The sequence below is a fragment of the Kordia algicida OT-1 genome (assembly GCF_000154725.1).
Taxonomy (GTDB): domain Bacteria; phylum Bacteroidota; class Bacteroidia; order Flavobacteriales; family Flavobacteriaceae; genus Kordia; species Kordia algicida.
This window is the reverse complement of record NZ_DS544873.1, coordinates 3,305,127-3,362,797: the sequence shown is the minus strand read 5'-3', so window position 1 is coordinate 3,362,797 and position 57,671 is coordinate 3,305,127. Positions and strand designations below refer to the sequence as shown.

Below are 57,671 nucleotides of genomic sequence, written 5' to 3'. Positions count from 1 at the left end.
TTTCCTGTGGCTTGCGGATACGAACCGTGAATTGGCTCAAACAACGCATACTTTTCTCCAATAGAAGCCGACGCCAATAATCCAATAGAGCCACCAATTACGCTGGCTTCATCCGAAATGATATCGCCAAACATATTCTCAGTCAAAATTACATCAAATTGACTCGGATTTAAAACCATTTGCATCGCTGCATTATCAACAAAAAGGAAATCCAATTCGACGTCAGGATATTGTGAAGCCATTGCTGTAACTACTTTTCGCCACAAACGAGAGGTTTCCAATACATTGGCTTTGTCAACCAAAGTTAATTTTTTTCGTCTGCTTTGTGCCGCTTTAAATGCCAAGTGTGCTACGCGTTCAATTTCTGTTTTGCTGTAGGAACATAAGTCAGAAGCAGCAGTGCCATCTTCGCTGAGTGTTTTTTCTCCAAAGTAAATGCCGCCTGTCAATTCGCGATAAATCACAATGTCCGTATCTTGAATGATGTGTTTTTTTAGTGGCGATTTGTCCAATAAAGTATCATACGCTTTTACAGGACGAATGTTGGCAAACAATCCCAACGCTTTTCGCAATGCCAATAATCCTTGTTCGGGACGCACTTTTGCAGCTGGATTGTTATCGTATTTCGGATTGCCAATGGCACCAAATAAAACAGCATCTGCTTCCAAACAGAGATTCAATGTTTTTTGTGGCAACGGATTTCCTGTTTCATCAATAGCAATGGCGCCAACCAATTCGTGTTGAAACGTAAATGTATGCTGATATTTGTCTGCAATGGCAGTTAAAATTTTTATCGATTGATTTGTTACTTCAGGACCAATTCCATCACCTGAAAGTACGCCAATGTGTAAGTTCATAGCTAAATTCTAGTATATATGTTGTTGTTCAAATGCTTTTATTTTAGATAGATTGCTGACTAAAAAGTCAATATCATCATATCCTTTTTGCAAGCACATTTTTTTATATGGGTTAATATCAAATGAAGCTTTTTCTTTTCCAAAAGCTACAGTTTGTGCTTCTAAATTAACTTCAATTTCTGTATTAGGATTCTCTTGAATAGCTACTAAAAGCTTCGCCAAAAATGCCGGTGTCACTTGAATAGGCAATACATGATTGTTGAGCGCGTTTCCTTTAAAAATATCAGCAAAAAAACTCGAAATAATTACGTTGAAACCGAAGTCTTTCAGTGCCCAAGCCGCGTGTTCTCTACTAGAACCGCAACCAAAATTGTGTCCTGCCACTAAGATAGAACCTGAATATTGTTGCTGATTCAGTACAAAATCGGCATTCAGGCTTCCATCTTTGTGATATCGCCAATCTCGAAATAAATTTTCGCCAAATCCGTCTCTACTCGTCGCTTTTAAAAAACGGGCAGGAATGATTTGATCGGTGTCTATATTTTCTACAGCAAGTGGAAATGCGGTAGAGGTAAAAGTGTTAAATGTACTCATGTGTTTTTTTAGGCTTCTTCCAATACTGGAGTGTTAATAGCTACTATTTTTCCTGCAATGGCAGTGGCTGCGGCAACTAACGGACTTGCCAATAGTGTACGCGAACCTTGTCCTTGTCGTCCTTCAAAGTTTCGGTTTGACGTAGAAACGCAATATTCGCCATCAGGAATTTTATCATCATTCATTGCCAAACACGCCGAACAACCTGGTTGACGTAGTTTGAAACCTGCTGCTTCAAAGATTTTATCTAAACCTTCTTCTTTTATTTGTTGTACGACCAATTGCGAACCTGGCACTAACCAAGCATTGATATTTGGTGCTTTTTGTTTTCCTTCAACATAATTGGCGGCAACTCTAAAATCTTCAATGCGCGAATTGGTACAGCTTCCTATAAAGACATAATTTACTTGTTGTCCGATGAGGGAAGTACCTTTTTCAAAATTCATGTATTGCAATGATTTTTCTAGGTTGGCATCGTTTTCGGATGGAATATTTTCCGTGAGCGGAATTCCCATGCCAGGATTCGTTCCAAATGTAATCATTGGTGTGATGTCAGAAGCATCAAAAGTATATTCTGTGTCAAATTCCGCGGAAGCGTCTGTTTTCAACGTTTTCCAGTAAGCAACTTTTTTATCAAAATCAGCTCCTTTTGGCGCAAATTTTCTTCCTGCTACGTATGCAAAAGTGGTTTCGTCTGGTGCAATCATTCCGCCGCGTGCGCCCATTTCAATACTCATATTACAAACGGTCATGCGTCCTTCCATGGACATGTTTTCAAAAACATCTCCTGCAAATTCGATAAAGTGTTCCGTACCGCTGTCTGTTCCTAATTTTGAAATGATGTAAAGAATGACATCTTTAGGCAATACATTGTTTTGCAAGTTTCCGTTTACCGTAATACGCATCTTTTTTGGTTTCTTTAGTAACAGTGATTGACTCGCAAATACTTGTGCTACTTGACTCGTTCCGATTCCAAAAGCAATAGCACCAAAGGCTCCATGCGTTGAGGTATGACTGTCTCCACAAACCATGGTCATTCCAGGTTGCGTGATGCCTAATTCGGGTGCCATTACGTGTACAATTCCGTTGTATTGATGACCTAAAGCATATAATTGGATGTTATGCTCGTCACAGTTTTGTTGAAGTTGTTGTAGTTGATTTCGAGATAATTCGTCTTTCACTGGCAAATGCTGGTCTACCGTTGGTGTATTATGATCGGCAGTCGCAATGATTTGCTTTGGTCTAAAAATAGGAATGTTTCTTTTTTTTAATTCGTTGAACGCTTGCGGACTCGTTACTTCGTGAATTAAATGTTTGTCTATGTATAAAATTTGTGGTCCGTTGGGAATGCTGTCTACTACATGTGCGTCCCAAACTTTGTCAAATAATGTTTTTTTCATCTTCATTAGAATTTTTCCAAAAAGCGGGATTTATGCGTACATTCTTCTAGAAACTTCACTCATTTTTATAATCTGATGAATGTCTGTATCGGTTACTTCTTTGTGTTTGTCTGCAAAATGTAGAAAGTCACTGTAAATGGTATCTAATTCACGTTTCGTCAAATCGTACCCAACATTTTTAGCTCGGTAGGCTAATGCTGCGCGTCCGCTTCTGGCTGTTAATACGATAGAAGAAGTTTCGGCACCAACATCTTTCGGATCCATGATTTCGTAGGTTTCTCTGTGTTTGATAACGCCATCTTGATGAATTCCTGAGCTGTGTGCAAAAGCATTGGTTCCAACAATCGCTTTGTTAGGTTGCACAGGCATTCCCATAGTATCAGAAACCAATTGACTGATTTCGGTTAACATGGTTGAATTGATGTTTGTGTTTAAGTCTAAATACGGATGTTGCTTTAAGATCATTGCGACTTCTTCCAGTGATGTGTTTCCTGCACGTTCGCCAATTCCGTTGATTGTACATTCTACTTGTCGCGCACCATTCATCACACCAGCAATTGAGTTTGCGGTTGCCAATCCTAAATCATTATGACAATGACAGGAAAGAATGGCATTGTGAATTCCTGTGACGTTTTCTTTGAGGTATTTTATTTTTTGTCCGTATTCTTCTGGCAAACAATATCCTGTAGTATCTGGAATGTTTAGTACGGTTGCACCTGCTTTGATAACGGCTTCGCAAACTCTGGCGAGAAATTCATTGTCGCTTCGTCCGGCATCTTCTGCATAGAATTCTACATCTTCTAAAAATGATTTTGCATATTTTACGGCAGCAACAGCGCGTTCAATGATTTGTTCAGGTGTTGCTTTAAATTTATATTTCATGTGCGATTCAGACGTTCCGATTCCTGTATGAATTCGTGGGCGTTTTGCGAAGGTTAGTGCTTCTGCAGCTACTTTTATATCATTTTCTACGGCTCTAGTTAGTCCGCAAACAGTAGCATTTTTTACGAGCTTTGCAATGGCTTCTACCGATTGAAAATCTCCTGGACTCGATACAGGAAAACCAGCTTCAATAACATCCACGCCAAGTTTGTCTAATCGGGAAGCAATCATTAACTTTTCTTCCGTGTTGAGTTTACAACCTGGAACTTGCTCACCATCGCGCAAAGTAGTATCAAAAATATAGACTCGATTTGAACTCATAAATTAAAAATTTGAGTGTTTATTTCTTTTTATTCTTACGAATGTATACTTTGTATTTCCTAAAACGAATGATTTTGCAATGCGTTTTACAGTGGCTAAACTTATTTGTTTTTAGATTAAAATACTGTAAATAAAATAGTTATAGAATAGTTTTTTACAATGCCAAACCCACAAAAGGAATCTTTATTTATACTGATTAAATCGTTATCAAAATCTGAGAAACGACAATTTAAGTTGTACGTTGGACGATTTGAAGGCAATGTAAATTCTAAATTTTTGGCGTTGTTTACGTTTTTAGATAAAAGTCAAACGTATGATGAACAAGCTATCTTAAAAAAGAAGATTGTTACCAAACAGCAATTATCCAATTTAAAAGCCAATTTATACAAGCAAATTTTAAAGAGTTTACGTTTAAATCCTGCGCAGCATAATATTCGAATTGTCATTAGAGAACAGCTCGATTATGCAACCATTTTGTATAATAAAGGTTTGTATACACAGAGTTTGAAATTACTTGATAAAGCAAAAATTCTCGCTTTAGAACACGAAGAAAAGAATGTTGCTTATGAAATTGTGGAACTCGAAAAAATTATTGAGACACAGTACATTACCCGAAGTATGGCAAGTCGCGCCGATGAACTTTCCGCAGAAGCGAAAACCTTAAGTATTCAGAATACATTGACGAGTAAATTGTCGAATTTATCATTGGAATTGTACGGTTTGTTACTTAAAGTTGGTTATGTAAAGAATGAAGAAGACCATAAAGAAATCACCGCATATTTTAATTCGCGAATGCCAGAAATTGCTGTTGAAACACTCGGCTTTAGAGAGAAATTATGGTTGTACAAAGCGCATTTGTGGTATAGTTTTTTGACACAAGATTTTTTATCGAGTTACAAATATTCGTATAAATGGGTTTCGTTGTTTACAGAATCGCCAAAGATGAAGGAAATTCATCCTGTATTTTATTTGAAAGGCAATCATTATTTGTTGGAATCGTTGTTTTACATCAAACATGAAGTTAAATTCAAGGAAGTATTGTTGCAATTGGAACATGATATTGCACACGATATTGTGCCGCAGAATGATAATACTAAGGTATTGAGCTTTTTGTATGTGTATATGAATAAGCTGAATTATCATTTTTTGACAGGAACATTTAGCGAAGGATTGTATTTGGTGGATGAAGTGAATGAGCGCATTGCTTCGTTTGAAAATCGAATTGACGAACATCACGTAATGATTTTTTACTACAAGATTGCTTCCTTGTATTTTGGCGCAGGAGACAACAAAAACTGTATTGAATATTTACAGAAAATTATCCGCAATAAATCGTTGAAAGTACGGGAAGATTTGTTGTGCTTTTCGCGAATTTTGAATTTGGTAGCACATTACGAATTAGGCATGGATTACCATTTGGAATCACAGCTAAAAAGTACGTATAAGTATTTGTTGAAAATGGATGATTTGCACGAAGTTCAGAAGGAAATGATTGCTTTTTTGAAAGGTTTAGGCAACATTTATCCAAATCAAATTAAGAAAGCGTTTGAAACCTTACATGCTAAGTTGAAACCTTTTGAAGACGATCCGTATGAGCGCAGAGCCTTTTTGTATTTGGATATTTTGTCGTGGTTGGAAAGTAATATTGAGAATAAACCTGTTGCGGAGATTATTCAAGCGAAAGCGAAATTGTTGCTTCGTTAGACTCGCGATCGCTTTTGGATTCGCTTTGCTCATCAATTCAAGGATTTAAAAATTTAATGATTCAAGGTTATTTCTAAGACAAATTTGAGTGTTGTTAAAAACTAATTGATACATTTTCAAATTGTTACATTAACAACTCTCTATTTTATGATACGTCTTTGCGAGGAGTTTGCGACGTGGCAATCTGTTTCTATAGTTATGCTGTATGTACTTTGAAGTACATAAATAATATAGTTTATTGATATGGCAATTCATTACCATTGGTACATTTTCAAATTTCTAAATTGTTACATTAAATCGAAGCAATCCGTTTCTAAGTTTATACATTTCATGTTTTGATATAGATAGATTTTCACCTCCGCAGGAATAAAAAATATTTTTATACTAAAAAAGCGATTGAAATTTCTTCCAATCGCTTGTATACAAAGTAAATATGATCTTCGTTATTCTGAAGGAGCATTTGTCGCCGGTTGCACCGTGATAGCTTGTACATCTCTATCAAACAAGTACAATCCGCCTTTATCATCACCAATTAGGTTGATTTTATCTAAAATTGTACGAGCCAAGGCTTCTTCTTCAATTTGTTCGGCTACATACCATTGTAAAAAGTTATGCGTTGCATAGTCTTGTTCTTGCAAACTGATATGTACCAAATCGTTGATACTTTTTGATACTTTGATTTCATGCTCAAAGAGTTTTTGAAACATTTCTTTTAACGAGCCATATTCAACTGGCGGTTTTGATAATTCTGAAATTACTGCATGTCCGCCACGTTCGTTAATGTATTTTACAAACTTTAGCATGTGTTGGCGTTCTTCATCAGAATGTTCATACATAAATGAAGTTACTCCTTCAAAACCTTGCGTTTCAGCAAAACTTGCCATGGCTAAATATACTTGTGAAGATTCTGCTTCTATTTTGATTTGCGCGTTGAGTGCGCTTTCCATATTTTTTGATAACATAGCGTTTCTGTTTTTTTTAGTTATGTAAAAATACGTATTAACCGCGAGCTTTGCTTGTTTGCGGTATAATTTTAATTTATTCTAACTAAAGGAATATTGATGAGTTGATATCGAGCAACTTACTTTTTTAATTCATAAACAATATTAGTCGTATTGTCTGCATCTTTTTTACCTTCAACTAACCTAAATCCATTTCTTTTAAGGAGTGTTTTTGAACTTTCGTTTTGATAATGTGTATACGCTTCAATTAGGTCTAAATTCAAATTTTGGAATCCAAACGTGATTACATTTTGTAAAGCTTCACTCATAATGCCTTTTCCTTGATATTTTGGACTTAAATCGTATCCTACTTCGGCAGCTTTACGATCTTTAGAAAAGTTCCATAAGCAGATAGCACCAATCATTGTTGTGTTGCCTTTTTCTGTTATTTTCCAGTAATATGAATCTTGATTTTCTATATTTTTATGAATTCTTTCAATGAATTGCAGCGCTTTTTCTTTGGTTTCTGCCGTTGGTCTTTGGATGAATTTATTCACGTTTTCATCGGTTCGTAAGAAAGAAACCATTTCCCAATCTGTCTTTTGCAACTTTGCTAGTAAAAGTCGTTTTGTTGCAATTTCTATAAAATTAGTTTTAGACATTTTTTAGATTGAAGCTACGTTTCTATGAAAGTACTTAGTTAATCGTCTCTCCATTATTCACACCAGCTTCATCAGGATTTACAAAAACCAATTTTCCTTCTGGTGTTTCTGTCATTAAAATCATTCCCTGACTTTCTACTTTGGCAATCGTTCTTGGTGCTAAGTTGGCTAAAACCGTTACTTTTTTACCAATGATTTCTTCTGGCGAAAAACTTTCTGCAATTCCAGAAACGATCGTGCGCTTGTCTAAACCTGTATCGACAATCAATTTTAAAAGCTTTTTTGTTTTGCGAACTTTTTCTGCTTCTACAATGGTGCCGACACGTAAATCTAACTTTGTAAAATCGTCAAAAGTTGCCGTTTCTTTTTGAGGAACTACTTCTTTATTGGCTGCTTCGTTGGCTTTTTTGGTCGCTTCCAACTTATCCAATTGTGCTTGAATTTCTTTATCGTCAATTTTATCAAACAGCAATTCTTTTTCGTTAATTTTATGTCCAGTCGGAAGGAGTATTTCTTTTGTAGCGATATCATTCCAACCTAAATTCGCGTCAAGCGCCAACATATTTTTTAATTTTTTCGCAGTAAATGGTAAAAATGGTTCCGATAAAACTGCAATCGCAGCCGCAATTTGCAATGCCACATACATAATTCCTTTTACGGTTTCTGGATCTTCTTTGATCTTTTTCCAAGGTTCGTTAGCCTGTAAAAACTGATTTCCAAGTCGTGCCAAGTTCATTAATTCCTGACTTGCTTCGCGGAAACGATATCGTTCAATAGAACTCGCAATGACATTTGGAAAATGTTGTATTTGTGTCAATTCTTCATATTCGCCTGTATATTCAGGAACAATTCCATCATAATATTTATGCGTTAACACGATTACACGATTGATGAAGTTTCCTAAAATCGCAACCAATTCACTATTGTTTCGCGTTTGGAAATCTTTCCACGTGAAATCATTATCTTTAGTTTCAGGAGCATTTGCTGTCAACGCATAACGCAAAACATCTTCTTTTCCAGGGAAATCTTCTAAATATTCATGCAACCAAACTGCCCAGTTTTTAGACGTTGATAGTTTTCTACCTTCTAAATTCAAGAATTCATTTGCAGGAACATTGTCTGGCAAAATATAATCGCCATGCGCTTTTAACATCGATGGGAAAATGATGCAGTGAAATACAATATTATCTTTTCCGATAAAGTGTACCAACTTAGTGGTAGAATCTTTCCAGTATGGTTCCCAATCTTTTCCTTCTCTTTCAGCCCATTCTTTCGTTGCTGAAATATATCCAATTGGCGCATCAAACCAAACATAGAGTACTTTTCCTTCGGCACCTTCAACGGGAACAGGAATTCCCCAATCTAAATCGCGCGTTACAGCACGTGGACGCAAACCGTCATCGACCCACGATTTTACTTGTCCGTATACATTGGGTTTCCAGTCTTTTTTATGTCCTTCTACAATCCATTCGTTTAAGAAATCGCTGTATTTATCTAAGGGTAAAAACCAGTGTTTTGTTTGTTTTAACGTCGGAACATTTCCTGTGATTGCTGATTTTGGGTTGATGAGTTCTGTGCCGCTTAATGAACTTCCGCAGTTTTCACATTGATCGCCATACGCTTCTTCATAATTACATTTTGGACAAGTTCCTACTACAAAACGATCTGCCAAAAATTGATCGGCTTCGGCATCGTATAATTGTTCGGTTACTTCTTCGATAAATTCGCCATCTTCATATAGTTTTTTAAAAAAATCAGAAGCTGTTTTGTGATGAATTTCTGCTGAGGTACGCGAATAATTATCAAACGAAATTCCAAAATCTTCAAACGATTGCTTGATGATTCCGTGATATTTATCAATAATATCTTGTGGTGAAACGCCTTCTTTTTTGGCGCGCATCGGAATCGCAACACCGTGTTCGTCACTTCCGCACATAAAGGCAACATCTTTGCCAATTAATCGTAAGTAACGTGCATAAATATCTGCAGGAACATATACGCCAGCTAAGTGTCCAATATGGATCGGTCCGTTTGTGTACGGCAACGCGGCGGTAATGGTGTAACGTTGTGGATTCTGAGTCATTTCGTTTTGTTTCAATTCTATAAATTTGAATTTCTGACAGCATTTTGTGTCAAAAATCGTGTATGAACGTGCAAAAATAAGGATTCCTACAAGATTTATGTATTGAAAAGTGCATGAAATAGTATTAATTTGTAGCGAATAGTCAGAAAATCGATGTTTTTTGCAGATCATCTAAAAATGCATTTTGTTTTTGTTTGAAAATAAAGTCTATATTTTTTCTGCTATTTTTAATATATGAACCAACCAAAACCACTACACAAAGGCGCAACTGTGGGTATTTTATCGACGGCGCGTAAAATTTCTATTGCAGAGATTGAAGCCGCCATTGAGCTATTGCACAGTTGGGATTTGAAAGTTGTTCTAGGAACAACAATCGATCTTGAAGAAAACCAGTTTGCTGGTGATGATATGACACGCGCAATGAATTTTCAGCAGTTTATGGATGATGATAGTATTGACGCAATTTGGTGCGCACGCGGCGGCTATGGAACAATTCGCATGATAGATTACTTAGATTTTTCACGATTTGTAAAAAATCCAAAGTGGATTATTGGCTATTCTGATGTAACCGTTTTACATGCTAAAGGACAGCAATTGAACTTTGAAACCTTGCACGCCACAATGCCTATTGATTTGTCGAGAAATACTTCTGAATCGCTCGAAAGTTTGCGGAAAGTATTATTCGGCGAAAGCCTTAACTATTCTGTCCCAAATGCAAATTTTAATAGAAAAGGAACTGCTACAGGCGAATTGATTGGCGGAAATTTGAGCATGTTGTACAGTATGACAGGTTCTGATTTATCGCTTGATACGACAGGAAAAGTATTGTTTTTGGAAGATTTGGATGAATATTTGTATCATGTAGACCGAATGTTGATGAACTTGAAGCAAAACAAATATTTTGAAGGTTTATCGGGATTGATTGTTGGCGGAATGACCAAAATGCACGATAATACCATTCCTTTTGGAAAAAATGCACAGGAGATTATTGTTGATGCAACTGCGGAGTACGATTTCCCAATTTGTTTTGACTTTCCTGCGGGACATTTGGATGATAATCGCGCGTTGATTTTTGGAAAGAAAGTGAATTTGAATGTAGCTTCTGAAGTGAAGTTATCGTTTTAGTTTTTCTTTCTGACTCATTTCGACTGTGCTCAATGTGTTAATTTAGTATATAAAAAACAAAAAGATAAGTTGAAAATGTACTGTGTTTAATTTTCTTTCTGACTTAAAAGAAAAAGATAATCACCTTCGCGGTTTTCATAGCTTTTGATGATTTTTTGAATGTCTCCAGAAGCGATATCCTTTTCAAGTTGTGTCAACCCTTTTTCTACTTCTTCCTGATTTGCCAAATGTGAAAATGAGGAAATTCCGTTGCGGATATTTTCATCTAAATATAACTTCGGATTGTTTTTTCCAACATATAAAAATTGATCTTTTAAATCTGGTTGGATGTTGTACTTTTCCGTAAAAATATTGCCAAAACCAGCCAAATTCATTGCTGTTTCAATTGTTTTAAGTGAAGGCATTTGTGCTATAGAATCTGCTAGCATTTTTGGAAAGTAATGATTCAGCCAATACCCTTCCATTTGTGTTGGCGTGGCTGTAAAGAAAACGATGTTTGCATAGGGTTTCATCACGCGAAATAATTCTGAAAACCCTTTTTCTAAATTGTCCCAATGATGAAGCGTTAATGTTCCCACAACACCTTCTATACTATTATTTTTTAGTGGAATGTTTTCTGCGGCGCCAAGTTTCCAATCAATAGTTGGATGATTTTTTTGTGCAATGTTGAGCATTTTTTGTGAAGGATCAATTCCGATAAATTTCGTTTCCTTATTGTGGAGTTTTGATGTGTAATTTCCGGTGCCGCAACCAATGTCTAGATAGATTCCTTCATGTATAGGATTTAGATGATATTGAATGCGTTCAAGAATAAAAGGATCGGCTTTTCGAGTATTGTTGTATCCTTTTCCAATATGATCGTATTTTGCTTCCATATAGTTTTGATTAGTTGGTGTTTAAAACTACAGATGCTCTCCGTATTTTAAGCAGTTTTATCATCATAAAAATTGATGATAGTATGTAGATTTTTTGTCAGTTATTGTTGATTATCCTTTTTAAGATACGTATTTTATGTGAAAATAAGGACGTATTGTATGGCGGCACATAACGATTTAGGAATTGAAGGCGAAAAGCTTGCAGTAACACATTTGCAAGAAAAAGGATATGCTATTTTAGAGACGAATTATAGATTTCAGAAAGCAGAAGTAGATATTATTGCTCAAAAAGCGGCAGTTTTAGCAGTTGTAGAAGTAAAAACAAGAACTTCTGCCGATTTTGGAAATCCAGAAGAATTTGTGAGTCAAAAAAAGATCAAACTTTTGGTAAAAGCTGTTGATAATTACATCAACGAGAATGACTTAGATGTTGAGGTTCGTTTTGATATTGTAGCTATTTTGTTTGATAAAAAAGACGTCTCAATTAATCACATAGAAGATGCATTTTATCATTTTTAAAAATTATTGTTGTAATTATAACAATTTGTTTTGAAAATAGTTTTTCTGTTTGTATTTTTGCAGTCTATTAAAATTATAGATTTGGTTACATGAAAACAATTTCATCAATTGTAGAAGAATATATAAAGACAAAGCCATTTTTATCGAGTGCGTTGTCGCAAGGAATCATCAACCTTACTTCATTATCACGACTTATTAAGCCAGAAATTGAACATCAACTAGGAAAAGAGGTGAAAAATGGTGCTATTGTGATGGCGTTGAAACGATTGTCATCAGAATTGGAGTTTCGTGTAACACATCGTGTATTGAAATTTGTTCGAAATATTGGTGAAATTACCGTTCGTTCTTCCTTGAATGATTATACTTTTAGAGTTTCTGAAACTTTGCTAAAAAGTCAAGCTGCTTTTATGTCAGAAATTGAAGGATTGAATACTGTTTTTTACACATCTTCACGCGGAGTCAACGAATCAAATATTGTTGTAAGTAACGAAGTTGCTGAATTGGTTGGGAAGATTTTTAAGAATGAAATTTTATTAGAGAAACAAGAAAACTTATCGTCTATCACGGTCAAATTGCCAAAAGATAATGTAAACGTTCCCGGAATTTATTATTTTATTTTTCAGCGTTTGTCTTGGGAAGGTGTAAATATTTACGAAGTTATTTCCACAACAAATGAATTTACCATTTTAGTGAATGATGAACAAGTAGATAAAGCTTTTACCGTAATTAAAAACTTGAAATCACTTTAACATACGTATTGAAAATTCCATGTATATTTTCAAGTGTTTGTAAAAAACAGGTGTTTATACGCTGTTGAAATCTAATATTAATTCAGAGATTTGTTATGTAGCTAATAATTTCTTAACTTTAAGAAGATGAGTAATACGTTTTAGCCAAGCGTCTTGCTTTTAGAGTTTTAAAAAATTAGTACTACCATACGTTACCCCTAACGACTGCTTTATTTTAAAAGGTTCTGAAAAGAATCAATCAAAGAAGATTATTTTAAGAATTCAATTCTTTGTCTTTTAGAGAGACAATTGATTTTGAAGGCAATATCTGTTGTCTGTTTTTAAGCAGGCAAAGAAATTATATATGTTGTAATTGTTACAACCACACGGATTTGCGTGGAAGAATTGACGATTTCTGTTTAGTATATAGATAAATCTTAGGGTATTTTTCTTTTGAGAAATTGATTTATCAGATATGAAATTAACAAACTTCTAAAGCGTAATTTTAGTTTTACGAGAAAACCCGCTCATTGAGCGGGTTTTCATATATGTATAGGTTGGTATTTAGCGAAACAATACATTCAAAAACATTGTTTCAACGCTATACATAGAGAGAAAATTTTTAGAATTTCTCCTTTCTTTCATGGTATTAGTTTCCTGAGAATCGAACAGAAGATACTTTTCCGTCCAAACCATTGTCTTCAAAAAATGTTTGTGTAAAATCTGATGAAGAAAAGTTTTGCTCAAAAGTTGGTGCTTGTTCTGTAGTATCTACGCCAGTGAAAAATCGGAACACGGTAAAATCGTCATTGGTGCTTCCGCTAGGACTATCAAATACGCGTACGACTTGTCCTGGAGAAAAATTCCAAAATTTAATACTACGTGCTTCGTCGTTGTCATATTGACTGTAATTTTTAAAGTTGATAGATCTGTTGATGCTAGCATCAATCGTAAATAAAATATCACCTGAATAGTTGTTTCCTTCGTAAAAAACAGCTCTGTTGCTCGTACAAGAAAATGGTCCTGTTGAATAAATTGGCATATTTACACCGTAATAATAGTTGTAGTAATAGCCAACAATTATGGACGAATACGAACAGCTTTCATCTTGTAAAGTTGAGGAAACATTTAAGTCTGTAATTCTATTGTCAATAAGTGTTGATTTTACAGCATTGATCGTTCCTGCAATTGAATTTGCAAAGACTTCATTTGCGACTTCAATTTCATTTTTTCTAACTAAAACAAAATATTCGCGTAAGTCTTGTGCCTTTTTTGCTAAATCTGCTGGCAAGTTATATAATAGACTCATTTTTTCATCTTCGTTAGAAAGATCAAATCCTTCTTGAATAAATGGCTTGAATTCGTCGAAAATAACGACATCAATTCTGCTTGGATCTAAGGTTGAATTGTGTGCTTTTTCAGCCAAATATGTTTTTATAGACGAAAGTTCTGTGCTTTCAACAGCTTCTTCCTGAGTATTGTCGTCTTTCGAGCAGTTATACAAGGATAAATTCATCAGTACAACAAGCGTCAATACTGCACTTCTTTTTAATTTTTTCATGATTTTATTTTTTTGATTTTAAATAATAAGTAATTGTAAGAGGTTTTGCTTAACAAACACACCAAGAAACTTCTCTTGAATCGTTTTTTATCGTGCAAAATTTACTTGGATAATTGATGGAAACTGTACAGATAATTGTTAATAAAATTCCACCTTTAGTTTGATCTTGATCTAGGTTTGAGATTTTCTTTTTGTTCAGTTTTAAACTTGAAATTTTTTGTTTTTTCATCATTTTGAGTTTTTAATTGATTTATAATTTTTTTGTACAACTATTTAGTTGCAGGTTCTTGTTGGTTGGTTGATTGGACACGTAGTTCTACATGCTGATATTGCTGTTGGCGTTTGCGGATCTTGTGTTTGGCAACTATCAGAAGCTTGTGCCTTTCCTCCAACAATAAAACTACTTAAGCTTGAAATAGCTTTTTTATGTAGTGTAAGGCTTTGAGATTTTTGTTTTTTCATCATATTATAGTTTTAGAGATGTATAATTTTTTGAATACCCTTGCGAATCGATTGCAGGAGCAAAACAACAAGCTATTTGAATATCAGTCAATTAAAGCAAATGACGATTCCTTGAATTATGCCTGTAATTCCGTGAATTGTGGGAAAACTTGCTGTAAAACCTATGTATTTGAAGAAGCTTTTAGATTATATTTGTTAAAAATACTTCCCCGTATATGAAAAAGTTACTACTGTTTTTGTTGTTATTTTTTGTTGGAATGATTGCGCTTTCGCAGCAAAACGAAGATTTACTCAAAGAATATAATAACCTCTATCGTCAACTTAGAAGTATGAGTAGTGAAGAAGCTGAAACTAAAGTGCGCGCGTATATTGGAAAAGCAAAAACAACTTCTGAGAGCCGATTTATAGGTCGAGGTTATTATTTATTAGCTTTAAAAAGCGGACAGTTTGAAGACAAAATTGTGTTTTTAGACAGTGTTTTATACTATACGAAAGATATAAAAGATGATAAAAAGTTTCCTCTGTATGCGTACATGACAAAAGGAGTTACCTTGTATTTTAACAAACAATATCCCGAAGCATTAAATAATTATCTGCTAGCGGTAAAACAGGCGAAGGCAAGTGGTAACTCTGAAGCAGAGTACGATATGAAAAATAATATTGCTATTCTAAAGCGTGTAACTCAAGACTATGAAGAAGCTGAAAAGCTTTTGTTAGAATGCATGTTGTATGAAGAAGGTAAAGATAAAATGTATGTAAGTAAATATTTATTTACGCTACTTCAGTTGTCATCTGTGTATTATGAATCAGGCAAAACGAAAGAAGCTTCAGCAATCAATACTAAAGGAATCGAGCTTGCACAAGCTCAAAAGGATGATTTTTTTAAACATGCTTTTACGGTTAATGAAGGTATAAATTCGCATATAAAAGGCGATTTTAAGACTTCAATTGAAACTATTCAGAAGGCAATTCCTCATTTAGAAGTAGATGATATTCTTGTAGCAGAATTCTACTTAGGTAAAAATTATGATGCTTTAGGAGAAAAGGAAAAGGCAATTAACTATTTTAAAAAAGTAGATACTTTCTACACTAAGAATAACGATATTTTTCCGCCATTGCGAGAATCATACGTTTATTTAATTAAAGATGCAGTAGCCAAGAAAGATGAGCGAAAAGAACTTTATTACACGAAACAATTGTTAAAAATTGATAGTGCAATTCATGCTGATTACAGGTATTTATCTAAGAATATTTCTAAAGAATATGACATTCCAACGTATGTAGCAAACAAAGATCGTTTGATTGAGAAATTGGAAGGAAAAAATCGACGTATTACCAATGAAAGAGATTGGATCGTTATCGCAAGTAGTATTATTGGAGTTATTATTATTGGATTTCTTATTTATTACTACAGATTAAAAAAGCAATATGAAAAGCGTTATAATGATATTATAGAACAATCTAACGCTACCATTGAAGAAGAAATTATTGTAAAAAATGCCAAACCACAAGCTGTTTCTTTAGGAATAGACCAACAAATTATCGAAGAAGTTTTAAAGGAGTTGAGCAGATTTGAAGCAGGAGAAGCATATTTAACAAATCAAATTTCATTAAAAGATGTCGCAAAAATTGTAAATACAAATTCCAAGTACTTATCAAAAATAGTCAACTCTTACAAAGGAAAAAATTTCACAACATATATCAATGATTTACGTGTCGATTATTTGGTAAGTCATGTGCAGACCGATACGAAATATCAAAAGTATACGATTCGTGCTATTGCTGAAGAAATTGGGTTCTCTAATCCAGAAGGATTTTCCAGAGCGTTTCAAAAAAAGACAGGACTCAAACCTTCTTACTTTATCAAAAAAGTTAGGGAAAACAGTGTAAAAAAACAATAATTCACGGAATTGTAGTTTTCAAACAGTTGATTTTCAATTGATATTATAAATGAATGTTTAGTTTTGAATACATTCAAAAAATTAAAATTATTTAAGATGAGAGAAAACAAAAAAGTATTAAAATTCAGAAAATTTAAAATTGCGAATCTTCAAATTAAAGGAATTGTCGGAGGAACAGATTCTAATCCTTGTCACAATACCAATACCAATCCAGGGGATCAATCACAAGTAAACTGTGACCAAACTATTCAAAGTTTCCCTAATGAATGTACTGTATTTCATGGAAGAACCGATCTTAGAAACGGTTGTACAGATCCAGATTCTGTAGCCGATACTAATAATACAGGACAAGTTTCAGGATAAAAATAAATATGTGTGTTGACCAAAAGAGACAGAAAAGTAATCATACTTTTCTGTTTTTTTATTGCGTTATGTTTTTACAAGCTTTCAGAAGCAAATATCCAAAATCAGTAATTTTTCCCCAAGAAAAAGTATTTCAACTCACAACTCACAACTCACAACTCACCAATCACTTCTCAGCATAAAACTCCTTCAATTCCTTCACACCATAAGGCTTTCCAATAATTCGCTTGTCTTTATCCAACACAAAAAAGGTCGGTGTAGAACTCACATCGTACCTATTTCCAATCTCATTATCCCACTTTTGCAAACCTAACACGTGAATAAAATCTGGATAAAAAGAACTTTCATTTGCCCAACTTGCACGTTCATCTTCCAAGCCAATAGCAATTACTTTAAATTTTCCTTTTTCTTGTGCTGTTACAAATTCTTTCAATTTTGGCATTTCTTTCAAACAATGCGAACATGTACTACTCCAAAATACAATCACGTAGTTTTCAGCTCCTTCTAATTCGCTTAGTTTGTGTATTTTGTTATCCTTTACCCAAGTAATTTCTGGGGCAACGGCGCCAAAAGAAAGGCGTTTAAATTTTTCTAGCTTTTCTATCAAAGTCTTATCATTCAATTCGGTAGCTAACGAAAGCAAATATGTATCTGAAATATGATTGGCAATGGCATCATTTTCCAACACCACCATTTGTTCCCACAATACGTTAAATAATGTTTTTTGATAATCTTTAGCAACAGGTTTTATTTTCTCAGCAATCGTTGCAATATTCTTTTTGTACTGTTCGGTCAATTCTTTTCCAGTGATTTCTTTCATCGGCATTGCGGTAAACACGTAATTAGAAATCTTCTCTGAAATGAAATCTGAGTTTTGCAAAATAGAATCCGAAAAGTCAATATGGTCAAAATAATGTTTCTTAATATTGTCAACCATTACTTGTGGTTTCTCATAAGCTTTCGGAATGTACGAGCGACTTGCCTTGATAAAATGTGAAACCATTGTTCCTTCGGCTTCTTTCTCAAAGACTTTTTGTGTGTCATCAAGCATTTTAAAAATAGCTAAAAAAGCTTCTTTGTCTGTATCTCCGTTTTGGTAAAATGTGTTGATTTGGCGTTTTACCTTGTTGATACTTGAAAAATAGGAAGTATTTAATTTGTTTTCTTTAGAAAGTGTAAAGTCGATTCCCTTTTCACTAAAATCGAAAGCAATATCTTCTTCGCCACTATAAATAAAATCGAAATTTTCAGATTCCTGCGGCAATCCGTATACCAAACGATACATGCCTTTTTCGGCAGAAGGTTTAAAGGTGTAGTTCAACTTTCCGTCTACAATTTTTCCATTAGCAACATACGCTTGATGTGTTGTTTTTAATTTATAAATGATAAACCATTCATAATTTTCAGCAGGTGAAAAAGTTCCTGAAAGTGTCTGCTGTGCTTGTAAACACAGAGGAATCAAGAAAAGAATACAAAGTAATTTTTTTATCATAATGGTGTTTTTTTAAAAGCTATCCAATAATTAAGCCAAAACAATTTATATAATTTTTTCTAATACGTTCAATGCTTTTTTTACAGAAGTAATTTGTTCAAAAGTAAGCAATAAGCGCAAACCATTTCGGGTTTGTTTTTCTTTCATTTTGCAAACTCTTGGGTTTTGCTGTACAAACTGTAATACTTTAGTAAAGTTTGGACTTTGGTAAAAATCTGATTGCTGATCGGAAATAAAATACCCAACCAATTTTCCTTTTTTCATAATGATTTTTTCCAAACCTAACTTTGTCGCCAACCATTTAATACGTACTGAATCTAGTAAGTCGACAGCAGGTTCTGGCAACGGTCCAAAACGGTCTACAAGCTCATTTTCATAGGTTTGTAAATCTTCTTCCGTTTTCAATTCACTCAGTTTATTATACAATACCAAACGTTCTGAAACCGTGTTAATATACGCATCTGGAAACAGCAATTCAAAATCAGTATCAATTTGTGTTTCCTTCAAAAATACTTTTTCCTTCTTGCTTTCCTGTTCTTCATACAATTCTTTAAACTCGTTTTCCTTGAGTTCTTCAATGGTTTCATTGAGGATTTTTTGGTACGTATCAAAACCAATTTCGTTGATAAATCCGCTTTGTTCGCCACCTAATAAATCTCCCGCACCGCGAATTTCCAAATCTTTCATCGCAATATTAAATCCGCTTCCAAGCGTAGAAAACTGTACCAAAGCATTAATTCGTTTTCGGGCATCTTGTGTCATTACAGAATCTGGCGGCGTAATGAAATAGCAAAATGCTTTCTTATTGCTTCGTCCTACACGTCCGCGCATTTGGTGCAAATCACTCAATCCGAAATTATTAGCATTATTAATAAAAATGGTATTCGCATTCGGAACGTCCAAACCACTTTCAATAATTGTCGTAGAAACCAACACATCAAATTCGCCATTCATAAACGCCAACATGAGTTTTTCGAGTTTCTTTCCTTCCATTTGTCCGTGACCGATTCCAATTTTGGCATCTGGTACCAAACGCTGAATCATTCCTGCAACTTCTTTGATATTTTCAATACGATTGTGAATAAAAAACACTTGTCCGCCACGCTGAATTTCATAACTCACTGCATCACGAATGGTTTCTTCCTGAAAACGAATAACGTGTGTTTCTATAGGATAACGATTTGGTGGCGGCGTTGTAATCACTGATAAATCGCGGGCAGCCATCAAGCTAAATTGCAATGTACGCGGAATTGGAGTTGCAGTCAACGTGAGCGTATCTACATTTTCTTTGATGGTTTTGAGTTTATCTTTTACGGCAACGCCAAATTTTTGTTCTTCGTCAACAATTAAGAGCCCTAAATCTTTAAATTTTACCGCTTTATTTACGAGTTGATGCGTTCCAATCACAATATCAACACTTCCATCTTCCAAACCTTTTAAAACTTCATTTCGCTGTTTGGTACTTCGAAAACGGTTTAAATAATCAATCGTAATCGGCATTTCTTTTAAGCGTTCGCTAAAGGTTTTAAAATGCTGAAACGCCAAAATAGTCGTCGGCACTAAAATAGCAACTTGTTTTCCGTTATCTACAGCTTTAAATGCCGCACGAATGGCAACTTCTGTTTTTCCGAAACCAACATCGCCACATACCAATCTGTCCATTGGTCGTTCGCTTTCCATATCGGCTTTTACATCTTGTGTTGCTTTCGATTGATCTGGCGTATCTTCATAAATAAAAGAAGCTTCTAGTTCGTGTTGTAAATGTGTATCAGGTCCGTATTGAATTCCTTTTTGCATGCGTCGTTTGGCGTACAATTCAATCAAATTATACGCAATATGTTTTACGCGTGCTTTGGTTTTTTGCTTGAGTTTTTTCCAAGCGCCAGAACCTAATTTGTATATTTTTGGTGCTTTTCCATCTTTACCATTAAATTTTGAAATTTTGTGTAATGAGTGAATGCTCAAATACAAAATATCGCGTTCGCCGTAAATTAGTTTGATAGCTTCTTGCTTTTTTCCTTCGACATCTATCTTTTTTAAACCACCAAATTTTCCAATTCCATGATCGATATGTGTTACATAATCGCCGACTTCTAAATTGGTCAATTCTTTTAGCGTAATGGCTTGTTTTTTGGCGTATCCGTTTTTTAGATGAAACTTGTGATAACGTTCAAAAATTTGGTGATCGGTGTAACAAATTATCTTCTGATCGTGATCGGCAAAACCTTGGTAGAGTGGAAGCACAACGGTTTCATAATGTACTTTTTCTTGAACATCATTAAAAATATCACTCAAACGTTTGGCTTGTTGCTCGCTTACACACGTAATGTAATTGGTATAACCTTTTTCGTGGTTTTTGTCTAAATCTTCAATCAGTAAATCAAATTGGCGATTGAAAGATGGTTGTGGTGTGGTATTAAATCCGATAAAAGAATCTGCTTTCAACAACGGATTTGGTGTCAATTCTACAATCGTATAGTCTAAAAATTGACGTTGTAAAAGTGCTTTGGTGCAGAATAATTCTTCTGGCGTATTGTGCTTGATGTCTTCAGACAATTCTGCGAAAGCATCATTTGCTTTGCTAAATAATTTATCAATTCGCCCAAAGAGTAACTCGGTATTTTTCGCAAAAACGATCGTTTTCCCTGGAATGTATTTTAGAAAACTTTCTCGTGATTCTTGCAACGCTTTATTTTCTACATTTGGAATGATGCTAATTTTTTTCACCTTTTCGGTAGAAAGTTGCGTTTCCACATCAAACGTTCGTAAACTATCTACTTCTTCACCAAAAAATTCAATTCGGTAGGGTTCGTCATTTGAGAATGAATAGACATCGACAATTCCACCACGAACCGAGAATTCGCCAGGTTCTGTGACAAAATCTACGCGATTGAAGTTGTATTCAAACAAGGTTTCGTTTACAAAATCGATAGAAAGTTTATCGTTCAACGAAATTTTGAGTGTATTTTTTTCCAGTTCTTTTCGGGTAACTACTTTTTCAAAAAGCGCATCAGGATAGGTAACAATCAACGAAGGTTTTTTTCGCGAATTGATACGGTTTAGCACTTCCGCGCGAAGCAATACATTGGCATTATCTGTTTCTTCAATTTGGTACGGACGACGATAGCTTCCAGGATAAAAAAGCACATCTTTGTCATTGAGTAAATATTCTAAGTCGTTTAAGTAATATGCGGCTTCTTCTTTATCATTCAAAATAAAAAGAAAAGGCATGTCACTTTGCTTGTAGGTTTCTGAAATGACAAACGATAAACTTGATCCTGTAAGACCTTTTGCGTGTACTTTTTCTTGATTTTTGGCAATAGCTTGCCCCAATTTCCTGAGTTCAGGAGATTGTGAAAAATGTTGCGAGATTTTAGATATACTCACGGCTGAAAAAATTTAGATACAAATATACTATGCAGACATTATAATCTGTAGAAAATCAGGCTAAAATTTTGCATAAAAAGACGATAGATTATTTATATTTGCAGTACTAAAAATTAAGAAATGTCTATATCAGATTTATATTCAAGTGGATTTCGCGAAAGAAATCAAGATCATTTTGCTGCAATTGTTCGTGTGGCAATGAGTGATGGTGTTATTACAGATGAGGAGAAAGCATTTTTAGACAGAATGGCTAGAAATTTAGATATCTCTGAAAGTGATTATAAAGAAATTTTAAAAGATTACAAATCGCATCCTGTAAATCCGCCAACAATGTACAATGAACGTTTGGATCGTTTGTATGATTTGACACGTATGGTATATGCAGATCACGATTTAGGACCAAAGCAAACAGTTATGTTAGAGCGTTTGGGAATTGGTTTAGGATTTTCTCCAGAAAACGTAGCGTATGTGGTACACAAAGCATTAATGTTGGTAAGCAAAGGTGTAGATTCTGAAGATTTTAAAGATGAAATTAAAAATATGAATCGTTAGTAAATAACGAGTTGTTAATATTGAAAACCGAGTTATTGCTTGGTTTTTTTTTGTACTATTTATTCGGATTGAATTCTGTGTATTACTTCCTGAATTCCTTCTGTAGTATAGCTACAACCGGCACACGTTTGTACCATTCCGTTTTTGTTGGCAACAAAATTCATCATTTTTTCTTCTTGCTTTGTCAATGATATTCCTGCTTTTTTTAATTGTAGCAAGCCTTCAAATGCGTAGAGTTGTTTTTCTGTATTGGTCGCAGTTAACCAATTTCGTATTTTAGTTTTATTGCCTTTTTTTACCCATGCTTTCATTTTGGTTTTTTCAATCGGATCAATTCCAACAATACTACATTTTTCACCATAAATATAACGAAGTTCAAAAAGTTCTTTTTCGTTAAGATTCGTCTGAAAGATATTTTTAAAATCGTGTTGAAATTCTCGGTACGCGGTATAATTTTTATAGTGTGCAATGATATCGTAATATGGTTCCCAATTGCCACCAATTCTTTTATTTAGTTTTTTAGATAACTCGTAAAAGATTATGTTTTGTTGGTATGTAAGCAATCGAACTCTATAAGTCGTAACCGAGGCAATACTTGGGTTCTTTGGATCTGTTTCATATTTTTCAAAGACAAATATACCTTCTTGCGTATGGTGTGTAATGTCGCGTAGCATAAATGTATATATACGCGGACTGCTTTCATTAAGGAGTTCGTTTTTATAGAAATTTTCAAATTCAGAAAAATTTTTACGGTCTAAAATTTCTTTGATTTTCGTTGAAAATTGGGCAAAACAAGCGTTTATTCCAAAGGAAAAGAGAAGAATGAGTGCAAATATTTTTTTCACAGACATGTGTAAAACGGATTCTGTGTAAAAAAACGAATTGAACGCTATTTTATTTCAAATGTTTATAAATCTTCTTCAACAATGTTTTTTCATCAAAAGGTTTTTCAATGATATCATTCATGCCCATTTTTTTGTAACGTTTTTTGTCGTCATCGTATAAATTGGCCGTTAATGCTAAGATTGGAATGGTTTTGCAGTTTTGTACTGGAAGCGATCGAATCATTTTTGTTAACTCGTCTCCAGGTGTTCCAGGCATGCGAATGTCCATCAAAATCAAGTCGTATTCATTGTGAATCATACTTTCAATAACGTCTTCACCATTACTGATAATATCTAGGAAGAAATGCCCTTCTTGCGCCAAAATTTTTAGTACTGCCATTTGCGCGAGTTCAGAATCTTCCGCAAGTAAAATATTGTATTTTTCTTTTGATAAAAAGTTTTTGTTTTCAACATCAGACTTCTTTTCTAAAGATGTATTTTTTTGATTGATTGGATATTTGAAATTAATATTCATCTTGAAAGTTGAACCTACTTTTTCTTCACTTTCTACAGTAATTTTTCCATCCATTAAGTCTACCAATCCTTTTACGATAGATAAGCCAAGTCCTGTGCCTGAATATTTTTGAGAATTGTTAAGTTGGGTAAAACTATTGAAAATAATGTCTAACTTTTCAGGCGGAATTCCGATTCCTGTATCTTTTACGCTGATGTTTAGGTTTACTTTTCGTGCTCTGCGTTGATTTTCGTGAATAGAGAGTGTTACTTTTCCTGTTGAGGTAAATTTGAAAGCATTTTCAATCAGGTTTTCAAAAATCTGTTTGATACGTGTTTTGTCGCTTTCAATGTATTTTGGAATTTTCTCGTCGAAATCAACTTCAAATTCGATGTTTTTTTGCTTTGCTTTTACACTATAGGTAAATTCTAGCATTTCCACCAGCTCATGAAAGTTGAATAATTCTTCTTCAATAGTAAGTTTTCCAACTTCAATTTTCGACATTTCTAAGATGTCGCCAATCATATTTTTCAAATGATCTGCAGAAGATTTAATAACCTCTACATAATCTTGTTGTTCTGTCGTCATACTCGTTTTCTCCAAAACAGAACAAAACGCCGTCACGCCAGTTAACGGATTGCGTAATTCATGACTAAAATTTGCAATAAAGGTATTTTTAAAATCTTCTTTTTCTTTAAGATATTTGTTTTTGAGTTCAAGAATTTGCGAATTAATCACCGATTCATTTCTGCTTTGCGCAACTTCCTGATAATATTTATAATGATCGGAAAAGTCGTGAATAATGATGAGTGTCGGTTGATTTTTAGCGAAGGTTTTAAATTCGATATCGCAAGTATATTCTTTCTGATCGCTACTTTCTAGATGTACACAAGTAAATTTAATATCGTTATCTTCTTGAACATCAAAATAGCTAGAAAGTCCTTCAAAAAATGGACTTACCACACTTATATCATCGCCTTTTTTAAGTGAAAATAAAACATTATCACTTTCCAATACATTTCCAGATTCGTCTATGGTTATAAACTGAGTTCTTGGATGAAAATAAGTTCCTCTATATGTTTCTAGCATAGTAATTATTTCACGAGTTCTTTAGCTAAGGTAATAAACAAATCGTCTACTTTATCGCCTGTTTTAGCACTTGTAAAAAAGTCTGGTGCAACTCCAAAAGTATCTTTGTTTTCTTTTAAATAGCTTTTCGTAACTAAGTCTGCTTTGTTACCAACTACTTTTAAAGGTGTGTTGGCATATTGATTGGTTAAGTAAGTAATATCGTTTTCTAGGTTTTCAAAAGTTGCAGGGCGTGTTACATCAAACACATAAATAAAGCCGTGCGTTCCTAATAAATAAGAAGCTCTTGTTTTTTTGATATCATCATATCCTTCCAAATCCCAAATAATGAGTGAAATCTTTTCTTCAGGAGCAAGTTCCACTTCTTTTTTTAAGATGTGAACTCCAATAGTTACTTTGTAATCGTTTGTAAATGTGTTTTCAACAAACTGTCGAATCAACGAAGACTTTCCAACACCAAAGTGCCCAAGTAAGATTATTTTTTTAGAGGTTTTCATTCGTACTAAAGTAGAATTCTAATTCGTTAGTAATATCTGCTTCTTTAATTTCACTTAAATCATTAAATAAATTTAAGAAGTTCTCGGTAAAATTAAAGATTATATCTTGTAATTTGTTCTTAAATATAAGATTATATTCCCCAGAAATAGCAACTGCCACGTAAAAAGATACAAAGCTCTGAATATGAATATGATACAATTCGTACTCGATCAATTCTAAATTTTGACTCTTTTCATTAAAAGCATCTTCCACAAAACTTTTAATGGCAGTAAGCATTCCAGAAATCATATCCTTATCAATTGTTTCTGTTGTGGCATATTGCCCGATAAGCATGCCCGAATTTTTTTCAATGACCAAAACTTGCTCTACTTTTGAAATAGATCGCAACTCACTCAACAATAATTCTTCCTCTTTTACGCCGCCAAACCACGATTTAAATTTTCGTTTCCAGCTATTTGCCGAGAAACTATCTTCCAATTGTTTGTTGATACGTTCGGTAAGCAAGCTAATTTCCTGCGCAATATATTTTTTAATCATTTTCCCCATAATTGGGTACAATGCTTCTACCACTTGATCTTTAGAGTTTTTAATTTGTTCTGCAAGTGCTTCGGTAATGGTAGGTCCGAGGGTTTCGGGAATTTGTTCTGTAAATTCTTCAAGCTTTTCATCAATAATAGGATTTACCTTTTTTGAAAGCTTTTGTTGCTTGTGTACTAAGTCTTCAAGCGCCTTAATTTTAGTGTGTATCGATTCTGCATACGCACGATCATCCGTGAGTAATAAATCTTTTAATAACGCTAATTTATCAGCTTCCGTCATAAATACACATAAGAATGTATGGTAGGTGTTACTCTTTTCCTATTTTTTCGCCAAGACTTACTAATAATTGTCCCAACTGTCTGCGATCTACTTTTTTCTCGTCTAAATCGTCTAGTTTATTTTCAATATTAGTTTCCAGTTCTGTGATACGAATATTTAAGTCTGTACTAAGATTGTCAATATTTTGAATCAGTTCAGAGCGAACTTCTTCAATCAAGTTTTCCAGCGCCTTCTTTTTGGCAAGAATGTCATTTTTGATATTGTCAAATTCAGAATTATATTCTTGGATATTTTCCCCAAAAATTAAATTCTTTATCGCTTCAATCTTCGTAGACGGATCAGAGATATTTGGATTTGCTTGTTCAGCATCGTTGGTACTTTTACCTTTTGTTGCCATGTAGAAGTATTTTATTATTCTAGGATTGTTACACAAATGTAACAATTTTTGACAAAGTTAGTACTTTTCCTATGCGTTCTTCATAAACTCCTTGGCTTTTTCAACCATTTTACGACTTCCGCAGAAAATTGGAACACGTTGGTGTAGTTCTGTTGGCTTAATATCCATAATGCGCTGAAAACCATCTGTAGCCAATCCGTTTGCTTGTTCTGCTAAAAATGCCATTGGATTGCATTCGTATAACAAACGCAGTTTTCCGTTTGGTGCTTTGGCAGTTTGTGGGTAAATATAAATTCCGCCTTTAATTAAGTTTCGGTGAAAATCTGAAACCAACGAACCAATATAACGCGAAGTATACGGTCGGTCTTCTTCGTCTTCCTGACAATATTTAATATAATTTTTTACGCCTTGTGGAAAGTGCGCATAATTCCCTTCATTAATGGAGTAAATATGTCCCGTTTCTGGAAATTGCATATTGGGATGCGATAAATAAAATGTTCCAATAGCAGGATTCAGTGTAAAGCCATTCACGCCATGTCCTGTGGTGTAGACGAGCATGGTAGATGTTCCATAAATTACATAACCTGCGGCAACTTGTGCATCTCCTTTTTGCAGAAAATCTTCAATGGTTACAGGCGTTCCTACAGGCGTAATTCTTCGGTACACAGAAAAAATAGTTCCTACAGAAACATTTACATCAATATTTGAAGAACCATCTAGTGGATCCATCAAAACCACATATTTATTCTGATTGTTCTCGTCAATACTATTAATAGCAATAAAATCATCATTTTCTTCAGAACCAATTCCGCAAACAATATTTCTATTCGTTAAAGTTTGAATAAACTTGTCATTTGCATACACGTCCAGCTTTTGCTGATCTTCTCCTTGTATATTTGTTTCGCCAGCAGCACCAATAATATCAACCAATCCAGCTTTATTTACTTCGTGATTTACAACTTTTGCTGCCAATCGGATAGAATTAATTAATCGTGAAAGCTCTCCAGAAGAATATTTAAACTCTGATTGGTTTTCAATAATAAATTCTCCTAAGGTTTGATTTTGTTTCGCCATTTTGTTCTAGGTTGTTTCTCAGATCACAAATATCGATAATTTTGTAAAACTATAACGTTTTCGTAAAAATTATAATTTTTACCTTGTTACCTTTGTGTAAATATTTAAAAGTTTATGAAGTATACCATCCGAAAAGCCGTTTCTTCAGATGTAGAAGATATTTTTCGTCTCATTACTGAATTGGCAATTTTTGAAAAAGAGCCAGAAGCTGTCATTATTACACCTGAAACATTACGAAAAGATGGTTTTGGAGCTATTCCAAAATTCCATTGTTTTATTGCAGAAACTACAGAAGATACTGAGTCGAGTTCAGCACAAGAAGTATTAGGAATTGCATTGGTATACATGCGTTATTCTACTTGGAAAGGCGAATTTTTGCATTTGGAAGATTTAATCGTAAGCGAAAAAGCACGAGGAAAAGGAATTGGTGGCGATTTGCTAGCGGAAGTTATCAAATACGGAAACGAACTTGGCGTAAAACGTATTGGTTGGGAAGTGTTGGATTGGAATACACCAGCAATTGAATTTTACGAACATATTGGTGCTGATGTAAAACGTGATTGGCATGTGGTGCAACTAGATGAAGCAGGAATTGAGAAGTATCTTTCGCATAGGAGTTGACATTTTTTGAAACGTCTTTGTGAGGAGGTATGACGAAGCAAACCCATACTTCAAAACGCAATTGCGTACTATGACAATAAGATTGCCACGGCTTTGCCTCGCAAAGACGAACTTAAAAAAACATAGAAAATAGATTCCCAATTTTGCGGGAACAACAAAATAAATTTTGTAATGAAAATATTCAAATTTGGTGGAGCGTCTGTAAAAGATGCCAATGGTGTAAAAAATCTTGTAAGCGTATTGCAAGATGTCGGATACAACGATACACTCATTGTGATTTCTGCGATGGGAAAAACAACCAACGCTATTGAAGTCGTTATCAAAAATTACTTTGATGAAAGTCCAGAATTGCAAGCTTCTATTCAGGAAATTGCCAAATATCATAATGAAATTTTATTGGAATTATTTCCAAACGAAAACCATCCGATTTTTGCCAAAGTCAAAGCTTTTTTTGAAGAAATGAAAGGCTTTTTAGGTAGAAACAAATCGCCAGATTATAATTATGTATACGATCAATTGGTTTCCTTCGGGGAATTGATTTCCACAACCATTGTCAGTGCATATCTCAATAGTATTTCTCTTGAAAATACTTGGCTTGATGTGCGCGAAATGATAAAAACAGACACCAATTACCGTGATGCAAAAGTACATTGGGAATTGACCCAGAAAAACATCAAACAAAAAGTAAATAGAAACAAACTTCACATTACGCAAGGTTTTATAGGAAGTGACCCTAACAATTTTACCACAACATTAGGTAGAGAAGGTTCTGATTATACCGCCGCAATTTTTGCGTATTGTTTAAATGCCGAAAGTGTGACTATTTGGAAAGATGTTCCAGGGGTTCTCAATGCAGATCCGCGTTATTTTGAAAATGCACAATTGTTACATAATATTTCCTATCGTGAAGCTATCGAGTTAGCATTTTACGGTGCTTCGGTCATTCACCCAAAAACATTACAGCCTTTGCAACGAAAGGAAATTCCGTTATATGTAAAATCGTTTCTCAATCCTAAAAAAGATGGAACTGCGGTTGCAAAAGGTTCCGGAATTACACCAAATATTCCGTGTTTTATCGTCAAAAAAAATCAAGTATTAATCTCGTTATCTTCTTTAGATTTTTCATTCATCGTAGAAGAAAACATCAGCGAAATCTTCAAATTACTACACGATTGCAAGATGAAAGTAGATGTCATTCAGAATTCTGCCATTAGTTTTTCGGTTTGTGTAGACAATAAGTTCAACAATTTAGAAAAATTGCTAAACACTTTGCGTTCAAAATTTAAAGTAACACATTACGAAAATGTATCGTTGTATACCATCCGACACTTTACAGAATCAGCGATTGAAGGTTTACAAAAAGAAAAAGAAATCTTGCTAGAACAACGCGCAGAACAAACGATCCAGTTAGTTGTGAAATAAATCATACAAATTAAGGTTGTTTTCCTATATTTGTAATTCGCCTTAAAGTTAATATATGGGATTGGTAACTGCAAAAGAAGTTGCAAAAGCGATCAAATTAGATAAGTATGGCTTTATCGGAACTTTCATTAGTTGGGTTTTGATGAAAGTGTTGCGCATATCTGATGTGAACAAAATTTATGACAAACACAAACACCTCGATGATTTAGAATTTCTAAATGCATTGTTGGATGAATTTCAGATTAAATTTGAAATTCCAGAGGAAGATTTAAAACGTCTCCCTAAAGATGGCGCATATATTACCATTTCCAATCATCCACTTGGCGGAATCGATGGAATTTTATTGCTCAAACTTATGATAGAGCAACGTCCAGATTACAAGATTATCGCCAACTTTTTACTCCACAGAATCAATCCGTTAAAACCCTATGTAATGCCTGTGAATCCTTTTGAAGATCACAAAGGCGCAAAATCAAGCATTGCAGGTTTCAAACAATCCATCATGCATTTACGCGAAGGAAAACCACTCGGAATCTTTCCAGCAGGAGAAGTATCAACCTATAAAGACGGAAAATTAATTGTAGACAAACCTTGGGAAGAAGCTGCTATGAAATTGGTGCAAAAGGCAAAAGTTCCTGTTGTTCCTATTTACTTTCATGCAAAAAACAGTCGAATATTCTATCGTTTATCACGAATCAGCGATACGTTCAGAACCGCAAAACTACCTTCTGAACTACTCACACAAAAAAATAGAGTCATTAAAGTGCGTATCGGAAAGCCAATTTCTGTAAAAGCACAAGACGAACACGACAATTTAGCCGATTTTACTGAGTTTTTACGTAAAAAAACATACATGTTGTCCAATACGTATGAAAAACAAAACCTACTCAGTAAAGTTCCTACATCTTTAAAACTACCGAAGCAACCTAAAAAAATCATTACGCCAGTTTCTGCGGAAGTCATTCAGCAAGAAGTTGAAGGTTTATCCAAAAAACACCATTTACTCACGAGTAAAAACTATCAAGTATTTCTAACAGAAGCTTCTGAAATTCCAAATGTATTACGCGAAATTGGTAGACTGCGTGAAATTACGTTTCGTGAAATTGGAGAAGGAACGAATCAGGCGATTGATTTAGATAAATTTGACCATTACTATCATCACATGTTTCTGTGGGATAATGAAGCAAAACGCTTGGTTGGTGCGTACAGAATGGGACTTGGAAATCAAATCTATGCAAACTACGGAATTAATGGTTTCTATTTGCAAGACTTGTTTCGTTTTGAGCCAGAATTGCATAAAATGATGAGTGAATCCATCGAAATGGGTAGAGCGTTTATCATTGGCGAATATCAGCAAAAACCGATGCCATTATTCTTGCTTTGGAAAGGAATTGTACATACAACTTTACGTCATCCAGAACATAAATATCTTATTGGCGGTGTCAGTATCAGTAATCAATTTTCAAACTTCTCAAAATCGTTGATGATTGAGTTTATGAAATCGCATTACTACGATCCGTATATTGCACAGTACATTCACCCGAAAAAAGAATTCAAAGTCAAGCTAAAAGACGCTGACAAAGATTTTATTTTTGATGAAACGGCTTCCGATTTAAACAAATTTGATAAAATCATTGACGAACTCGAACCAGGAAGTTTACGTTTGCCCGTGCTTATCAAAAAATACGTAAAGCAAAATGCAAAAGTAATCGCGTTCAATGTCGATCCTTTATTCAACAATGCTGTTGATGGTTTAATGTACATTCGCATTGCCGATCTTCCTGAAAGTACGGTAAAACCTGTGATGGAAGAATTTCAAGCAGAACTAGAACGAAGACTCAACAACAACGAAGAAGAATAAAAGCAACGGTTATTTTCGTATAAATCTTTTTTTGAAAATCCAAGGGTAAAGTTTCTTTTCCGCAGTATAACAGGAGTTTTTCGTTAAAAATTTTTGAAGCCTTGGAAAAAATTTAGAAAAACTCATGTGGTTTTAGTTTTCCCCAAAAAGGAAAACTAAAAATACCTCTGGAAAAGCGCCATTTCTTTTGTTTCTTTTCTTTGGGCGAGCAAAGAAAACGAAAATTAGAAATAAAAAATGAGATATCTAATGTAAAGCGGATTCGATATTTCTTAAATTAGAATTTAAAAAACTAAACGGAACTAGGGTTTGTTAGAAAAATTAAAAAATAAATGAAAATAATATCATATAACGTAAACGGAATTCGTGCCGCTATCAGAAAAGGATTCCTTGAGTGGCTACAACAAGCCAATCCAGACGTACTGTGTATTCAAGAAACCAAAGCTCAAAAAGAACAACTCGATTTAGAAGCTTTTGAACAAGCGGGTTACAAATACAATTATTGGTACAGCGCACAAAAAAAAGGCTACAGTGGCGTGGCAATTCTCTGCAAAGAAGAACCGAACAATGTTGTGTATGGTACAGGAATTGAAACCATGGATTTTGAAGGTCGTAACTTGCGTGTAGATTATGACAACATCTCCATTATGAGTATGTATTTACCATCAGGAACGAACGACGCGCGGCTCAATTTCAAGTTTCAATATATGGACGAAATCAAGGAATATTTGGCAAATCTGCGCAAAGAAATTCCAAACTTAGTCGTGTGTGGCGATTACAATATTTGTCATGAAGAAATAGACATTCACAATCCAAAAATGAAAGGTGTTTCAGGATTTTTGCCAGAAGAACGCGCCTGGATTGGAAGCTTTATCGACAGCGGTTTTATTGACTCATTTCGTCATCTAAACAAAGAACCACACCATTACAGTTGGTGGAGTTATCGTGCCAATGCGCGTGCAAACAACAAAGGTTGGCGCATTGATTACAATATGGTTGGTAAAGCTTTAAAGGACAACATTACCAGAGCGACTATTTTGCCAGAAGCCAAACATTCTGACCATTGTCCAATTTTGGTAGAAATCGACATATAATTTGTCATTTCTGCAAAGGCAGGAATCCAAAAAAAGATTGAAGTTGAAAGTATAAGTAATTCTTGGGCATTTCCTTCGACAAATCGAAGGTCAGGCTTTCACTACTCGCTTTTTTAAAACTGTCATTCCTGCGAAGGCAGGAAGCCACTTTTAAAAAGAGCTCAAACAAACCGTTCAATCCTTAATGCAATATCAAATAAAAGCTAAAGATTAAAAAACCGAAAAAGAAAAAAATGAAATACTCAAAAATCCCACATACAGATATAGAAGTCAGTAAAATTTGTTTAGGAACCATGACTTGGGGAAATCAAAACACTGAAGCCGAAGGACACGAGCAAATGGATTATGCATTGGAGCAAGGTGTTAACTTTTTTGATACTGCCGAATTATATCCTGTGCCAGCAACTGCAGAAACCTATGCAGAAACCGAACGAATTATCGGAACTTGGTTCAAAAAATCTGGAAACAGAGACAAAATTGTTTTGGCAAGTAAAATTGCAGGTCCAGGCGATTACACAGCACATATTAGAACCAATGGTTTTAAACCGGAAGCCATCAAAGACGCTGTGGAAAACAGTCTAAAACGACTTCAAACAGATTATATCGATCTTTTTCAATTACATTGGCCAGAACGAAATACCAATACATTCGGACAACGTATTTACGAACATGATCCTAATGATGCTTGGGAATACAACTTTCACGAAAGTTTAGAAACGTTAGATCAACTCATCAAAGAAGGAAAAATTCGTCAAGTAGGAATCTCAAACGAAACACCTTGGGGAACCATGCGCTATTTGGAAGAAGCTAAAAAAGGATTGCCAAGAATGGTAACCATTCAAAACGCATATTCATTATTATGTAGAAGCTTTGATTCAGGATTGTCTGAAATAGCAATGCGCGAAGGAATCGGATTGTTAGCGTATTCTCCGATGGCTTTTGGTGTACTTTCTGGAAAATATCTAGGCGGAAAACAACCAGAAGATGCGCGGTTGACATTATTTCCACGCTTTGCACGTTACAGTGGCGAACAAGCCACAAAAGCCACACAGTTATATGCAGATTTGGCTCAAAAGCACGGATTAAGTTTGGCGCAAATGTCGTTGGCTTTTGTAAATCAACAACCATTTGTTACAGGAAATATTATTGGAGCAACCAAAATGGAGCAACTCAAAGAAAATATTGCCAGTATTGATGTTGAATTATCACAAGAACTATTAGATAGTATCAACGAAATTCACAATAGCATTCCGAATCCGGCACCGTAAATAGATCGCTGGCGCTTTTAGATGTTAGATCGGCTTTGCCTGTTGGATCGCTTTGCTTATCTTCTTAAATTACTCAAAACGTCACTGCGAGAAAGTATGACATGGCAGTCTGTTTGTATCACAACAAAATTGTGTTGCAGAAAAACAGATTGCCACGAATTTTTTCAAATTCTCGCAAAGACGAATCAAAGAAAATTGGTACGTTTCAAATTATCAAATTAACGATTGTTGAAGTAGTCTTTTAATCATTCAACTATTAAAACAAATGACTAACTAAATCTTCAATACGAGAAATAAGTACGATTTTGATTTTGGTGTTTTTTAAAGAAATTTTGTTGTGTTTTGAAGTGAAAAATGTGGTAAATCCTAACTTTTCTGCTTCTAGAATACGCTGATCAATTCGATTGACAGGACGAATTTCGCCAGCCAATCCGATTTCCGCAGCGAAGCAGTTGGTTTTTGAAATTTCCTCATCTTCATTGCTTGATAATATTGCGGCAATTACGGCTAAATCGATCGCAGTATCATCAATGCTGATTCCGCCTGTAATGTTTAAAAAAACATCTTTTGCGGCGAGTTTAAAACCTGCGCGTTTTTCCAAGACTGCCAATAACATGTTTAAACGTTTGGCATTGTAACCTGTGGTGCTTCGTTGTGGAGTTCCATAAACGGCTGTACTTACCAACGCTTGAATCTCAATCATTAAAGGTCGTGCGCCTTCCAACGTTGCTGCAATTGCCGTTCCGCTAAGTTCGTCGGCATTTTTGGAAATTAAGATTTCTGATGGATTGCTAACTTCGCGCAAACCATCTGACAACATTTCATAGATTCCTAATTCGGATGTAGAACCAAAACGGTTTTTCAATGAACGTAAAATTCTATACACATGATTTCGATCGCCTTCAAACTGTAAAACCGTATCTACCATATGTTCCAAAATTTTTGGTCCCGCAATGTTTCCATCTTTCGTAATATGACCAATCAAAAATACAGGAATGCCACTTTCTTTGGCAAATTTTATCAGCTCGGTGGTGCATTCTCGAATTTGCGAAATGCTTCCCGCAGACGATTCTATGTAATCAGAATGCAAGGTTTGAATGGAATCAATTACTAAAATATCAGGTTCAACCTCCGCAATTTGTTTAAAGATATTTTGCGTTTTCGTTTCTGTCAATACCAAACAATTGGAGTTTTTTTGACTGATACGTTCTGCGCGCATTTTGATTTGCTTCTGACTTTCTTCCCCAGAAACATATAAGGTTTTGTACGGTAATTTTAATGAGATTTGGAGTAATAGTGTGCTTTTTCCAATACCAGGTTCGCCACCGAGTAAAATGAGCGATCCAGGCACAATTCCGCCACCAAGCACTCTGTCTAATTCACTGTCTGAAGTTGGCAAACGTTTTTCAGTCTCCGAACTTATTTCGTGAATTAATGTAGGTTTGGAAACACGTGAAACACTTTTTTCCTGTTTTTGCCAATTGGCTTTTACTTCTTTTTGAATGACTTCTTCAACAATGGTATTCCACTGTTTACAAGAAGAACATTGTCCTTGCCATTTTGCAAATTGCGATCCGCAGTTTTGACAGAAAAAGGTCGTTTTTACTTTTGCCATAAATGATTACCAACCGAAGTCTTGTTTGAGTTTGTCTGCTTTGTCAAGCATTAAATCTTTTGTGATAAAATCGATAGAATTCATACTGAATCCATTTTGATACATGCGCAATGCTTTTTTAGGTTTTCCTTCTTTTTCGTGATATTCTCCCATAAAAAAGTGAAATAACGCGGTATCAGGATATTCTTTTTTACCCAGTTTTGCTAAGAGTTTTAAATCTTCAATATTATCAGTTTTTCGCACTGCAGAATAGATTGCCATAAAATCATTGACAGAAACACGTTTTTCAAAACCAAAAAGGTCTTTGATAGTTTGATATTTGTCTGTTAAATAGAGATACGGTGAAGTTTTAAGTGTCACAATTTTTTCCTTGTATTCTTTAACACTAATTGGGCGATACATGGAAAATATTTGACTCATCGCTCGTGGAATTGCTTGAACTGCTAACGAGTTGTGATTGGCTTCCGTAAAATCATCATAGTAATAAAAAATATTTTCATTTTTTAACGCGGAAAGTTGTTCGTTTAAACTTCTGATACGTTTGGCAGCTTTTTTCGTGTCTTCTTCGGCAGTAGCCAAATAGTAGAATTTTTTCGTTTCAAATTCTTCCAAGCGTTTCACGATACGTTCTTCCATCTTTGGCGCAAAATAAGGGCTCAGATTAATGTATGCATCAAATAAAGGAACTTCCTTGAATAAGTAATAATTCGCAAAATTCGCTGTCAAATCATGTCCGATAATCATTTTAAAATTGGCGGTATTGTAATTTTTTTCCACAAACGGAATTAATTCCATTCCGATAAATTCAAAAAATTTGGCGCCTTTTTCTTCTGGTAATCCGCTAGCATCAGCAAAAGCAACATCTTTTTCTCGATCTTCTTTTTCATATTGATTGACGCCTACTACAATGCATTCTGGCATTTCGTCCCAATAGCTGTAATAGCGTGTATTGGCAACCACACTTTCAAAGAGGTAATGTGCGTCTAAAACGACGATGATTGGATAAACTCTGTCTTCAGAATATCCTTCAGGAATATATAATTGAATGTCACGCGTTTCATTCAATTTTTTGGAAGTTAATTTTTCAATTTTGGTTTGTGCATTTACAAAAGAGAAACAAACAAACGCCACAAGTAACATCAGGCACTTTTTCATGATGTAGATAGGTTGGTTTAGAAGTAGCAAGTTAAAGATTATTTTTTGCTATTAAAAATAGGTAAATAAAGAAACGACATTCCGCCCAAAATCATAATCATTAGTGTTTGCGATGCCCACATAATCCAACCGAAAGCAATACTTGGACTGTATGCCACATTGAAAAGTGAAAAAGCACCTGCAACAGCAATTGGATAAAGTCCGACACCGCCATTGGTCGCAGCAATACTGAAGCTTCCTGCAATGAAAGCGATTAAAATAGCGCCCGCAGGAACTTGTCCGTGTAATTCTTCTACCGAAAATATGGTAACGTAAAACATTAAAATGTACATGCTCCATATAAAGAGTGTGTGAAAAATAAATCCCCATTTATTTTTCATTCGTAAAATGCTCGTTGCGCCTTCATAAATGCCAAGAATGAAATTTTTGATTTTCAGCGCGATGCCTTTTTTTGCTTTTTTGATAAATATGATAAGTAATATTCCACCAACTATCAATCCTGCAAGAAGTACTATTATTTTTGTGGGATTGAAGTTTTTAGTGAGCAAATCCCAAATAAAATCAAACTGAATGCATAGTGTTATTGCTATTACGAACAGCATGACGATTAAATCGGCAACACGTTCGGCAACAATGGTTCCAAATCCTTTTTCAAACGGAACACCTTCGTAATTGGTGAGTGTCAACGCGCGCAAAGCTTCTCCAGAACGTGGAATTCCTAAGTTTGCTAAATAGGCAATAAAAACTGCCATAACACTGTTGGGATATTTTGGCTTGTAACCCATAGGCTCTAGCATGTATTGCCAGCGATAGGCTCTAGATAAGTGACTTAAAATTCCGCAGAAAACACCTAAAGTTATCCAAAAGTAGTTCGCTTTTTGAAAATAACTTAAAAGTTCACTAATAGGTGTTATGGATGTGGAGTACCAAACTAAAAAAACTCCCAGAAAAAGTGGGAGTACAATTTTTAGTATTTTAGGTACGGATATTTTCAATTATGTAAGTGTGTTATCAGCTTCGTTAGGAAATACAAGTGAAGGCTTAAATTGTTTTGCTTCTTCAATATCCATCCATGTGTATGTAATTAAGATAAGGATATCATCTTTGGCAACTCTACGAGCAGCTGCGCCGTTTAGCGTGATTTCTCCACTTCCTCTTGGTCCTGGAATTGCGTAGGTTTCAAGGCGTTCTCCATTGTTGTTGTTTACAATTTGAACCCGTTCTCCTTGTACAATATTGGCGGCATCCATAAGGTCTTCATCAATAGTGATACTTCCAATATAGTTTAAATCAGCTCCTGTGACTTTTACTCTATGTATTTTTGATTTTACTACGTTTACTTGCATGGGACAAAGTTACTAATTTTAAAGTTTTTAATTCAATGCGATGTTATCAATTAAGCGAATGTTTTCAATAAAGGCAGCAATAAAAATGCGATACGTTTGGTTTTTGGATTTTCGTTTGACTGTTTTTAAGTTTTTAATATTGGCAATTTCCACGTATTCCAATGTTAGTAACGGATGTTTATTGAACTGTTTCTGAACCCATTCCTTTACTTGCATAGCACTTTTTGTGCCAAACTTTTTCTTTGCTTCTAAAAGTGTTTTGTAAATAAACGCACTTTCTTTTCTTGCGTTTTCAGACAAGCGTTGATTTCGGGAACTCATGGCTAATCCAGAAGGTTCTCTGTAAATTTCGCAACCAATTACATTAACAGGGAGTTTATATTTAGAGGCTAGTTTTTTAATAATCATTAATTGCTGAAAATCTTTTTCTCCAAAATAAGCATTGTGCGGAGTTATAATTTCAAAAAGGCGTTTTACGATAGTTCCGACACCATCAAAATGTCCTTTTCTAAACTTTCCTTCCATCTCAAATTCTAGTCCGTCAAAGCTGAATTTCTCTGCATTTACGTCTGAATTATAGATATCTGCCACACTTGGAGCGTATACAAAGATATTTTTTCCTAAAGTTTTTAATAATTCTACATCAGCGTCTAAAGTGCGTGGATATTTCTCCAAATCCGTAGCATTATCAAACTGAGTAGGATTAACGAAAACGCTTACAAATACAATATCATTGCTAGTCATAGCGTTTCTTACAAGCGATAAATGTCCTTCGTGCAATGCGCCCATTGTAGGAACAAACCCGATGGTTTTTCCTTCTGATTTTTGGGCTTCAACGAAGGTTTTTAGGTTGTTTTGAGTATAGAATATGGTCATTTTAGAAAAAATTAACAGCTTGCAAACTTAATATATTACTGTTAATCTGCATAATTTTTGTAATTTTGCATGTTTTACGCTGAATTATTAAAGGAAAAGTATTTTATGAATAATAAAAGAGTCTTATACGTTTCATCTGAGGTAGTACCTTATTTGCCAGAAACTGAAATTTCGTCAATGTCGTTTGAAGCACCGAAAATGGTAAATAGTAAAGGTGGGCAAATTAGGATATTTATGCCACGTTTTGGAAACATCAATGAGCGAAGACATCAATTGCACGAAGTAATTCGTTTGTCGGGGATGAACTTAGTAATCAATGACATGGATATGCCATTAATTATCAAGGTAGCTTCTATACCAAAAGAAAGAATACAGGTATACTTTATTGATAATGAAGAATATTTTAAACGTAAAGCTACGTTTACAGATGAAGAAGGTAATTTATTTCCAGATAATGACGAGCGCGCTATTTTCTTTGCTAAAGGTGTGATTGAAACTGTTAAAAAATTAAATTGGGCACCAGACATCATTCACGTTCATGGTTGGATGGCTTCTTTACTGCCTTTATACTTACGCAAATATTACAAAGACGAACCATTGTTTACAGATAGCAAAATTGTTACTTCTGTATATAAGCAAGAATTTGATGGAACTTTAGATAAAGAAATGCTAAACAAAATTAAATTTGACAATATTGGGGAAGGCAACGTAGAAATACTAGCTGAACCAAACTACTCTAACCTTCTAAAAGTTGCTGTGGATCATTCGGATGCCGTGGTAATTGCATCTGAGGAAATACCTGCTGATGTTCAAGAATATCTCACCGGTCTTGAAAAACCTGTTCTTGAATATAAAAACAGAGAGGAATTTGCTGATGCATACACAGATTTTTACAATACAAAAGTTTTAAATTAAGGTTAACAGATTACACTTATGAACACATTTAGAAAGACACTCACAGGTGGCTTAGTAGTGCTTTTAGTAGCAGTAGGCTTTGTTGCTTGTGATGATGAATTTAGTACGGTTGGAGATGAAATTATTGAAAACAATAATTTTACAACAAACTTGTTTGCAGATACAGAAATTGTTGCATACAACCAACGATTAAATCCTGTGCAAACAAATGGATTGCCAGTATATCAACTTGGAAAAAATGTTGATCCTGTGTACGGAACAACATTTGCAAGTCTTACGGTACAAGCGAGCTTAATTTCAGGAACAGAAGATCCTGAGTTTGGAGACAAGTCGCAAGCAGAAGAAGATGAGGATTTAACAGATTTTGAAGAAGACGAAACAGTAACAGAAGTATACTTAAACATTCCGTTTTTTAGCTCTAGTTCTGTAAATGACGACGGAGAAACAGAAGTAGTTGTGGATTCTCTCTACGGAAATACGGAGGCAGAATTTACACTAAGTGTAAAAGAGCTTACATACTTTTTAAGAGCGATTGACGAAAACGGAGATCCACAAGCATATTTTTCAGATGAAGATTACTCAACTTTTGTTGGACAAACCTTATATGAAGATACGTTTACAATCAATAAAAATCAGGTAGAAGTTATTGAAACAGACATTAACGGAGCAACTGTTTTTGACGAAAATGGAGATCCTGTAATTGCAGAGACCTTATCACCAAGAATTCGCGTAGAACTAGATCCGCAGTTTTTTCAAGATCGAATTATTGACAACGAAGGAAGTATTAAACTTTCTAACAATAACATATTTAGAGCAGAAGACTTATTTAGAGGATTGCACATTACGGCAGATGATGCAGAAGCTTTAATGTTGTTAGATTTTCAAAATGCAAACATTGAAATCAACTATATCTACCAAAAAGTAAATACACAAGGAAATACCGATCCTGATGATGACCAAGTAGAGCCTGAAAAAGCTTCTTTCAGTTTAAGTTTATCTTCAGCAAACATTATCAATACATTTTCTACTCCATCATTCGATCAAGATGTAACGTCCAATACAAATCTATTCTTAAAAGGTGGAGAAGGTGCTATGTCAATCATTGAACTTTTCGGACCTGACACAGACAACAATGGTGTTGCAGATCAATTAGAAGAAATAAGAGAAAACGGATGGATTATCAACGATGCCAACTTGGTATTTTATGTAAATAATGATATTCAGGTTGATGCAGCAGAAGATCCACAACGTATCTATCTATACAATATGAGAGACAATACACCTTTGGAAGATTATATTGTCGATCAAACTGTAAATTCATCATCGCCAAGCTTATCAAAAGCTGTTCATGGAGGAATTTTAGAATTGGATGAAGACGATAAGCCGTTGCGATATAAAATTAGATTAACAGAACATATCAATAACGTTATACGTAAAGATTCAACCAATGTTACACTTGGATTAGTAGCTTCTTCCGACATACGTGTTGTAACCAGCGGACAATTACAAACAGGAACTTCAGAAAAGGAGTTTGTTCCCACTGTTTCCAATATGAATCCGTTTGGAACCGTACTGCACGGAAGTACTCCAGCCTCACCTGAAGACAAAAGGTTAAAGTTGGAAATATTTTATTCAATCCCAGAAAGTAATTAATATAACAATTAAGAAAAAATTATGTGCGGAATCGTAGGTTATATAGGTCACAGAGAAGCATATCCTGTGGTGCTAAAAGGTTTAAAAAGACTTGAGTACAGAGGATATGATAGTGCAGGTGTTGCTATATACGATGGTAAAAACATCAAACTATCCAAAACAAAAGGAAAGGTTGTCGATTTAGAAAATCGTGTCAAAGACGAAATCACAATTGACGGATCTTTAGCAATTGGTCACACGCGTTGGGCAACTCACGGAGAGCCGAATGACGTAAACTCACACCCTCATTACTCAAATTCAGGTGAATTGGTAATCATTCACAACGGAATCATTGAAAATTATGAGCCATTAAAGCTAGAATTAATCAATAGAGGTTATACATTTCATTCAGATACTGATACGGAAGTATTGGTAAACTTGATTGAAGACGTAAAGAAAAACGAAGATGTAAAACTTGGAAAAGCAGTTCAGATTGCTTTAAATCAAGTTGTTGGAGCTTACGCAATTGCTGTGTTTGATAAAAACAAACCCGACGAAATTGTAGTGGCGCGTTTAGGAAGTCCGCTTGTAATTGGTGTGGGTGAAGAAGAATTTTTTATTGCTTCTGATGCGTCTCCTTTTATAGAATACACAAACAATGCTATTTACTTGGAAGATGAAGAAATGGCAATTGTACGCAGAGGTAAAAAAGTTAAAGTTCGTAAAATAAAAGACGACTCTTTAGTTGATCCGTACGTGCAAGAATTACAATTAAACCTTGAGCAGATTGAAAAAGGTGGTTACGACCACTTTATGTTGAAAGAAATATACGAACAGCCAAGAGCAATTTTGGACACGTTCAGAGGAAGAATGTTATCTAATGAAGGCATCATTAGAATGGCTGGTGTTGATGATAATATTGAAAAATTCTTAAACGCAAACAGAATTCTTATAGTAGCTTGTGGTACATCATGGCACGCAGGTTTGGTGGCAGAATACGTATTTGAAAACCTAACAAGAATTCCTGTTGAGGTTGAATATGCTTCTGAATTCAGATACAGAAATCCTGTTATCACGGAAAATGATGTAGTCATTGCAATTTCTCAATCGGGAGAAACGGCAGATACTTTAGCGGCAATCAAATTGGCTAAAAGCAAAGGTGCTTTTGTATTTGGTGTTTGTAATGTAGTAGGATCTTCTATTTCGAGAGAAACCGATGCTGGAGCGTATACGCATGCTGGTCCAGAAATCGGAGTTGCTTCTACCAAAGCATTTACAACACAAATCACGGTGTTAACCTTAATCGCTTTGAAATTAGCACAGAAAAAAGGAACTGTATCTACATCAGAGTTCCATACATACTTATCAGAAATGGATGCAATTCCTGCAAAAGTTGAAAAAACATTAAAATCTGATAATCACGTAAAAACAATCTCTAACATTTACAAAGATGCAACAAACTTCCTATACTTAGGTCGTGGTTACAACTTCCCAGTAGCGTTAGAAGGTGCATTAAAGCTGAAAGAGATTTCATACATTCATGCAGAAGGATATCCAGCAGCAGAAATGAAGCATGGACCAATTGCATTAATCGATGAGCAAATGCCAGTAGTTGTTATTGCAACGCGTAAAGGACACTACGATAAAGTGGTAAGTAACATTCAAGAAATAAAATCTCGAAAAGGAAAAATCATTGCAGTTGTAATGCAAGGTGACAAAACCATCAAGAAAATTGCTGATTACGTAATTGAAATTCCTGAGACATTAGAGTTGCTAACTCCTTTATTAACAACAATTCCGCTACAATTATTGTCATATTATATTGCAGTAATGCGCGATTGTAATGTAGATCAGCCTAGAAACTTGGCAAAATCGGTAACAGTAGAATAACTTTAAAATATTAACGCTTTTTTTACAGATATCGTAAAAAAGTGTATATTGTTCTCATAATAACTAAACCAAAAAGACTTATGAGAGCATATCTATCAATTTTAGCTATGTTGGTTTGTGCAGGTTTATCTGCACAAACCAATGTTAGTGGAAAAGTTGTTGATGGCAACAATGTGCCAATCCCAGGCGTAAACTTAATAGTTGTAGGATCATCTATGGGAACAACTACAGACTTCGATGGGAAATTCAAACTGACGGTATCGCAAAATCCGCCTTTCAAAATTCAAGCTAGTAGCATTGGATATGACACTGCCACCGTTGAAATTACCAGAAACAATCAAGACGTTACCATCGTTATCAAAGAAGGAACAGAACTAGATGAAATTGTTCTATCTGCTTCCAGAACTCCTGAAAGAATACGCGAATCTCCTGTAACGGTAGAACGAATGGACGCAAGAGCCATTAAAAATGCTTCGGCACCAACGTATTATGATGCCCTAGAAAATCTTAAAGGTGTGGATGTCAATACAAACAGTTTAACATTTAAATCGGTAAACACAAGAGGTTTTGCCACATTTGCGAATACTCGATTCATGCAATTAGTAGATGGAATGGACAACTCCTCGCCAGCATTGAACTTCGCCTTAGGAAACTTATTAGGAATGTCTGAATTAGATGTAGCTACGGTAGAATTATTACCAGGAGCATCTTCTGCATTATATGGTGCAAATGCTTTTAATGGTATCATGTTCATGCGAAGTAAAGATCCTTACAAACATCAAGGATTAAGCTTCTATGCAAAAACAGGAATGACATCTTCTGACAATGCAGGCAGCAATAGTTTTGTTGATTTCGGATTAAGAGGTGCACATGCATTTAGTGACAAACTAGCTGTAAAAGCTTCATTCTCTGTTTTAAATGGTACTGAGTGGTTTGCGACCGATTATACAAACTACGATGCCTCTACAGGTGATGCTATTGCGGGAAACAGACAAACAGATCCTAACTACAACGGATTAAATATTTATGGTGATGAAGTTTCTACAACGCTAAACTTTGATGCCTTAGCAGGAGCACCAGCAGGAACATTTGGTTCATCTGCAGTATCTAGAACAGGATATGAAGAACGTGACTTAATGGATTATGATGCACAAAGTGTAAAAGCAGACCTAGCTATGCATTACAAGCCTTGGGCAAATGACTTTACAGTAATTTGGAACTCAAAAATAGGTAGAGGTAACACCATCTATCAAGGAGCTAATAGATATTCTATCAAAGACTTCTTCATGCAGCAACACAAATTAGAAATTCGTAATGACAACTTCTTTATTAGAGGTTACGTAACTGCTGAAAAAGCAGGAAACTCATACGATACACGTTTTGCAGCGATCAATGTAAACAGAAGATGGAAATCAGATCAGCAATGGTTTACTGAATACGCGACAGGATATTTAGGAGCAATCACAGGAGCAATTCCAGGAGTAACGCCTGGCGATCCAGCAGTGGCACACGCTTTTGCTAGAGGATTGGCAGATACAGGTCGTTTAGAGCCAGGAACACCTACTTTTAGAAGTGCTTTAAACTCAGTAACAGCTGATGGGGACTTACTCACAGGAGCAAGATTTATTGACAATACAAAACTATATCATTCTGATGTAAACTATAACTTCTCACATTTAATTGACTTTGCAGACATTCAAGTTGGTGGATCGTACCGCGAATACGTATTAAACTCTGAAGGAACTATCTTCACAGATTACGATGGACCAATTAGATATGATGAATATGGTGCGTATGTACAAGTACAAAAGAAGTTTATGGAAGACAAAATGAAGTTCACAGGTTCTATTCGTTATGACAAAGCCCAAAACTTTGACGGAAACGTATCACCAAGAATCTCACTTGTATTCTCTCCAGACGAAGACAAAAAACACAACTTTAGAGCTTCTTTCCAAACTGGTTTCCGTAATCCAACAACACAAGATCAATACATTGGTTTAGATGTTGGAAATGCAATCTTAGTAGGATCGGCTCCAGACAACTTAGATCGTTACACAACAAGACCAATTACAAACAACTTCCCAGCAGGATTAGAAGCATTCGGATTGGATAGAACGGTAACACTTTCAGGAAATGACGCATACAATAACTCATATACATTATCATCTTTCCAAGCATTTGGAGCAAGTGCAGCAGCAGGAGCACCAAATCCAGCCTTACTAGAAAAAGCAAATGTAGAATTTGTAAAGCCAGAACAAGTATCTGCTTTTGAAGTAGGATATCGTGGAATTGTATTTGATAACATTTCAGTAGATGTAAGTGCATACTACAATCAATACAAAGATTTTATTGCAAACAGAACGGTAATTGTACCAAACTATGGTAATGTAGATTTATCAGACATTACAGACTTAACTCCTGTAGGTGGAGCGCCAACGCCAAATGCGTTAATTGCAGCTTCAAATGGCGATTTTACACCATTCCAGTTATATTCTAACTCAAATGCTGATATTAGCTCTTACGGAGCAGCGATTGGTGTAAATACAAAAGTATTTGGAGACTTTGACTTCGGAATTAACTATACCTATGCAAAACTTGATTTCGATCAAGCGAGCGATCCTGATTTTGAAACAAATTTCAATACGCCAGAGCACAAAGTAAAAGCTTCTTTTGGAAACCAAAACCTTTTCAATAACTTCGGATTCAACATCAATTACAGATGGAATGATGCTTTCCTTTGGGAATCTACTTTTGCTGATGGAATGGTTACTGCACGTTCATTAGTTGATATGCAAGTAAACTACCGTTACAAAAAATCAACATTCAAACTTGGTGCAGCAAACATCTTAGGACATGAATATGTAAGTGCGCCTGGAGTTGGTACTATTGGTTCTCAATACTATATCTCTTGGATTATCAATCAATAAGATAAAAACTCAACATGTCAAACAAAAAAGTGTACGTAACAGTACACTTTTTTTATACAAAATCATTTCTGAAAGCTGTAAAATGCTAGTATAATTAAGGATTTTGATATAATTTTTAAAAATCATTACAAAACACTACTTATTTTAAGTAATAAAATATATCTTTGCACCGCGAAAAAAGGTCATGTTTTAGCATAAAATATGAAATCCATTTTTCAGTATTTAATAACCTAAACATTAAACACTTAAGTAATGTCAAAAGTTACAGGTAAAGTTGCACAAATTATAGGTCCTGTTGTTGATGTAGAATTCAGCGCTGGGAACGAACTTCCAAGAATTTACGATTCTTTAGAAATAGCAAAAGAAGATGGTACAAAATTAGTACTTGAAGTACAGTCTCACGTTGGAGAAAATACAGTACGTACCATTTCTATGGATTCAACAGATGGTCTAAGTAGAGGTACTGATGTACACACTACAGGTGACTCTATTAAAATGCCTATTGGCGACGATGTATACGGTCGATTATTTAACGTTATCGGAGATGCTATCGATGGATTAGGAGAATTGCCAAAAGATGGTGATAACGGTTTATCTATCCACAGAGAAGCACCAAAATTTGAAGACTTATCAACTTCTACAGAAGTTTTATATACAGGTATTAAAGTAATCGATTTGATTGAACCTTACGCAAAAGGAGGTAAAATTGGATTATTTGGTGGTGCCGGAGTAGGTAAAACAGTATTAATTCAGGAGTTAATTAACAATATTGCAAAAGGTCACGGTGGACTTTCAGTATTCGCAGGAGTAGGAGAAAGAACGCGTGAAGGAAATGACCTTTTACGTGAGATGTTAGAATCTGGAATTATCAAATACGGTGATGATTTCATGCATTCTATGGAAGAAGGTGGATGGGATTTATCTAAAGTAGATAAAAACGCTATGAAAGAGTCGAAAGCAACATTCGTTTTCGGACAAATGAACGAGCCACCTGGAGCACGTGCACGTGTTGCCTTATCAGGATTAACAATTGCAGAATATTTCCGTGATGGAGCAGGAGACGGACAAGGAAAAGATGTACTTTTCTTCGTAGATAACATCTTCCGTTTTACACAAGCAGGTTCTGAGGTATCGGCACTTTTAGGTCGTATGCCATCAGCCGTAGGATACCAACCAACATTAGCAACAGAAATGGGTGCAATGCAGGAACGTATTACTTCAACTAAAAAAGGATCTATTACATCTGTACAGGCGGTTTACGTACCTGCGGATGATTTAACGGATCCAGCACCAGCAACAACCTTTGCTCACTTAGATGCGACAACAGTATTATCTCGTAAAATTGCCGAGCTTGGTATTTATCCAGCGGTAGATCCATTAGATTCTACATCAAGAATTTTAACGGCTGATATCTTAGGTGATGAACACTACAACTGTGCACAAAGAGTAAAAGAGTTATTACAACGTTACAAAGAATTACAAGATATTATTGCCATCCTAGGTATGGAAGAATTATCTGAAGAAGATAAAATGGCGGTAGGACGTGCACGTCGTGTACAACGTTTCTTATCACAGCCTTTCCACGTAGCAGAGCAATTTACAGGAATTCCAGGAGTATTAGTAGACATCAAGGAAACGATCAAAGGATTCAACATGATTATGGATGGAGAATTAGATCACTTACCAGAAGCTGCTTTTAACTTAAAAGGAACAATTGAAGAAGCTATTGAAGCTGGAGAGAAAATGCTTGCAGAAGCGTAATTTTAATTCAGAATTCAGAATTAGGAATGAAGAATTGTGAGTACAACATATTCCAAATTCATAATTTATAATTCACAATTCATAATTAGAAAATATGTATTTAGAAATAGTATCACCAGAAGCAACATTGTTCAGTTCAGAAGTAGATTCTGTGACTGTACCAGGAATTAATGGTGAATTTCAAATGTTAAATAATCACGCGCCTATCGTATCACTTTTAAAAGAAGGTATGGTAAAAATTCATACACACACCAAAACACATTTGGTTTTTGATGAATTGCACGCATCAATCGTTCCACACATAGATGATGATAAAGTACTTACTTTAAAAATCAACTCTGGAACTATTGAAATGAAAGACAACAAAGTAATTGTATTGGCAGACTAATTCATACGATTATTACTAAAATATCAAAAGCATCAAACGTTATTGTTTGATGCTTTTTTTATGTTTCAAATTTTTAAATATTCATTATCGCTAAAAATGGACTGATCTTTGATACTTAATTAAAAAACAACCATTTATTTGGAACAAACACTATTCAATTCGTAAATTCACATATAAAAAACTTAATGGTATGAAATTATCTATAAAACAACTAACAGCTTTATGCGTTCTTATTCTAGTAAGCGCTACAGGATTTTCCCAGTCTGCAAGACAAGCTGTGCAAGCATCAATGTTTCACAATGATTTGACACTACAAGCGCAAATGCAAAAAAACTTTGCAGCCATTTACAAAGCTAATGTAGAAGGAACACCTTATTACAACGAAAGCTTTAACTCAGCCAAAATTACTCCACTAAATAAAGTATATCTCGTTCGTTATAATGCAGCTTTAGATGACATGGAAGTGATTCAAAGTACAGATACGTTAATCATGAATAAAAATAACAAGAACTACGTTATCAAAGAAAGTAGGTCAGGTATAACGTATAAAATTCTAGAATATGCTGATAGTAAAAAAGACAACAAGTTAGGATACTATGTACAGTTGACAGAAGGAACTAATGTTGCACTTTATAGAAAAGACAGAAAGAAGTTCGTAGAAGTTAAAAAAGCAGCTTACGGAGGAAATTTAGGAGGAAGTTCAGCAAAATTTAAAAAACAAAAAAGCGAATTTTACGTAGAATTAAATGGTAGTGGAGACGTTATAAAACTTCCTAGAAAGAAGAAATCTGTTAGCAAAGTATTTCCTAGAAAAGAAGACTTAGTCAAAAAATTTATCAAAGAAAATAAAATCAAAGTTACAAAAGAAAAAGACTTGATAAAACTTATAAACTACGTTAATTCATTGTAAATAAGCGCTTTATTAATAAAGAAGATTGAGAAAAATAGTACAATGGTAAGGTTTTTGAGGAATAATACTAAGATTCAATTAAACATTAACTTTTAAAAACCAAAAGCTATGAAATCAATTCTAAAAAAAAGTTCTGTTTGTGTACTCATGCTATTATGTACAATAACAACTTTCGCGCAACAAACCGTAAATGTAACCTCAACACACGCGCCATCAGTCGTTTTATTTTTAGTTCCTCACAACAATCCTTTATTTGCATTAGGATATACCAACGATGCTAACAAAAGTATTTTGGAAGTTGCTAACGGATCGCAATTTCATGAAGAAGAATTCAAAGATGCAAAAATTTCTTCATCACAAGTTGTCTTCAAAGCACGTTACAATGCGTACTTAGACGAAATGGAAATAAAGCGTCAAGACGACAAAATAGGATACATTAACAAAAATCTTAAAAAAGAAAAGATTTCATTTCAAACGGAAGATCGTACCTACAAAATTCTAGAAACAGACAATTACAGTAAAAAACGAGTGCTTGGGTATTTTAAAGTATTAAAAGAAAATGACTATGTTTCTCTTTATCGAAAAGACTTAAAACAATTAAACATTGGACTAGAAAAAACACCGTACATGATTCCTGCACCAAAAATCATTACGGAATTTAGAGATACAAAAAGCGAGTTTTACGTAGAATTTAAAAAAAGTGGTCACGCCATAAAGCTTTCTCGTACAAGAGGTGGAGTTGCTAAACTATTTGAAGATAAAAGAGCTATTGTGAAGCAATTCATCAAAGAGAACAATCTCAAAGTAACAAAAGAAGAAGATATCATAAAAGTAATTGATTACGTAAATTCACTATAAGTAAAATTGTATATCAAAAATAATTCAAAAGCATCAAACTTCGGTTTGGTGCTTTTTTTTGGTGTAAAATAAACAAAATCAAACAGTTATTTGGAAAAAACCTAACGGATAATTTCGCTCAATCACATTTTTTCGTAACTTTAAAATACATTAAAACCAAAAAAAATAAATTATGAAAACAATTCACACCAAAACCACACTCAAAAAATTAAGATACGTTCTAGTATTTTGCTTATTATTAAGTCTTGAAGGAATAGCACAATGTTCTGGAGGAAGTTATGGACCACCACCACCTCAAGGAGCTATAAAACTTGCATCAAAAGCTTCGATGGATTTTGACAATTCACTAAATGCAGTCATCGTAAGAAATCAATCAAACACTTACGGACCAAATACTATTGGAACACCGTACATGCAAAAAGATTTCTCTACAGCAAGAATAGAACAAGTAAACAAGGTATATCTTGTACGTTACAATGCTTTAACGGACGAAATGGAAGTAAAAGGTGGAGACGATTCTGAAGTATTGGTAATCTCAAAGCAACGAAACTATGAGATCAATCAGCATGCAAACAATCTAAAATACAGAGTTTTAGAAAAAATTGATAGCGAAAAAGAAAATGATCTTGGATATTACATCAGCATAGAAGACAATGACAACATTTCGTTGTACAGAAAACAATGCAAAAAACTCGTAAAAAAGAAACAATCTTCATACGGATCTTCGGCATCTTCAATCACAACAGAATTCAAAGACATGCGATGCGAATTCTATATCGAAAAAGCACACAACGGACATGCCATAAAAGTTCCAAAAAAGAAAAAAGAATTCTTAGCATTATTTCCTGACAAAGCTGAACAAATCAGTGTATTTATCAAGAAAAACCGTATCAAACTCAACAAAGAAAAAAGTTTGAAAAAACTAATTAAATACATCAATACTATTTAAAAATAACTAACTAACAAACTGTAAAACCCTTTCATTTTGGAAGGGTTTTTTTATATCAACACGAAAAAAAGTACTTTTGTAGCAATGAAAAAATGGCTAAAACGTATCGGTTTCACCTTTTTAGTGTTCATCATAGGAATCATAGCATGCAACACTTATGTAGAACTCATATCTAACGGAAAAACATTTAACAAAGTTGCTGAAATTCCTTCCAATAAAGTTGGATTGCTACTAGGAACAGGAAAATATCTAAAAAATGGAAAAGTTAATTTATTCTATTCATACCGAATAAATGCTACGGTAAAACTCTACAAATCTGGAAAAATAAAATACATATTGGTAAGTGGCGATAATGGCAGTAAAACATATGATGAACCTACAACATTCAAAGAAGATTTGATTGCAGCAGGAATTCCCGAAAACAAAATTATCTTAGATTACGCAGGTTTCAGAACACTGGATTCTGTCGTGAGAAGTAAAGAAATATTTCAACAAGAAAACATTACCATCATTTCGCAGCAATTTCATAACGAACGTGCTATTGCTATTGCAAACGCCAAAGGAATCAATGCCGTTGGTTTCAATGCAAAAAATGTTGGCGGACGCAGTGGTTTCAAAATAAAAGTACGGGAAGTATTGGCGCGAGTTGCTATGTGTATAGACTTAGTAATTGGCAAGCAACCCAAATTTCTGGGAGAAAAAATTACCATAAAATAGTCACATTTCTCCATAACTTCTCTCCGCATTTCAGTAGAATAATCAGTATTTTTACCACATGAAAGACGAAGTCATAATTTCACAAGGAAATAGATCGCTTTGGCACAACATTCTTGCTGCATTTTTCTATGCGGTAACCATTAGTTGCGTAGTATTTTTCTTTTATAGTTTAGAATTTTCTTTTGAAACTGAATATGTAAAAAATGAAGTTGCCTTCATACAAGTTGCCATACTATCTGCAAGCGCAGCGTTTTTCTACTCTGTCATACAAACCTACTATTTCGATTTTAAAAACAATCAATACAAACACGAACGCGCAATTCTCATGTTCAAACTTGGAAAATGGAAACCTTTACCAGCGTTAGAATATGTTTCGGTATTCAAAAAAGATGATGACTTTTATCAAGTAAATGTATGGTATGTAGGAAACAAGCATTTTAAAATATATCAAATGTTTGATGAAGCTGAAGCTTTAGAAGTTGGAAAAAAATTGGCAAAAACGTTACAAATAGACTTGCTAGATGCAACGGTTGCCAACAATTCAAAATGGATTGAACTGTGAAGTTGCCCAAAAAAATACAAGTAAAAATTGAAGACCGGATGCAAAACAATGCATTACGAACGCTTCCTATTGCCCAAAACAAGATCGATTTTTCTTCAAACGATTACTTAGGATTTGCGACTTCCAAAACCATCTTTCAAAAAACACATCAACTACTCATAGATCGAAACTTAATGCAAAATGGCGCAACAGGTTCGCGTTTGCTTTCAGGAAATCATAAACTATATCAAGAAGTAGAAACGCAACTCTGTACATTTCATAACAGTGAAACTGCCTTGTTACTCAACTCTGGATACGACGCAAACATTGGCTTCTTTTCGTCAGTTCCTTTGCGTGGTGATATCATTCTTTACGATGAATTCATTCATGCTTCCATTCGTGACGGAATTGGTATGAGTTACGCAAAATCATACAAATTCAAACATAACAACATAGGCGATTTACATGAAAAATTAGAAAAATTAAGTAGTGAAAATCAGGAAATCTATATAGTAACTGAATCGGTATTCTCTATGGATGGCGATTCGCCTGATTTGGAAAAACTAATTCAACTTTGCGATCACTACAACGCATATCTTATTGTAGATGAAGCGCATGCCCTAGGTGTTTTTGGTGAAAACGGACAAGGTTTATTGCAACAATTAAACCTAGAAACCAAAGTTTTCGCCAGAATCTACACGTTTGGAAAAGCTTTAGGTTGTCACGGAGCTGTGATTCTAGGAAGTCAAATGCTAAAAACATACTTAGTCAATTTCGCAAGAAGCTTCATCTACACCACCGGATTATCGCCACATGCAGTTGCTACCATCAAAATTGCGTATGACGAATTGAAGGAAACACAAGCAATCTCAAACTTGCGTAAAAACATTACATTCTTTCAAAAAGAAACAAAAAACTTAAACTTCATTCATGGAAATGCTGCCATTCATTGTTGTATCTTATCTGGGAACGAACACGTAAAAGCAGTCGCAAAAAAAATACAAACAAAAGGCTTTGATGTAAAGCCAATAGTATCACCAACAGTTCCAAAGGGAAAAGAGCGCTTGCGCTTCTGTTTGCACGCGTATAACACAGAAACCGAAATTTTGAACGTAATTAATACGCTAAAAAATACACAACTATGAAAAACGATTTCTACACAGTTGCATCTTTTGAATACACTGCGGAAGCACAAGTAATGAAAGGGAAATTTATGTCACACGGTATTGAAGTATTTCTAAAAGATGAACACACCATTGATGTTGATCCGTTGGTAAGTCATGCCATTGGCGGCGTAAAATTACAAGTACATTTACAAGACAAAGAAGCTGCTATTGAACTCTACAATGAATTGCGCGAATACGAAGTAGATAGGCGAGGAAGCAGAATCATATGTTCGGCATGTGGAGGAAATCGAGTTTTAGTTGCGCCGCCAAGAAAAAATTTACTCTACTTGCTATTTCCATTCTTTGAACCAAAACGCTATCTATGCAACGACTGCGGCGAAATTTTTAAACAAGAAACAAACTAATGCAGAAAAAAATATTTGTTACAGGAATCTCTACGGAAGTCGGAAAAACAGTCGTTTCCGCAATCCTAACAGAAGCTTTACAAGCAGACTATTGGAAACCAATTCAAGCGGGCGATTTAGACAACTCAGACAGTCATAAAATTGAACGGTACATTTCCAATACAAAAACAAAAATTCATAAAAATAGTTATGCACTCCATACGCCGATGAGTCCGCATGCTTCCGCAGAAATAGATAATGTTACCATTCATCTGGAAGAAATTCAAGAACCTACAACGAGCAATCATTTAATCATTGAAGGTGCAGGCGGAATCTTAGTGCCTTTAAACAATGAACATACCATTTTAGACCTTATAAAGCCTGAATATCATGTAGTTGTAGTTTCTCGTCATTACTTAGGAAGCATCAATCATACGCTACTCACGGTAAAACTATTACAAGAAAAAGGACTCAAAGTATCTATCATCTTCAGTGGAAAAGAACATGTAACCACAGAAGCAATCATCAAAAAAATGACCAATGTTCCAGTGATTGGACGCATTGAAGAAGAACCTTATTTTGATCAAAATGTCATTCGCGAATACGCAGAAATTTTCAAAGAAAAACTAGTATGAGTTTACAAGAAAGAGACAAAAAACATCTTTGGCATCCGTTAACGCAGCACAAATCGCACCCAAATCACATTGCAATCACAAAAGCAAAAGGCGCGGTTTTATACGATGAAAATAATAACGAATACATTGACGGAATCGCTTCGTGGTATACTTGTGTGTACGGACATTGTAATCCGTACATCATCAATAAAGTTCGTGCACAAATGGAAACCTTAGATCATGTGGTTTTCACAGGATTCACACACAAACCAGCCGTAGAACTCTCTGAAAAACTCATACAAATATTGCCAGAAAATCAAGAAAAACTATTTTTTTCAGACAATGGTTCAACGGCAATAGATGTAGCAATCAAAATGGCGTTGCAATACCATTTCAATCGCGAAGAAAAAAGGACAAAAATTATCGCGCTAGAAAATGGTTTTCACGGTGATACCTTTGGTGCAATGTCTGTCTCAGGATTATCCGTATACAACGGACCATTTGAAGAATTCTTTATCGATGTTTCTCGAATTCCAGTACCAAATGCAGAAAATCTAGAAGCTGTAAAGGCAACATTTACCAAACTAATCACAGAACATAATGTAGCAGCTTTTATCTATGAACCTTTAGTGCAAGGCGCGGCAGCAATGCAAGTGCACAAAGCGGAACACATCAACGAAATTTTAAAAATTGCCCACAGACACAATGTCGTAACCATTGCTGACGAAGTGATGACAGGTTTCGGGAAAACAGGAAAAAACTTTGCTTCCGAATACATTGAAATCAAACCAGATATTATCTGTCTATCTAAAGCATTATCAGCAGGAATGGTGCCTATGGCGATTACAAGTTGTAGTCAAAAAATATACGATGCATTCTATGCAGACGATATGAAAAAAGGCTTCTTTCACGGACATACATATTCTGGAAATCCTGTAGCGTGTAGTGCAGCAATTGCAGGAATAGAACTCTTACAATCCGAAGAAATACAAGCAAACTTACAGCGTATACAAATTTCACATCAAACATTTGGCGAAGACATAAAAAAGCATCCAAAAGTAGCTTCCGTACGACAACAAGGACAAATTTTTGCACTCGATTTAAACATTCAAATGGAACGTTACGGAAACTTGCGCGACAAGCTTTTCAATTCGTTTATGAGCAAAGGTGTATGTTTGCGTCCACTAGGAAATACAATTTACATTCTAGCACCGTACATTACAACTGATGCACAATTACAAAAAATATATCAAGCAATTCGAAAAACGATAGATGAACTTTAAAATGAGATGGTTTTCTGGTAAAAATTACTACTCCAACAAATCAATCGTTTCATTAGAAGCATCAATATAAATTGTCATCTTGTCGTACGTCCATTTTCCGTTGTATTTACGTCCAACAACATACAAGGTACCTGAACCTTTTGATCCTTCTAGCGGAATAGAAATATTGGCTTCCCCTGTATTATTTTGAATAGAAATATTTCCTTGAAGCATTCCATCTTGTTCAATAGGTTCTCCCAAACTTTCAATCACATATTCGTTATTAGTAGCTTTTTCAAGCGCATCTACATACGGAGTTGATTGTTTCATCACAGAAGTTATCGAGTAAAAAATAAATACAACAAACAATACAACCATGGCAATCAAAGACAAACAACCTGTAGGAACAAACCATTTCCAATTACGTTGCCACCAGTTTTTTCTTGGTTCGTGATGTGAATGTGTTTGGTGCTGACTCATAATGTTAGTTTTTTAATGGATTTCTATAAACAAGTCTCTAAAATACAAGAAAAGTTACAAAACCTTCTCTCTAGACCATTTTTAATGTATTATTTTTTAGCAAACAAACAACCTTGCAAATGTTAGCAAATCATCACATTTCTTACGATATTAGCACTCTTAATATTAGGTTGATATGCTGCATGATTGCATTTCTATAACGGGTTTGGGTTCGGTATCTCCACTAGGAAATACACAAACTGAAATTTGGAAACATTATACAAAAAATACACATTCTTTTCAGTCAAAAAAGATTGGAAACAATACCATATATACAGCACCACTTTCTACAACGGGAGCAATTGCTGTAGAAGCATTAAAAAAATCCAATTCGAAATATAAAAATTTAGATAATAGTGTTTTATACGCGATATTGGCGTCTCGAATCGCTATTGAAAATGCAGGTTGGACTTCTGAAAACAACTTCGGAATCAACATAGGTTCGTCACGTGGAGCAACTACACTCTTCGAAAAATATCATGAAGACTTTCTTAAAAATCAACATGCGCAAACCTTAAGTTCGCCAACCACAACTCTAGGAAATATTTCTTCTTGGGTAGCACACGATTTGCAAACCTCAGGACCGCAAATATCACATTCCATTACCTGTTCTACAGCGTTGCATGCGTTGATGAACGGAATTGCTTGGTTACAATCAGGGATGGCTTCAAAATTTCTAGTGGGCGGCAGCGAAGCGCCATTAACGCCATTTACCATTGCGCAAATGCAAGCATTACACATTTATGCAAAAAAAGAAGCAACCTATCCGTGTTTATCATTAGACTTAGAAAAAAAGCGAAACACGATGATTTTGGGTGAAGGAGCAGCTGCTATCTGTATCGAAAACGGAGAAAAACCAAATGCATTAGCAAAAATTAGAGGAATCGGTTATGCCACAGAAATTCTAAAACACAACACCTCAATATCGGCAGAAGGTATCTGTTTTGAAAAATCGATGCGAATGGCATTAGGAAAAAAAGCTCCCGAAGAAATTGACGCAATCGTTATGCATGCGCCAGGAACAATGAAAGGAGATTTGGCAGAATACCAAGCAATCAAAAAAATATTTTGTAACGAAATACCAAATTTGACTACCAATAAATGGAAAATAGGTCACACTTTTGGAGCTTCAGGAATGTTAAGTGTAGAGTTAGCAATATTAATGATTCAACAACAGCAATTCATTTCAATTCCTTATCTTAACGAAGGAAAAAAACCAGCGCAATTACACAATATTATTGTCAATGCAGTTGGTTTTGGAGGAAATGCAGTTTCGGTATTACTAACCAAAGACTAAATTCAACAAACAATAACAAATTAAAATCATACGCTATGGAAGATTGGTTTTCAACATTGTCACTTTTTGAGAAATCCTATTGGGTTATCGCAGGAATAT

At 34.8% G+C, this 57,671-nt stretch carries 54 protein-coding genes (2 of these 54 cut by a window edge); 29 read left to right on the top strand and 25 right to left on the bottom strand.

The window, feature by feature from the left end; genetic code table 11:
* The 4 genes in view from leuB to KAOT1_RS14420 are tightly spaced (at most 30 nt apart) and all read right to left on the bottom strand, a layout consistent with a single transcriptional unit that may run on beyond the window.
* Positions 1 to 857: the 5' portion of a 3-isopropylmalate dehydrogenase gene (gene leuB / locus KAOT1_RS14435; protein ID WP_007095583.1), read on the bottom strand. 259 nt of this gene lie to the left of the window's left edge; only the first 857 of its 1,116 coding nucleotides appear in the window; its start codon is at positions 855 to 857; its stop codon lies beyond the left edge, outside the window.
* A 9-nt stretch (positions 858 to 866) separates the two neighbouring features.
* Positions 867 to 1,451, bottom strand: a complete 585-nt coding sequence (leuD, locus tag KAOT1_RS14430; protein WP_007095582.1) for a 3-isopropylmalate dehydratase small subunit — start codon at positions 1,449 to 1,451, stop codon at positions 867 to 869.
* An 8-nt stretch (positions 1,452 to 1,459) separates the two neighbouring features.
* The gene (gene leuC, locus KAOT1_RS14425; protein ID WP_007095581.1) at positions 1,460 to 2,851 is read right to left on the bottom strand and encodes a 3-isopropylmalate dehydratase large subunit; all 1,392 of its coding nucleotides are present in this window, start codon (positions 2,849 to 2,851) and stop codon (positions 1,460 to 1,462) included.
* A 30-nt stretch (positions 2,852 to 2,881) separates the two neighbouring features.
* Entirely contained in the window at positions 2,882 to 4,054 is a 1,173-nt protein-coding gene (locus tag KAOT1_RS14420) for a 2-isopropylmalate synthase (protein ID WP_007095580.1), read from the bottom strand.
* Between the two features lie 159 nt (positions 4,055 to 4,213).
* Between KAOT1_RS14420 and KAOT1_RS14415 the strand changes: the two genes are divergently transcribed.
* Complete coding sequence (locus KAOT1_RS14415) at positions 4,214 to 5,758, top strand: hypothetical protein (RefSeq protein ID WP_007095579.1); 1,545 nt, start codon at positions 4,214 to 4,216, stop codon at positions 5,756 to 5,758.
* 443 nt (positions 5,759 to 6,201) lie between these two features.
* Here the strand turns inward: KAOT1_RS14415 and KAOT1_RS14410 are convergent, their stop codons facing one another.
* From KAOT1_RS14410 to metG, 3 genes are all read right to left on the bottom strand, one after another.
* Complete coding sequence (locus tag KAOT1_RS14410) at positions 6,202 to 6,720, bottom strand: ferritin (RefSeq protein ID WP_007095578.1); 519 nt, start codon at positions 6,718 to 6,720, stop codon at positions 6,202 to 6,204.
* Positions 6,721 to 6,839: 119 nt separating this feature from the next.
* The gene (locus tag KAOT1_RS14405; protein ID WP_007095577.1) at positions 6,840 to 7,361 is read right to left on the bottom strand and encodes a GNAT family N-acetyltransferase; all 522 of its coding nucleotides are present in this window, start codon (positions 7,359 to 7,361) and stop codon (positions 6,840 to 6,842) included.
* A 34-nt stretch (positions 7,362 to 7,395) separates the two neighbouring features.
* A complete protein-coding gene (gene metG, locus KAOT1_RS14400; RefSeq protein WP_040560098.1) occupies positions 7,396 to 9,444 on the bottom strand; it encodes a methionine--tRNA ligase in 2,049 nt (682 codons plus the stop codon).
* Positions 9,445 to 9,678: 234 nt separating this feature from the next.
* On the opposite strand from metG, the gene KAOT1_RS14395 reads away from it, so the two are divergent.
* A complete protein-coding gene (locus KAOT1_RS14395) occupies positions 9,679 to 10,569 on the top strand; it encodes a S66 peptidase family protein (protein WP_007095575.1) in 891 nt (296 codons plus the stop codon).
* Between the two features lie 86 nt (positions 10,570 to 10,655).
* On the opposite strand, the gene KAOT1_RS14390 is transcribed toward KAOT1_RS14395, so the two are convergent.
* Entirely contained in the window at positions 10,656 to 11,444 is a 789-nt protein-coding gene (locus KAOT1_RS14390) for a class I SAM-dependent methyltransferase (RefSeq protein WP_007095574.1), read from the bottom strand.
* A 159-nt stretch (positions 11,445 to 11,603) separates the two neighbouring features.
* Here KAOT1_RS14390 and KAOT1_RS14385 point away from each other — a divergent pair, with 159 nt between their 5' ends.
* Complete coding sequence (locus KAOT1_RS14385; RefSeq protein WP_007095573.1) at positions 11,604 to 11,963, top strand: YraN family protein; 360 nt, start codon at positions 11,604 to 11,606, stop codon at positions 11,961 to 11,963.
* 89 nt (positions 11,964 to 12,052) lie between these two features.
* Positions 12,053 to 12,712, top strand: coding sequence for a hypothetical protein (locus KAOT1_RS14380; RefSeq protein ID WP_007095572.1), 660 nt, complete (start codon positions 12,053 to 12,055; stop codon positions 12,710 to 12,712).
* A 628-nt stretch (positions 12,713 to 13,340) separates the two neighbouring features.
* Here the strand turns inward: KAOT1_RS14380 and KAOT1_RS14375 are convergent.
* The 3 genes from KAOT1_RS14375 to KAOT1_RS23000 are packed head-to-tail and all read right to left on the bottom strand — an operon-like array spanning position 13,341 to position 14,714.
* A complete protein-coding gene (locus tag KAOT1_RS14375; RefSeq protein ID WP_007095571.1) occupies positions 13,341 to 14,252 on the bottom strand; it encodes a hypothetical protein in 912 nt (303 codons plus the stop codon).
* A gap of 49 nt (positions 14,253 to 14,301) precedes the next feature.
* Positions 14,302 to 14,481 (bottom strand): hypothetical protein, encoded by a 180-nt coding sequence (locus KAOT1_RS14370; RefSeq protein ID WP_007095570.1) that lies wholly within the window; start codon positions 14,479 to 14,481, stop codon positions 14,302 to 14,304.
* Positions 14,482 to 14,525: 44 nt separating this feature from the next.
* Entirely contained in the window at positions 14,526 to 14,714 is a 189-nt protein-coding gene (locus KAOT1_RS23000) for a hypothetical protein (protein ID WP_007095569.1), read from the bottom strand.
* A gap of 215 nt (positions 14,715 to 14,929) precedes the next feature.
* Between KAOT1_RS23000 and KAOT1_RS14365 the strand changes: the two genes are divergently transcribed.
* Complete coding sequence (locus KAOT1_RS14365) at positions 14,930 to 16,615, top strand: helix-turn-helix domain-containing protein (RefSeq protein WP_007095568.1); 1,686 nt, start codon at positions 14,930 to 14,932, stop codon at positions 16,613 to 16,615.
* A gap of 96 nt (positions 16,616 to 16,711) precedes the next feature.
* A complete protein-coding gene (locus tag KAOT1_RS14360; RefSeq protein ID WP_007095567.1) occupies positions 16,712 to 16,978 on the top strand; it encodes a hypothetical protein in 267 nt (88 codons plus the stop codon).
* Between the two features lie 166 nt (positions 16,979 to 17,144).
* On the opposite strand, the gene KAOT1_RS14355 is transcribed toward KAOT1_RS14360, so the two are convergent.
* Positions 17,145 to 18,470 carry a thioredoxin-like domain-containing protein gene (locus tag KAOT1_RS14355; protein WP_007095566.1) on the bottom strand — a complete coding sequence of 442 codons (1,326 nt, stop codon included), beginning with the start codon at positions 18,468 to 18,470 and terminating at the stop codon, positions 17,145 to 17,147.
* Between the two features lie 45 nt (positions 18,471 to 18,515).
* Positions 18,516 to 21,857 (bottom strand): transcription-repair coupling factor, encoded by a 3,342-nt coding sequence (mfd, locus tag KAOT1_RS14350; protein WP_040559578.1) that lies wholly within the window; start codon positions 21,855 to 21,857, stop codon positions 18,516 to 18,518.
* A gap of 120 nt (positions 21,858 to 21,977) precedes the next feature.
* Here mfd and KAOT1_RS14345 point away from each other — a divergent pair, with 120 nt between their 5' ends.
* Positions 21,978 to 22,409 carry a tellurite resistance TerB family protein gene (locus KAOT1_RS14345; protein ID WP_007095564.1) on the top strand — a complete coding sequence of 144 codons (432 nt, stop codon included), beginning with the start codon at positions 21,978 to 21,980 and terminating at the stop codon, positions 22,407 to 22,409.
* 59 nt (positions 22,410 to 22,468) lie between these two features.
* Here KAOT1_RS14345 and KAOT1_RS14340 read toward each other — a convergent pair whose 3' ends face one another.
* From KAOT1_RS14340 to fbp, 6 genes are all read right to left on the bottom strand, one after another.
* Positions 22,469 to 23,260 carry a hypothetical protein gene (locus tag KAOT1_RS14340; RefSeq protein WP_007095563.1) on the bottom strand — a complete coding sequence of 264 codons (792 nt, stop codon included), beginning with the start codon at positions 23,258 to 23,260 and terminating at the stop codon, positions 22,469 to 22,471.
* Between the two features lie 43 nt (positions 23,261 to 23,303).
* The gene (locus KAOT1_RS14335) at positions 23,304 to 24,836 is read right to left on the bottom strand and encodes an ATP-binding response regulator (protein WP_007095562.1); all 1,533 of its coding nucleotides are present in this window, start codon (positions 24,834 to 24,836) and stop codon (positions 23,304 to 23,306) included.
* 5 nt (positions 24,837 to 24,841) lie between these two features.
* Positions 24,842 to 25,333: a Rab family GTPase gene (locus KAOT1_RS14330; protein WP_007095561.1), complete on the bottom strand. Its 492-nt coding sequence runs from the start codon at positions 25,331 to 25,333 to the stop codon at positions 24,842 to 24,844.
* Positions 25,320 to 26,153: a hypothetical protein gene (locus KAOT1_RS14325; RefSeq protein WP_007095560.1), complete on the bottom strand. Its 834-nt coding sequence runs from the start codon at positions 26,151 to 26,153 to the stop codon at positions 25,320 to 25,322. Before KAOT1_RS14325 ends, KAOT1_RS14330 begins: the two co-directional genes overlap by 14 nt.
* Before the next feature lie 28 nt (positions 26,154 to 26,181).
* A complete protein-coding gene (locus KAOT1_RS14320; protein WP_007095559.1) occupies positions 26,182 to 26,550 on the bottom strand; it encodes a hypothetical protein in 369 nt (122 codons plus the stop codon).
* A 69-nt stretch (positions 26,551 to 26,619) separates the two neighbouring features.
* Positions 26,620 to 27,624, bottom strand: coding sequence for a class 1 fructose-bisphosphatase (gene fbp / locus KAOT1_RS14315; RefSeq protein ID WP_007095558.1), 1,005 nt, complete (start codon positions 27,622 to 27,624; stop codon positions 26,620 to 26,622).
* Between the two features lie 114 nt (positions 27,625 to 27,738).
* On the opposite strand from fbp, the gene KAOT1_RS14310 reads away from it, so the two are divergent.
* The 5 genes from KAOT1_RS14310 (at position 27,739) to KAOT1_RS14290 (ending at position 33,890) form a co-directional block, all read left to right on the top strand.
* Entirely contained in the window at positions 27,739 to 28,245 is a 507-nt protein-coding gene (locus tag KAOT1_RS14310) for a GNAT family N-acetyltransferase (protein ID WP_007095557.1), read from the top strand.
* A gap of 171 nt (positions 28,246 to 28,416) precedes the next feature.
* Positions 28,417 to 29,667, top strand: a complete 1,251-nt coding sequence (locus KAOT1_RS14305) for an aspartate kinase (RefSeq protein ID WP_007095556.1) — start codon at positions 28,417 to 28,419, stop codon at positions 29,665 to 29,667.
* A gap of 55 nt (positions 29,668 to 29,722) precedes the next feature.
* Positions 29,723 to 31,528, top strand: coding sequence for a GNAT family N-acyltransferase (locus tag KAOT1_RS14300; protein WP_007095555.1), 1,806 nt, complete (start codon positions 29,723 to 29,725; stop codon positions 31,526 to 31,528).
* Between the two features lie 332 nt (positions 31,529 to 31,860).
* Positions 31,861 to 32,622: an exodeoxyribonuclease III gene (locus tag KAOT1_RS14295; RefSeq protein WP_007095554.1), complete on the top strand. Its 762-nt coding sequence runs from the start codon at positions 31,861 to 31,863 to the stop codon at positions 32,620 to 32,622.
* Positions 32,623 to 32,855: 233 nt separating this feature from the next.
* The gene (locus KAOT1_RS14290; protein ID WP_007095553.1) at positions 32,856 to 33,890 is read left to right on the top strand and encodes an NADP(H)-dependent aldo-keto reductase; all 1,035 of its coding nucleotides are present in this window, start codon (positions 32,856 to 32,858) and stop codon (positions 33,888 to 33,890) included.
* A gap of 256 nt (positions 33,891 to 34,146) precedes the next feature.
* Here KAOT1_RS14290 and radA read toward each other — a convergent pair whose 3' ends face one another.
* The 5 genes from radA to panC are packed head-to-tail and all read right to left on the bottom strand — an operon-like array spanning position 34,147 to position 38,882.
* On the bottom strand, positions 34,147 to 35,505 hold the full coding sequence (gene radA, locus KAOT1_RS14285; protein WP_007095551.1) for a DNA repair protein RadA: 1,359 nt from the start codon (positions 35,503 to 35,505) through the stop codon (positions 34,147 to 34,149).
* Positions 35,506 to 35,511: 6 nt separating this feature from the next.
* Positions 35,512 to 36,660 (bottom strand): alpha/beta hydrolase, encoded by a 1,149-nt coding sequence (locus KAOT1_RS14280; protein ID WP_040559576.1) that lies wholly within the window; start codon positions 36,658 to 36,660, stop codon positions 35,512 to 35,514.
* A gap of 38 nt (positions 36,661 to 36,698) precedes the next feature.
* Complete coding sequence (locus KAOT1_RS14275; protein WP_238528707.1) at positions 36,699 to 37,655, bottom strand: lysylphosphatidylglycerol synthase transmembrane domain-containing protein; 957 nt, start codon at positions 37,653 to 37,655, stop codon at positions 36,699 to 36,701.
* The gene (gene panD, locus KAOT1_RS14270; RefSeq protein WP_007095548.1) at positions 37,656 to 38,006 is read right to left on the bottom strand and encodes an aspartate 1-decarboxylase; all 351 of its coding nucleotides are present in this window, start codon (positions 38,004 to 38,006) and stop codon (positions 37,656 to 37,658) included. It lies immediately after the preceding gene.
* 27 nt (positions 38,007 to 38,033) lie between these two features.
* Positions 38,034 to 38,882, bottom strand: coding sequence for a pantoate--beta-alanine ligase (gene panC, locus KAOT1_RS14265; protein WP_007095547.1), 849 nt, complete (start codon positions 38,880 to 38,882; stop codon positions 38,034 to 38,036).
* 105 nt (positions 38,883 to 38,987) lie between these two features.
* On the opposite strand from panC, the gene KAOT1_RS14260 reads away from it, so the two are divergent.
* The 15 genes from KAOT1_RS14260 (at position 38,988) to bioA (ending at position 55,777) form a co-directional block, all read left to right on the top strand.
* Positions 38,988 to 39,797, top strand: coding sequence for a glycogen/starch synthase (locus tag KAOT1_RS14260; RefSeq protein ID WP_040560096.1), 810 nt, complete (start codon positions 38,988 to 38,990; stop codon positions 39,795 to 39,797).
* A gap of 18 nt (positions 39,798 to 39,815) precedes the next feature.
* Positions 39,816 to 41,450 (top strand): DUF4270 domain-containing protein, encoded by a 1,635-nt coding sequence (locus KAOT1_RS14255; protein ID WP_007095545.1) that lies wholly within the window; start codon positions 39,816 to 39,818, stop codon positions 41,448 to 41,450.
* A gap of 21 nt (positions 41,451 to 41,471) precedes the next feature.
* Positions 41,472 to 43,319: a glutamine--fructose-6-phosphate transaminase (isomerizing) gene (gene glmS / locus KAOT1_RS14250; protein WP_007095544.1), complete on the top strand. Its 1,848-nt coding sequence runs from the start codon at positions 41,472 to 41,474 to the stop codon at positions 43,317 to 43,319.
* A gap of 80 nt (positions 43,320 to 43,399) precedes the next feature.
* Entirely contained in the window at positions 43,400 to 46,246 is a 2,847-nt protein-coding gene (locus KAOT1_RS14245; RefSeq protein ID WP_007095543.1) for a TonB-dependent receptor, read from the top strand.
* Positions 46,247 to 46,498: 252 nt separating this feature from the next.
* Positions 46,499 to 48,007 carry a F0F1 ATP synthase subunit beta gene (atpD, locus tag KAOT1_RS14240; protein WP_007095542.1) on the top strand — a complete coding sequence of 503 codons (1,509 nt, stop codon included), beginning with the start codon at positions 46,499 to 46,501 and terminating at the stop codon, positions 48,005 to 48,007.
* Positions 48,008 to 48,101: 94 nt separating this feature from the next.
* A complete protein-coding gene (locus KAOT1_RS14235) occupies positions 48,102 to 48,395 on the top strand; it encodes a F0F1 ATP synthase subunit epsilon (protein WP_007095541.1) in 294 nt (97 codons plus the stop codon).
* A 190-nt stretch (positions 48,396 to 48,585) separates the two neighbouring features.
* Positions 48,586 to 49,305 carry a hypothetical protein gene (locus KAOT1_RS14230; protein ID WP_007095540.1) on the top strand — a complete coding sequence of 240 codons (720 nt, stop codon included), beginning with the start codon at positions 48,586 to 48,588 and terminating at the stop codon, positions 49,303 to 49,305.
* A 108-nt stretch (positions 49,306 to 49,413) separates the two neighbouring features.
* Entirely contained in the window at positions 49,414 to 50,163 is a 750-nt protein-coding gene (locus KAOT1_RS14225; protein WP_007095539.1) for a hypothetical protein, read from the top strand.
* A gap of 172 nt (positions 50,164 to 50,335) precedes the next feature.
* Complete coding sequence (locus tag KAOT1_RS14220; protein WP_007095538.1) at positions 50,336 to 51,112, top strand: hypothetical protein; 777 nt, start codon at positions 50,336 to 50,338, stop codon at positions 51,110 to 51,112.
* Positions 51,113 to 51,196: 84 nt separating this feature from the next.
* Entirely contained in the window at positions 51,197 to 51,829 is a 633-nt protein-coding gene (locus KAOT1_RS14215; RefSeq protein ID WP_040559572.1) for a SanA/YdcF family protein, read from the top strand.
* A gap of 58 nt (positions 51,830 to 51,887) precedes the next feature.
* Complete coding sequence (locus KAOT1_RS14210) at positions 51,888 to 52,391, top strand: hypothetical protein (RefSeq protein WP_007095536.1); 504 nt, start codon at positions 51,888 to 51,890, stop codon at positions 52,389 to 52,391.
* A 38-nt stretch (positions 52,392 to 52,429) separates the two neighbouring features.
* Entirely contained in the window at positions 52,430 to 53,515 is a 1,086-nt protein-coding gene (locus tag KAOT1_RS14205) for an aminotransferase class I/II-fold pyridoxal phosphate-dependent enzyme (protein WP_007095535.1), read from the top strand.
* A complete protein-coding gene (locus KAOT1_RS14200; protein ID WP_007095534.1) occupies positions 53,512 to 53,901 on the top strand; it encodes a hypothetical protein in 390 nt (129 codons plus the stop codon). The genes KAOT1_RS14205 and KAOT1_RS14200 overlap by 4 nt, the downstream gene beginning before the upstream one ends.
* The gene (gene bioD / locus KAOT1_RS14195) at positions 53,901 to 54,515 is read left to right on the top strand and encodes a dethiobiotin synthase (protein WP_007095533.1); all 615 of its coding nucleotides are present in this window, start codon (positions 53,901 to 53,903) and stop codon (positions 54,513 to 54,515) included. Before KAOT1_RS14200 ends, bioD begins: the two co-directional genes overlap by 1 nt.
* On the top strand, positions 54,512 to 55,777 hold the full coding sequence (bioA, locus tag KAOT1_RS14190; protein WP_007095532.1) for an adenosylmethionine--8-amino-7-oxononanoate transaminase: 1,266 nt from the start codon (positions 54,512 to 54,514) through the stop codon (positions 55,775 to 55,777). Before bioD ends, bioA begins: the two co-directional genes overlap by 4 nt.
* Positions 55,778 to 55,804: 27 nt before the next feature.
* Here the strand turns inward: bioA and KAOT1_RS14185 are convergent, their stop codons facing one another.
* Positions 55,805 to 56,236 carry a cytochrome c oxidase assembly factor Coa1 family protein gene (locus KAOT1_RS14185; RefSeq protein WP_007095531.1) on the bottom strand — a complete coding sequence of 144 codons (432 nt, stop codon included), beginning with the start codon at positions 56,234 to 56,236 and terminating at the stop codon, positions 55,805 to 55,807.
* 175 nt (positions 56,237 to 56,411) lie between these two features.
* Between KAOT1_RS14185 and KAOT1_RS14180 the strand changes: the two genes are divergently transcribed.
* Both KAOT1_RS14180 and KAOT1_RS14175 read left to right on the top strand, forming a co-directional pair.
* Positions 56,412 to 57,572, top strand: a complete 1,161-nt coding sequence (locus KAOT1_RS14180) for a beta-ketoacyl synthase N-terminal-like domain-containing protein (protein ID WP_007095530.1) — start codon at positions 56,412 to 56,414, stop codon at positions 57,570 to 57,572.
* Positions 57,573 to 57,607: 35 nt separating this feature from the next.
* On the top strand, positions 57,608 to 57,671 hold the 5' end (the start) of the coding sequence (locus KAOT1_RS14175) for a hypothetical protein (RefSeq protein ID WP_007095529.1). Its footprint extends 548 nt past the window's final position; the window shows 64 of its 612 coding nt (coding positions 1-64); its start codon is at positions 57,608 to 57,610; its stop codon lies off the right edge, out of view.

What these genes read in the sequence shown, in the direction of transcription:
- KAOT1_RS14280 (WP_040559576.1), bottom strand. Translation starts at nt 36,660, where the DNA reads ATGAAAAAGTGCCTGATGTTACTTGTGGCGTTTGTTTGTTTCTCTTTT.
- KAOT1_RS14355 (WP_007095566.1), bottom strand. Translation starts at nt 18,470, where the DNA reads ATGATAAAAAAATTACTTTGTATTCTTTTCTTGATTCCTCTGTGTTTA.
- KAOT1_RS14330 (WP_007095561.1), bottom strand. Translation starts at nt 25,333, where the DNA reads ATGAAAACCTCTAAAAAAATAATCTTACTTGGGCACTTTGGTGTTGGA.
- leuC (WP_007095581.1), bottom strand. Translation starts at nt 2,851, where the DNA reads ATGAAAAAAACATTATTTGACAAAGTTTGGGACGCACATGTAGTAGAC.
- radA (WP_007095551.1), bottom strand. Translation starts at nt 35,505, where the DNA reads ATGGCAAAAGTAAAAACGACCTTTTTCTGTCAAAACTGCGGATCGCAA.
- KAOT1_RS14290 (WP_007095553.1), top strand. Translation starts at nt 32,856, where the DNA reads ATGAAATACTCAAAAATCCCACATACAGATATAGAAGTCAGTAAAATT.
- KAOT1_RS14220 (WP_007095538.1), top strand. Translation starts at nt 50,336, where the DNA reads ATGAAAACAATTCACACCAAAACCACACTCAAAAAATTAAGATACGTT.
- KAOT1_RS14380 (WP_007095572.1), top strand. Translation starts at nt 12,053, where the DNA reads ATGAAAACAATTTCATCAATTGTAGAAGAATATATAAAGACAAAGCCA.
- KAOT1_RS14210 (WP_007095536.1), top strand. Translation starts at nt 51,888, where the DNA reads ATGAAAGACGAAGTCATAATTTCACAAGGAAATAGATCGCTTTGGCAC.
- KAOT1_RS14360 (WP_007095567.1), top strand. Translation starts at nt 16,712, where the DNA reads ATGAGAGAAAACAAAAAAGTATTAAAATTCAGAAAATTTAAAATTGCG.
- KAOT1_RS14340 (WP_007095563.1), bottom strand. Translation starts at nt 23,260, where the DNA reads ATGTCTGTGAAAAAAATATTTGCACTCATTCTTCTCTTTTCCTTTGGA.
- KAOT1_RS14325 (WP_007095560.1), bottom strand. Translation starts at nt 26,153, where the DNA reads ATGACGGAAGCTGATAAATTAGCGTTATTAAAAGATTTATTACTCACG.
- KAOT1_RS14300 (WP_007095555.1), top strand. Translation starts at nt 29,723, where the DNA reads ATGGGATTGGTAACTGCAAAAGAAGTTGCAAAAGCGATCAAATTAGAT.
- panD (WP_007095548.1), bottom strand. Translation starts at nt 38,006, where the DNA reads ATGCAAGTAAACGTAGTAAAATCAAAAATACATAGAGTAAAAGTCACA.
- glmS (WP_007095544.1), top strand. Translation starts at nt 41,472, where the DNA reads ATGTGCGGAATCGTAGGTTATATAGGTCACAGAGAAGCATATCCTGTG.
- KAOT1_RS14205 (WP_007095535.1), top strand. Translation starts at nt 52,430, where the DNA reads ATGCAAAACAATGCATTACGAACGCTTCCTATTGCCCAAAACAAGATC.
- KAOT1_RS14235 (WP_007095541.1), top strand. Translation starts at nt 48,102, where the DNA reads ATGTATTTAGAAATAGTATCACCAGAAGCAACATTGTTCAGTTCAGAA.
- KAOT1_RS14410 (WP_007095578.1), bottom strand. Translation starts at nt 6,720, where the DNA reads ATGTTATCAAAAAATATGGAAAGCGCACTCAACGCGCAAATCAAAATA.
- KAOT1_RS14255 (WP_007095545.1), top strand. Translation starts at nt 39,816, where the DNA reads ATGAACACATTTAGAAAGACACTCACAGGTGGCTTAGTAGTGCTTTTA.
- KAOT1_RS14385 (WP_007095573.1), top strand. Translation starts at nt 11,604, where the DNA reads ATGGCGGCACATAACGATTTAGGAATTGAAGGCGAAAAGCTTGCAGTA.
- KAOT1_RS14320 (WP_007095559.1), bottom strand. Translation starts at nt 26,550, where the DNA reads ATGGCAACAAAAGGTAAAAGTACCAACGATGCTGAACAAGCAAATCCA.
- KAOT1_RS14230 (WP_007095540.1), top strand. Translation starts at nt 48,586, where the DNA reads ATGAAATTATCTATAAAACAACTAACAGCTTTATGCGTTCTTATTCTA.
- KAOT1_RS14260 (WP_040560096.1), top strand. Translation starts at nt 38,988, where the DNA reads ATGAATAATAAAAGAGTCTTATACGTTTCATCTGAGGTAGTACCTTAT.
- KAOT1_RS14310 (WP_007095557.1), top strand. Translation starts at nt 27,739, where the DNA reads ATGAAGTATACCATCCGAAAAGCCGTTTCTTCAGATGTAGAAGATATT.
- metG (WP_040560098.1), bottom strand. Translation starts at nt 9,444, where the DNA reads ATGACTCAGAATCCACAACGTTACACCATTACCGCCGCGTTGCCGTAC.
- KAOT1_RS14365 (WP_007095568.1), top strand. Translation starts at nt 14,930, where the DNA reads ATGAAAAAGTTACTACTGTTTTTGTTGTTATTTTTTGTTGGAATGATT.
- KAOT1_RS14415 (WP_007095579.1), top strand. Translation starts at nt 4,214, where the DNA reads ATGCCAAACCCACAAAAGGAATCTTTATTTATACTGATTAAATCGTTA.
- fbp (WP_007095558.1), bottom strand. Translation starts at nt 27,624, where the DNA reads ATGGCGAAACAAAATCAAACCTTAGGAGAATTTATTATTGAAAACCAA.
- KAOT1_RS14375 (WP_007095571.1), bottom strand. Translation starts at nt 14,252, where the DNA reads ATGAAAAAATTAAAAAGAAGTGCAGTATTGACGCTTGTTGTACTGATG.
- leuD (WP_007095582.1), bottom strand. Translation starts at nt 1,451, where the DNA reads ATGAGTACATTTAACACTTTTACCTCTACCGCATTTCCACTTGCTGTA.
- KAOT1_RS14370 (WP_007095570.1), bottom strand. Translation starts at nt 14,481, where the DNA reads ATGAAAAAACAAAAAATTTCAAGTTTAAAACTGAACAAAAAGAAAATC.
- KAOT1_RS14305 (WP_007095556.1), top strand. Translation starts at nt 28,417, where the DNA reads ATGAAAATATTCAAATTTGGTGGAGCGTCTGTAAAAGATGCCAATGGT.
- atpD (WP_007095542.1), top strand. Translation starts at nt 46,499, where the DNA reads ATGTCAAAAGTTACAGGTAAAGTTGCACAAATTATAGGTCCTGTTGTT.
- KAOT1_RS14215 (WP_040559572.1), top strand. Translation starts at nt 51,197, where the DNA reads ATGAAAAAATGGCTAAAACGTATCGGTTTCACCTTTTTAGTGTTCATC.
- KAOT1_RS14420 (WP_007095580.1), bottom strand. Translation starts at nt 4,054, where the DNA reads ATGAGTTCAAATCGAGTCTATATTTTTGATACTACTTTGCGCGATGGT.
- KAOT1_RS14245 (WP_007095543.1), top strand. Translation starts at nt 43,400, where the DNA reads ATGAGAGCATATCTATCAATTTTAGCTATGTTGGTTTGTGCAGGTTTA.
- KAOT1_RS14225 (WP_007095539.1), top strand. Translation starts at nt 49,414, where the DNA reads ATGAAATCAATTCTAAAAAAAAGTTCTGTTTGTGTACTCATGCTATTA.
- bioA (WP_007095532.1), top strand. Translation starts at nt 54,512, where the DNA reads ATGAGTTTACAAGAAAGAGACAAAAAACATCTTTGGCATCCGTTAACG.
- KAOT1_RS14390 (WP_007095574.1), bottom strand. Translation starts at nt 11,444, where the DNA reads ATGGAAGCAAAATACGATCATATTGGAAAAGGATACAACAATACTCGA.
- KAOT1_RS14180 (WP_007095530.1), top strand. Translation starts at nt 56,412, where the DNA reads ATGCTGCATGATTGCATTTCTATAACGGGTTTGGGTTCGGTATCTCCA.
- KAOT1_RS14295 (WP_007095554.1), top strand. Translation starts at nt 31,861, where the DNA reads ATGAAAATAATATCATATAACGTAAACGGAATTCGTGCCGCTATCAGA.
- panC (WP_007095547.1), bottom strand. Translation starts at nt 38,882, where the DNA reads ATGACCATATTCTATACTCAAAACAACCTAAAAACCTTCGTTGAAGCC.
- KAOT1_RS14200 (WP_007095534.1), top strand. Translation starts at nt 53,512, where the DNA reads ATGAAAAACGATTTCTACACAGTTGCATCTTTTGAATACACTGCGGAA.
- bioD (WP_007095533.1), top strand. Translation starts at nt 53,901, where the DNA reads ATGCAGAAAAAAATATTTGTTACAGGAATCTCTACGGAAGTCGGAAAA.
- KAOT1_RS23000 (WP_007095569.1), bottom strand. Translation starts at nt 14,714, where the DNA reads ATGAAAAAACAAAAATCTCAAAGCCTTACACTACATAAAAAAGCTATT.
- KAOT1_RS14405 (WP_007095577.1), bottom strand. Translation starts at nt 7,361, where the DNA reads ATGTCTAAAACTAATTTTATAGAAATTGCAACAAAACGACTTTTACTA.
- KAOT1_RS14345 (WP_007095564.1), top strand. Translation starts at nt 21,978, where the DNA reads ATGTCTATATCAGATTTATATTCAAGTGGATTTCGCGAAAGAAATCAA.
- KAOT1_RS14185 (WP_007095531.1), bottom strand. Translation starts at nt 56,236, where the DNA reads ATGAGTCAGCACCAAACACATTCACATCACGAACCAAGAAAAAACTGG.
- KAOT1_RS14395 (WP_007095575.1), top strand. Translation starts at nt 9,679, where the DNA reads ATGAACCAACCAAAACCACTACACAAAGGCGCAACTGTGGGTATTTTA.
- KAOT1_RS14335 (WP_007095562.1), bottom strand. Translation starts at nt 24,836, where the DNA reads ATGCTAGAAACATATAGAGGAACTTATTTTCATCCAAGAACTCAGTTT.